Genomic DNA, 55,377 nt, shown 5'->3' with positions numbered 1-55,377 from the left:
GGCGGCGTCCGCGAGCATGTCGAGGGTCAGCACGGTGGCGTTGCGCTTGTCGGCGGTGCAGGTGGTGACGACGTCGGCGCCCCGGACGGCGTCGGCGCCGCTGGTGGCCTCGTGCACCTCGAAGTCGAGGCTGCGGGCGTTGCGGACCAGCTTCTCGCGCGCTGCGGGGTCGACGTCCCACGCGCGTACGTGGGTGATCCCCAGGGCGGCTCGCATGCCGAGCGCCTGGAACTCCGCCTGCGTGCCGGTGCCGATCAGGGCGAGCGTGCGCGAGTCGGGCCGCGCGAGGGCGCGCGCCGCGAGCGCGGAGGTGGCGGCGGTCCGCAGCGCGGTGAGCAGCGTCATCTCCGCGAGGAACGTCGGGTACCCGTTGTGCACGTCGGCGAGCACGCCGAACGCGGTGACGGTCTGGAAGCCTCGCAGCGGGTTCACCGGGTGGCCGTTGACGTACTTGAAGCCGTAGGTGACGCCGTCGGAGGTGGGCATGAGCTCGATGACGCCCTCGTCGGAGTGCGAGGCGACGCGGGGGCGCTTGTCGAGCTCGGGCCAGCGGCGGAAGTCGGCCGCGAGGGCGTCGGTCAGCTCGGCGATGATCCGTTCGGGGCCGCGGGCGGCGATCCAGCGGGCGGCGGCGGGGACGTCCAGCAGGTCGACGGTGGTCATGCTCGGGCCTCCTTCACGACGGGTGCGGCGGGCGTGGTGCCACGGGCCGGGTCGGGCCGCAGCTCGAGGGTGCAGCACTTGACCGAGCCGCCACCCTTGAGCAGCTCGGACAGGTCGATGCCGACGGGCTCGAAGCCTCGGTCGCGCAGGGCGGCGCGCATCCCGGTGGCGCGGTCGGTGAGGAAGACGTGGCGGCCGTCGCTCACCGCGTTGAGGCCGAGCACGGCGGCGTCGGCCTCGGTGGCCTCGACGGCGTCCGGGTACCGCTCGCGCAGCGTCGCCCGGGACTCCGGGGTGAAGGCCTCGGGGAAGTAGGCGATCTCGGCGCGCGTGCCGCCGTCGGGCCCGCCGGTGCTGAGCACGGCGAGGGCCGTGTCGAGGTGGTAGAAGCGCGGGTCGACGAGCTCGAGCGTGAGGACGTCGACGCCGAGCCGCTCGGCGACCTCGGCGTGCGCGGCGCGGGTGGTGCGGAAGCCGGTGCCGGCGAGCATGACCTGGCCGTCCCACAGCAGGTCGCCCTCGCCCTCGTTGCGCTCGGCCGCCTGGCCGAGGCTGGTCAGGCCGCGGGCGGGGCCGGACTCGCGCAGCCACGCCTCGTAGGCGGCGCCCTCGGGCTGGCGTTCCGGGAACGTGAAGCGCGCGGCGAGCGCCTTGCCGCCGACGACGACGCCGCCGTTGGCCGCGTAGACCATGTCGGGCAGGCCGGGCTCGGGCGAGATGACGTCGACCGTGTGCCCGCGCGACTCGTACGCCGCCTTGAGCGCCTGCCACTGGACGACGGCGTGGCCGGCGTCGACCGGCACGGTGACGTCCATCCACGGGTTGATCGCGTAGACGACGTCGAAGTGCAAGGGCGGGCACATGAGGAAGTGGCGCGGGGTCGCGGTGCGGTCTCGGGCGGTGTGCGTCGCCGTGCCGGGCTCCGGAGGCGCGACGGGCGGTGTGATCAACGTCATGCGGTGACCGTAGGGGGTGCGGCGTTGCCCCCGACGTACTGAATCATGCGCCTGGGATGCCCCTCCTGCATGATTCGCTACCCTTGACGCAACGAATCGCCGCCGACGAGTGGAGAATGCACCGTGGACGAGACCAACCGCCGGATCGTGGGACACCTGCTGCGCGACGGGCGGGCGTCCTACGCGGAGATCGGCGAGACCGTGGGGCTCTCCGCGCCCGCCGTGAAGCGGCGCGTCGACCGCATGCAGGCGCGCGGGGAGATCTCCGGGTTCACCGTCCGCGTCTCGCCGGAGCAGCTCGGCTGGCGCATCGAGGCGTACGTCGAGATCTTCTGCCGCGGCAACATCTCCCCCGCCGCCCTGGAGCGCGACTTCGGCCCGATCCCCGAGGTGGTCCGCGTGGACACCGTCACCGGCGAGGCCGACGCGCTGGTGCAGATCATGGCGGACTCCATGGCGGACGTGGAACGCATCGTCGAGTCGTTCCGGGTCGGCGCGCGCGTCGACAAGACCCGCACGGCGATCGTCATGTCCCGGGTGATCGACCGCCCGGCCCGTGCCGACGCGGGGTCGGTGTGACGGTCGGTCGTCGCGGCCGCGCCGCCAGGGTGCTGGCCACGTCCGTCGTGGTCGTGGCGGTCTCGGCATGCGGCTCGGCGGGCGAGCCGCCGGACGCTCCGTCGAGGACGCCGTCGGCCCCGGCGACCACCGCGACCGTGCCCGACGACGTCACCTCGAGCCTGCGGGTCGAGGTCCGCCAGGATCGCACCCAGTACGCCGAGGGCACCGCCAAGCTGCACGTGACCAACGGCTCGGCCGCGACGCTGACGCTCCTGTCCGGGAGCATGGGGGCCGACGGGTTCGGGCCGAGCGGCCCGGACGGCGCCCAGCAGCCCGCGACGCTGCGGCCGGGGGCGGCGCGGGACGTCCGGATCACCCTCGGCGACGTGGACTGCGCGTCCGCACCACCGGCGTCGGGCCCCCCCGGGGACGACGGCGAGGGCACCGTGCCGGTGCGCATGACGGTCGCGCTCGGTGAGGCCGCTGCGTCGGGACCGCCGAGGGAGGTGGCGCTGACCGCGACGGACCCGCACGGGCGCCTCGCCGCCGTCCACACCCAGGAGTGCGCCCGGCGGCTCGTGGCGTCCGGGGCGTCGCTGAGCGTGCTGCCGGACCTGGCGACCGAGCGGCGCGGCGGCGAGCTGGTGCTCCTGCTGCGCGTCCGGGTCGAGCCGGTACCCGGCGGCCCGCGGGTCGCGGTGGAGCGGATCACGGGCACCACGCTCATGGCCCCGGCCGACGGTTCGGAGGCGTGGACGGGCGACGCCGTGGAGCCGGACGGCGCCGGCGACGTGGTCCTCGACGTCGTCCCGCAGCGGTGCGACCCGCACGCCGTGGCCGAGGACAAGCGCGGCACGTTCACACCGGTCCTGACCACCGTGGACGGCGTCGCGCAGCCGCCGGTCTACCTCCCGCTGCCCGAGGAGGCTCGGGCAGCGTTCTTCGACTACGTCAGCGCCGCCTGCGACTGGGACTGAACGGGCGCCCGGCCCCTCCCCCCACCTGGCCGGTCGAGGAAGGCTGCCGGGCGCCCGGTCCGGAATCAGTCGGTGAGGCGCCAGGGGCCCCACGGCGAGTCGCCGGGCTCCTGGTTCCGCGTCCACCACTGCGCCTCGAAGGTGGCGCCGTCGTGCTCGACGACGTCACCGGCGGTGAAGACCCGCGAGGGCGTCCACACCGCCGTGCCGTCCGCCATCGTCGCGATCTCCTGCCACGAGCCCCACGGCGAGGCCCCCGGGGTCTCCGTGGTCCACCACATGGCCTCGTGGACCGCACCGTCGTAGGTGACCTGGTCGCCCGCGGTGTAGACCTCGCCGCGCACCCACTCCGGCGGGCCCGAGGCCTCCACCTCCCCGACGACGACCTCGGTGCCCGTGGCCGCACCGACCAGCGTCAGCGTGCCGGCCTGCCCGTCGGGCAGGGTGAGCTCGACCGACGCGGTCCCGACCTCGTCGAACGGCTCGGTGCCCACGGTGCTGTCGACGGCGAACCGGCCGAGCTCCTGCCCGTCGAGCTCGACGACCAGCTCGTCGTCCGTGACGTCGGCCGGGGCGGACATGGACCAGGACGACACCTCGAACGCCGTCGGCGCACCGGCCTCGAGCGCCTCGTTCACGCTGAACGACACCCCGACGGCGCGCTGGCTCGGGTCGACCCCGAGCGGCTCGTCCACGGCGTGCTCCGCCATGTAGTCGACGAACGCCGTCAGGTCGACCTTGCCGGTGTCCCGCGCGTCGGCGCCGTCGGCGAAGACGTGGAAGTTGTCCCCGCCGGTGGCCAGGAACGAGTTCACCGTCACCGAGTAGGAGGCATCGAGGTCGATCGCCTCGCCGTCGAGCCACATCCCCGTGATCCGGTCGCCCTCCGCGAGCGCCGGGTCGTAGGTGTAGGTGAAGCCCTCGGAGGCCCCGAGCCGCAGGAACGGCCGCGACGGGACGTCGCCGGAGGCGTCGCGCTGCCACTGCTGCTCGAGCGCCGTCTTGACCTGCTCGCCCGTGAGCCGCATGTTGACCAGCGTGTTGGCGAACGGCTGCACCACGGCGGCCTGCTGGTAGGTCAGGGTGCGCGGCAGCTCCGCCTCCGGGTCACCGGTCAGGTCGGCCCGCAGGCCGCCCGGGTTCATGAACGCGATCTCCGCGGAACCGGCCTCCTCGGTCGCGGTGGCCCAGCGCTGCACCTCGGCGACGAGGTTGCCCAGGGTGGACTCGCCGCCACGGTTCTCGACGAGGACGTCCTCGCCGGTCTCGGCGTCGACGCCCCAGCGCTGCGCGCGGTGGTGGACGCCGGAGACCTCGCCGAGCGGCTCGGCACCGAGCTCGGCGGCGACGTCCTCGGCCTCGTCGACGATCTGCTGCACCTCGGGGTCGGCCGGGTAGTTGCCGAGCAGCGGCAGCACGTCGGTCTCCAGGCCGAGGATCTCGCCCGTGCCCGGGTCGACGGTGTAGACGAGCTGGTTGAGGTTCACGCCGTACTGCCCGGCGGAGACGACGGGCCGCTCCGTCACGGCCCGCCCGGCCCAGTCGGCGACGGGGACCCGGCAGTCGTACTCGAGGTGGGTGTGGCCCGAGACGATCGCATCGACGTCGCCGTCGAGCCTGGTGACGACGTCGCCGAACGCGCCGTCGGTCACGCTCGCGCAGTCGTTCGACGTGGCGCCCTCGTGGACGAGCACGACGACGACGTCGACACCCTCCGCGCGCAGGGCGTCCGCCTCGGCGTTCGCCGCCTCGACGATGTCGGTGACCTCGATGTCCTCGATGCCGGCGGGGCTGACGAGGAACGGCAGGTCCTCGGTCACGGCGCCGACGAAGCCGATCTCGACGCCGTCCTGGGTCGAGATGTACGAGGCGGGGACGGCGTCGTCGCCGGTGGCCCGCATCTTGAGGTTCGCGGCGACGTACTCCCACTCGGCACCGCCGAACGGGTTGGTCTCGGGGTCGAAGTCGCCGAGGACGCGGTCGACCAGGTCGTGGTACCCGCCGTCGAGCTCGTGGTTGCCGACCGCCGAGACGTCGAGGCCCGCGGCGTTGAGGGCGTCGATGGTCGGCTTGTCCTGCTGGATGAACGACTCGAACGTCGAGGCGCCGATGAGGTCGCCCGCCGCCGCGAAGACCGTGTTCGGATTCTCCCCGCGCAGCTCCTGCACCGCGCCGGCGAGCACCGCCGCACCGGCGGAGCCGCCGAACGTGTCCTCGAGGATGCGGCCGTGGAAGTCGTTCGTGGCAAGGATCTGGATGTCGACAGGGTCGGCGGCCTGGGCTGGCAGCGCGCCGACGGTGGCGACACCCGCGAGCGCGAGGCCGAGCGTCGTGGCTCCGGCCACCTGCTTGCGCATGGTGTGCATGTGTGATTTCTCCCACTGATCGAGATGGATGAAATCACACTAGCCAGCGCCGCCCCCGCGCGGGCACCGGGCGGGTAACGATCGGGGAAACTACGGGCGACGCTCCGGGGACCCGGGGATCTGCGCCGGCTCCGAGAGGTGCCCGGTGCGCCGCAGCCACCACTCGACGACCACCGTGGTGAGCGGCGGGACGGCGGCCGCGAGCGCCACGAACGTGCGCCACAGCCCCCAGCGGTGCTTGAGGGCGACGATCAGCGCGACGACGACGTAGGCCACGAACGCCCCGCCGTGCAGCCGCCCGAACAGCCACACCCCCGCCTCGGTGGTCTCCGTGACGTACTTGAGGACCATCCCGACGATCAGGCCGGCCCAGGTGAAGGCCTCGATCCAGGCGACGACGGCGTAGAGCCGGCCGAGCCCGGAGAGCTGCGGCTTGGCGCCGGGTCGTGCCGTGGCGGTGCGGTCCGCGGGGGTGAGGGTGTCGGGCGCGGGCATGCGGGGGTCCTTCCGGGACGGGCGGGGTCGTCCGGTCCAACGCCTCGCCCGCCGTCCGGGTTCCCGCGGATCGGTGCTGCTCGGTGCTGCTCAGCGCTGCGCCGCGGGCCGCACGACGATCTCGTTGACGTCCACGTCGGCCGGTTGCTCGATCGCGAAGCCGACGGCGCGGGCCACGGCGTCCGGCGGGATGCTGGCCGCGCGGTAGGCCTCCATGGCGGCCGACGCGGTCGGGTCGGTGATGTGGCCCGCCAGCTCGCTCTCCACGACGCCGGGCGAGATCGTCGTCACCCGGATGCTCGGGTCGGACTCCTGGCGCAGGCCCTCGGTGAGCGCCCAGGCGGCGTACTTGGTGGCGGAGTAGACGGCCGACGTCGGGACGACCTCGTGGGCGCCGATCGACGCCACGGTCACGACGTGGCCGCCGCCCTGCGCGCGGAAGTGCGGCAGGACGGCCGCGATGCCGTGGAGCAGGCCGCGGAGGTTGACGTCGAGCATGCGGTCCCACTCGTCGACCAGCAGGGCGTCGAGCCGGGAGAGCAGCATGACGCCGGCGTTGCCGACGAGCACGTCGAGGCGCCCGTGCTCCGCCACGACGGCGTCCACCACGGCGGTGACCGCGTCGCGGTCGCTCACGTCGAGCTCGCGGGCCTCGGCACTGTGTCCGGCGTCGCGGAGCTCGCCGACGGCGGCCCGGAGGCGGTCGACCCGGCGAGCGGTCAGGATCACGTGATGGCCCTCGGCGGCGAGCCGGCGGGCGGTCGCCTCGCCGATCCCGCTGCTCGCGCCGGTGACCAGGACTGTGCGGGGTGTAGTGCTGTGTGTCATGACATCGACCCTGCGCGCCGGGTCGCGGTCCGAGGAAGGCCGCCCCGCGCCTGGGAGCGGCGCACCCTCCCTCGCGAGTCCGCCGCGACCTAGCATCGGGACCATGGCCTCGACACCGCTCGGCGACTTCCTCCGCGGCCGGCGCGCCCGCGTGACCCCCCGCGAGGCCGGGGTGCCGGTCGTGGGGGTGCGCCGCGTGCCAGGTCTGCGGCGCGAGGAGGTCGCGATGCTGGCCGGGATGAGCGTCGACTACTACGTCCGGCTCGAGCAGGGCCGGGAACGCCATCCGTCGGCGCAGGTGCTGGACGCGCTGAGCCAGGTGCTGCAGCTCGACGACGACGCCCGCCTGCACCTGTACCGGATCGCCGGTCTTGCCCCCGCACCGGGGCGGGTGACGCTGCCCGAGCAGATCGACGCCGGGCTGGCCGACCTGCTGGACCGGTGGCCGGACACTCCCGCGCTCGTCGTCGGCCGCGCCTACGACGTGCTGGCCACCAACGCCCTGGCCGGCGCGCTGTTCGACGGCTTCGACGACGGCGTGAACCTGGTCCTCACGGTGTTCCTCGATCCCGCGGCACGCACGTTCTACCCGGACTGGGACGAGGTGGCGAGCTCGACGGTCGCGGGCTTCCGGCTCCTGCACGGAGCCTTCCCCCACGACCCCCGGATCCGCGAGGTGCTGCGCACCGTGACCGCGCAGAGCACCGAGTTCGCCGACCGGTGGGCACGCCACGACGCGCGCGGCAAGGGGCACGGCAGCAAGCGGTTCCACCACCCGGACGTCGGCGGGCTCACGCTGCGGATGCAGACCTTCGACGTCCCTTCGAGCCCCGGTCAGCAGCTCGTGGTCTACCACGCCCACGACGGGTCGAGCTCGGCGGCCCTGCGGTTGCTGGGGTCGCTCGCCGCCACCCGCGGCGCCTCGGAGGTCTCGGCCCCGCCGGGCCGGCCGCCGTCGGACCGTCTGCCATGATCGACCGGTGAGCGAGCGCAGGGGACGACGCCGGTGGTGGGCCCTGGGTGCCCTGGGTGCCCTGGGCGCGGGCGTACTGGCGGTCGCCGTCGTGGCCGCCCTGGTCTGGGAGGGCGTCCTGTGGCCGAACCGGCTCGCCACGGACGACTACGACGTCCGCGGGGTGGACGTGTCCGCCTACCAGGGTGAGATCGACTGGCCGGTGCTGGCCGGTCAGGACCTCGACTTCGCGTTCATCAAGGCGACCGAGGGGTCGAGCCACGTGGACGAGCGGTTCGCCGCGAACTGGGCCGGCGCGCGGGAGACGGACCTCCTGGTGGGCGCTTACCACTTCCTCAGCTTCGAGAGCCCGGGCGAGGACCAGGCGGCGCACCTGATCGGGCAGGTGCCGGCGACCACGGGTGCCCTGGCGCCGGTCGTGGACGTCGAGTACTACGGCGACTTCGCAGCGGACCCCCCGTCGGTGACCGAGCTGCGCGGCATCCTCGACCCGATGCTCGAGGCGCTCGAGGCGCACTACGGCGCCCCGCCGACCATCTACACGACCCAGGAGATGCGAGAGGTCTACCTGGGCGCGGAGTACGACCGTTACCCCTTGTGGATCCGGTCGGTCGTGCTCTCCCCGGAGGTGCCCCGGCAGGAGTGGGAGTTCTGGCAGTACTCCGACCGCGACACCCTGCACGGCTACGCGGGCGAGGAGGAGCACATCGACATGAACGTGTTCGACGGCACTCTCGAGGACCTGCGCGCCATGACCCTCCCCGGCAACGGTTCCGCGAAGTAGAGCCTCGTGTCGTCGAGAAGTGCGCGGGGTGCTCTTCCGGAGTACCGGAGGCTCTACCTCGCGGTGCCGGCCGGTGTGCCGAGCGCGGCCGCCAGCTCCGCCGTCGTCGTCACGGGGCGGTCGCAGACGAACCCGCGGCACACGTAGGCGGCCGGCCCGCCGGCCACGAGGGGTCGGTCCGCGAGCAGCGGCACGCCGTCGGCGTCCGGCGGTCCGTGCACGACGACGGCGCCCGCGGCGGGCGTGCGACGTGCGGTGCGCGCGAGGTCGGCCGCACCGGGGCCGCTGCCCACCACCGCGACCTGCAGAGGCCCGGCGGCCAGGGCCTCGGCCGCGGCGAGCGCCCAGCCGGCGAACCGCGGAGCCTGGCGGGCGAGCGCCCCGGACGCAGCCACGGCGGACTCCGCAGCCCCGCGGTGCCGCGCCGAACCGGTCAGTGCCGCGTACGTCACGAGCGCCGCGGCGAGGGCCGACTGCCCGGACGGCTCGGGCCCGTCGCTGGGATCGCGCGGGCGCACCACGAGCCGCTCCGCGTCGTCGGCCACGTCGTAGAAGCCGCCCTGCCCGGAGGCGTCGGCGAAGTGCTCCAGCGCGACGTCGAGCACGTCACCGGCGGCGGTGAGCCAGCGGGCCTCGCCGGTGGCCTGGTGCAGCGCGAGCAGACCCTCGGCGAGGTCACCGTGGTCGGCCGCCACCCCGGCCGGCGTGCCGACGACGCCGTCCCGCGAGGCACGCCGCAGCCGCCCGTCGACGACGTGCCGGTCGAGCAGCAGCTCCGCGCACCGGCGTGCGGCGGCCACCCAGTCGTCCCGCTCGAACAGTGCTCCCGCGTCGGCCAGCGCCGCGACCGCCAGGCCGTTCCACGCGGTGACGACCTTGTCGTCGCGGGCGGGCTGAGGGCGCGCGTCCCGGACGGCCAGCAGCCGGGCACGCACCGGACCCCACCACGCGGGCTCCGGATCCTCGGGCAGCTGCAACGTCGAGGACCCGTGCTCGAAGGTCCCCGCCTCGGTGACCGCGAGGACCTCGGCGGCCCGCGTGCCGTCGTCGTCCCCGAGCACGTCACGGAGCTGTGCGGGCGTCCAGGCGTAGGTCAGGCCCTCGGTCCCGTCGGTGTCGGCGTCGAGCGCGGAGGCGAACCCGCCCTCGGGCGTGCGCAGGTCGCGCAGGAGGAACTCCGCGGTCTCGCGCACCACCCGCTCGGCGAGCGGCGCGCCGGTCGCCCGACACAGGTGCGCGTACACGCGCAGCAGCTGGGCGTTGTCGTAGAGCATCTTCTCGAAGTGCGGCACCACCCAGCGCGCGTCCACGGAGTAGCGCGCGAACCCGCCGCCGAGCTGGTCGTAGATCCCGCCGCGCGCCATCGCCTCGCACGTGCGCTCGACCAGGGCCGACGCCGCGGCGTCGCCGGTGCGGGCGTGGTGGCGCAGCAGGTGCTCGAGCGTCATCGAGGGCGGGAACTTCGGCGCCCCGCCGAACCCGCCGTGCACCCGGTCCGCGTCGCGCGCGACGGCGGACACCGCTCCGGCGAGCGCCTCGTCGTCCAGCGGCGCCCCCGGCAGCGGCCCGGTCGTCCGGGCGATCGCCTCCGTCACGGCGGAACCGTGCTGCACGACGGCGTCACGCCGGTCGGTCCAGGCGTCGCGGACCGCGCCGAGCACCCCGAGGAAGTGCTCGCGAGGGAAGTAGGTGCCGCAGTGGAACGCCTCGCCGTCCGGGGTGAGGAACGCCGTCATGGGCCAGCCGCCCTGGCCGGTCATGGCCTGCGTGGCGGTCATGTAGACCGCGTCGACGTCGGGGCGCTCCTCCCGGTCCACCTTGATCGGTACGAACGCGTCGTTGATCACCTGCGCGACGCCGTCGTCCTCGAAGGACTCGTGCGCCATGACGTGGCACCAGTGGCACGCGGCGTACCCGACGGAGAGCAGCACCGGCACGCCGCGTCGGCGGGCCTCGGCGAAGGCGTCCTCGCCCCACTGCCACCAGTCGACGGGGTTGTCCGCGTGCTGGCGCAGGTACGGGGAGGTGGCGGTGCGCAAGCGGTCGGCCATGCCCACCAGCCTGGCACAGCCCTGGCACGGCTACTTCGACGATCGGTCGCGGATCGCACGAGACGGCCCGGCTTCCGCGTGCGGATCGCCGCGCGACGGGAGAGGATGTCCGCCGTATCATGCGACATTTGTGGCGACCCTCCGGACCCCCTGGCCGCTGCCACTTCGCAAAAGGGCGGGAGCGCTCCCGGAAATGGCTCTTCCCGCGCGAACTTCACGTACCGGGCACAGAGCGTCCGCGCGGTGTCCGGCGCCGAGCCGGGCACGCTGACGGGTCAGCGACGACGACGCGAGCGTCGACGGGAGGGCCGGTGCGGGTCCCACCGGCCCTCGGCCAGGTCCCGCAGCGTGAGCAGCTGCTTGCGCATCATCAGCAGATCTCCCCACGCGAGCAGCGTCCGGCGGAGCGAACCCAGCGGGCCGCCGCCTCCGGCGAGCCGGAGCACGGCGACGAGCCGGCTGCCGTCCCCGTCCGGGCGGACGGCGTACGTGACCCTGACCTGGCCGAACAGCGCCAGCCCGGGCCCCTGGTGCAGGCGGAGCGACAGATCCGACCCGGGTTCGACGTGCTCGGCGGTGAAGATCGTCATCACCCGCTGACCGACCGCCAGCGGCGGCAGGTCGGACCGCAGCCGGCGTGGGCTGCGGCGTCCGAGGTTGTCCGCCCAGTCATAGCTGTAGGGAGCGACCCGCAGGTTGCCCAGCCAGGACCACACCGCCTCCGGGGCCGCGTCGACCGAGACGGCCCGGAGCAGCCGGACGTCCTGCGGGGCGGACAGGCCGTCGCACGCATATCGGTCCGCCCTCTCGGCTGCCGAGGCGCCCCAGCTCCACGGGGTGCGGGAAAGTTTGGCCGCAGGATCGTTGGAGCGTCCTCGGATGGTTCGCACGATCGCAGGATACAATCTTGATGCCAATCGGATAGGCGCGAATCTGGGGTTATGTAGTCACTCGCGGGGAGAATAATGAATACGGATCAATCGCTCGCAGCGCCCCCTCCGGTGATCTCGGACGACGACGATCTCCGGCGTCTGCGGCAGAAGACGATCGAGCTGTCGCAGGAGATCGACCGCGCCTGCGCACGCGTCGACGACTCGCCGCTGCGGACGACCTGCGTCCGGGAGCTGGACGCGCTGGCGATCGAGGAGATCGCCGGCGCGACGTCATCGATCGTCATGGTGGCCACCGTCTCGCTGGCCGCCACCGAGTCGCGTGTCGCGATCGCCCGCGAGCTCCTGTCGGCCGCCGCCCGCGGCGTCCACGTGACGCTCCTGCTGAGTCCGCACGACCTCAAGCGCCCCAGCACCGTGGCGACCCTGGACACCATGCGGCGCTGCGGCATCCACGTACGGATCGCGATGCACGCGCCGTCGATCACCCTGCTCGTCGTGGACCGCCGGGTCGCGCTCGTGCGTCCCGTCGACACCGACGAGCTCGGCGTCGTCCTGAAAGGGGCACACGTCTGCTCCGCCTTCGCCCAGCTCGCCCTCGCCTACTGGAGCCGGAGCTACGCCCCCAAGGGTGCCGCGTCCGACACCCCGCCCGCCTGGCTCACCGCGCATCAGCGCCGGCAGGTGCTGGCGCTCCTCGTCTCCGGGGACACCGACGCCGTCGCGGCACGCACGCTCGGCGTGTCCCTGCGGACGTTCCGCCGCTACGTCCGCCAGCTCATGGACGAGCTCGGGGCAAGCTCCCGCTTCGAGGCCGGGTTCCTGGCCGCCGAACGTGGATGGCACACCCCCCTCGCGGTCTCCCGGCGGTGAGGCGGCGGAGCGTCCGACGGCGGTGATCTCCACGGGGAGGGAGTCGAGGCCGCGCACCACGTTGTTGAGGTGACGCCGCGGCGCGCCGCAGGTGAAGGTGTCGACCTGACGGGCGAACGCGCGCAGGACCGCGTGCGCCTCCAGGCGCGCCAGCCCGCTGCCCACGCAGTTGTGCACACCGTGCCCGAGCGCCAGGTGGTCCCGGGGGTCCCGTTCGATGTCGAACCGGTCCGGGTCCTCGTACTTTCTCTCGTCACGGCAGGCGGACGCGTAGGAGAGCAGGACGCGGTCGCCGGCAGGCACGTGCACCGCACCGATCTTCACGTCCCGCACCACCGTCCTGGTCATCATCTGCACCGGCGGGTCGTGGCGAAGGACCTCACGCACCGCCCTCGGGACCCACCGGTCCGGGTCCGCACGCAGAAGCTGCCACTGCTCCGGGTGTGCACCGAGCCGGTGGAGGGCGTTGCTCACCGAGTTGATCGTCGTGTCGATGCCTGCCACCAGATAGGTCGAGACGAGACCGGCTGCGGTCGCCCGGTCGATCTCGCCCGCGTCGACGGCGGCGTAGAACGTCTCGCCGGCCCCGCCGGGCAGCAGGAACGGGGGCACGGCGACGGTCGACAGGTAGCGCAGGAGCTCGTGATACTGCGGGAACGCTCGCAGGGTGCGCTCGTTGATCGGGCCGAAGCTGTTGATCCCCGCGTCGGCCAGCCGCAGGACCTCTCCCCGGTCCTGGAGCGGGAGACCCAGGAACGCGCACACGACGCTGAGCGGGAACACCCGCGCGAGGTCGGTCACCGCGTCGAACCGGCCTCGCGCCACGAGGCCGGCCACCAGTCCTGCGGCCTCGTCGTCGACCTGACCCTGCACGGCACGCAGGCGCGGCGTGTTCAGGTCGCGCATGAGGATCTCGCGCAGCAGCCTGTGCCGCTCACCCTCCGAGGTGAGGATCGCCGTGCCTTGCGACAGCCGGTTGAACTCTGTCGAGACCCCGACACCGAGATGTGCCGAGAAGGTCCCCGGGTCCGCCAGGCACGCCTTCACGTCCACGTACCGCCCGACGAACCACACGTCGTGCCGGGGCAGGTGCACCGCCGGGCCGAGTCCGCGCAGCTCGCGCAGCACCGGGTAGGGGTCCTGGAGGACCGCGTCGCTGAAGAGGTCGACGTCGGACGGCGCCAGGACGGTCATCTCGCCGGTTCCCACGACTCGAGGAACCCCTCCAAGGTGGCGCGGTACGCCTCCGGGTCCCGTTTGACGCAGTCCAGGTGGGCGCCGTCGAGCACCACGCAGCGCGCCTGGTCGTAGAGGGCGGCCACGGCCTGAACCTGGTCCGCCGACACCATCGCGTCGTCGGCCCCGACGATGAACAGCATCGGGGTGCGGTCGAGCGAGCCCTGGGACGCGGGGGGCGGCCACTCGGCGTCGAGCAGCTCGACCGCCCGAGCAGCGCACGCCGCCACGACCTCACGACCCCAGGGCGTGCCCAGCAACCACGGTGGCAGAGGCAGCGCCCCGGCCTCGGCGAACCCGCCGAGCAGGTGCGCGATGTCGGCGACCGGGCCGCTGTCGCACACCACCGCGCCGATCCCCGCGGTGTCCCGCAACGCGTAGACGCTCGGGAACGAGCTGAAGGAGAACCCGTACGCCAGCACCGGCCCGTCGTCCTGGAAGCGTTCGCTCGCGAACGTCGCCGCGGCCTGGATGTCCAGGGTGAAACGGTCGGCCATCCCCGGTCGGACGGCGTCCCGGCCGGACCGGCCGTGGTTGCGGTGGTCGTACATGACGACGCCGTAGCCGGCCTCGTGCAGCAGCGCCGCCTGGCGCAGGCTGGCGGACTTCGTCAGCCCGATCCCGTGCCCGACGATCGCAGTCCCGGAGCTCGCCCGCGTCGGCGGTTCGAGCACCCACAGGTGCAGGTCGACGCCGTCGGCCGTCCGCCGGACCGACTCCGAGAACTCCAGCCCGAGGTCCGTCGGCCGGCGGTGGTGCCCCCGGCGCGGGGGTGAGTAGAGCCGCGTCGCGATCGTCCGGCCGACACGACGTGCCAGGGGCCATGCCATCAGCCGCACCCCCCGGCGTGGTCGCCGCCGAGGTCCGGCACGCGGACGCCGGCAGCGAAGGCCTCCGCACCCGAGGGCGGGGCGACGCCGTCGTGCGCGGCAGCGGCGAGACCGAGCCGGTCGATCCCCCAGTAGGGCTCCCGCCCGACGACGACCATCGGGACGCCGAAGACTCCGTGCCGTTGGACCTGCTCCAGCTCCTCACCCGCCCACGACCGCACCTGCGGGTCGTCGGCGGCGTCGGCGATGGCCGGGTCCAGACCCACCCGCCGGGCGCACCCTGCCACGACCGACCGGTCCAGGATGTCCTCGGCCCGTTCCCAGCGCGCGGCGGTGAGGTCGACGGCGAACGCTCGGCCCAGGGCTGGGTCTTGCCGCAGGGCTGCGACCACCGGCAGGCTCGGGACCTCCCACCGGGGGTCCCGGTCCACCGGCCAGGTCGGTGCGAGGCCCAGCCCGGCCGCGCACCGCCGGACGTCCCGCAGGATGTAGAGGTGCTTGGCCCGCGACATGGCGACGTACGGGAACTCCAGGCGGCGGTCCCGCACCTGGTCGGCCATGGCCTCACCCGGCTCGAAGAAGACTCGCAGCTCGGCGTCCTGCCACAGTCGCGGCCAGTGCCGTTCGGCGAGGCGCACGGCGAGCCAGCTGTACGGGCTGCGCAGCGACAGGTACCAGCTCGGGGCCGCGCTCACAGCGAGAGCCCGCCGTCGACGCCGAGGACCTGTCCCGTGATGTACGCCGCACGGTCGGACAGCAGGAAGGCGGTCGTGTCCGCCACCTCGTCCGCGGTCCCGAACCGCCCGGAGGGGATGTTCTTGCGCACCTGGTCGCGCATCTTCTCGGTCAGGACCGCCGTCATGTCCGTCTCGATGAAGCCCGGTGCGACGACGTTCACCCGCACCCCCCGGGGTGCGAGCTCCTTGGAGAGCGAGCGGCCGAGGCCGATGATCCCCGCCTTGCTGGCCGAGTAGTTGGTCTGGCCGGCGTTGCCGTACACGCCGGCCACCGAGCTGAGCAGGACGATCGCGCCCTGCCGGCGCTTCATGAAGGAGTACGCGACGGAACGGCACGCCGTGAACGTGCCGTTGAGGTTGATGTCGACCACCTGCCCCCACTCGTCCTCCGACATGAGCGCCAACGGCCGGTCCCGCGTGATGCCGGCCGAGCAGACGAGCGCCTCGATCGGGCCGAGCTCGGTCTCGACCCGATCGACGAAGCCCTGGGTCTGGTCGAGGGACGTGGCGTCCACGGCCGCTGCGAGACATCTCTGCCCGGCGGCCTCCACACCGGCGGCGATCTTCTCGGCCTCCTCGTGCCGGCTGGCGTAGGTGAACGCCACGTCGTGGCCGTCGGCAGCGAGCCGCAGGGCGACGGCTGCGCCGATACCGCGCGATCCTCCGGTGACGAGAGCAACGGGGTCGGTCATCGATCCACCTCCTGGTGTCGGGTCTGGTCAGGGTCCGGCAAGGAGGACGCCGGCCGGCGTCCGATGGTCAGCTGGCCGACCTCGAGCACGTGCTGGTCGTCGCACCGGCTGCTCCCGGCGAGCACGGCCGCTCCGCCCGCGTCGGCCACCAGGCGCACCTCGTGCACGAGCGTCGCGGACGGTCGAGGAGCGGCGCCGAACCGGACGTCGCGCGCTCCGCCGAACAGCAGCACGGAGCCGGTCCGGACGTCCGGCGTCGGGTCGTCCCACGTCGTGAGCATGGCGGCCGCCTGCGCCCACGACTCGAGCACGAGCGGCCACGGGAGCTGCTCCGCACCGCCCGCGTCGACCACTCCGCCCGCCCCGGCCGTCACGGTGTAGGTCGCCGTGAGGGAGACCGTCGGTTCGACCGACTCGACGCGGTCCAGCAGCAGCATGGGCGGGCGGTGCGGCAGCACCTGCTCCGGCCGCGGGTGCTCACCGGCGCCCGCAGAGGGCACGACGGCGGGTACCGCCGCGCCCAGCGGCTCCGGCTCCCGGCCCTGCCCCCTGACCTCGAGGTCGACGACGACGATGACGGCGCCGTCCTCGTGGGACAGCGTGTAGCGCGGGAGGCCGCGCCGCTCGGTGCGCTCGAGGAGGATCCGCTGGCCGGGGAACACGGGCTCCCGAAACCGGACCGAACGCACGCCGGCCCACCGGTCCCCCAGCTCGAGCACCTCCCGGTGGCGCGCCTCCGCCGCCGCCGCGATCTCCACGAGGAACACCCCCGGGACGATGGGATAGCCGGGGTAGTGGCCGCTCAGGGCCGGGGTGCCCACGGGCAGCACGGCCGAGAACCGGACCGTGCCGGGACCCGCCGCGGCCTCGCAGGACAGGTGCGCGCCCGCGAGGCGGGTGGCCGCGGGCCGGACGTCGGCCGTCAGGTCGGCGGTCCGAGCAGCTCCGGCCGTCACGAGGCCGTCTTCAGCTCGTCGCTCAGCAGGTCGTAGGCGGCCTGCAGGGAGGTGACCTCGGGCAGCCTCTCCTCCTTGAGCTTCACCTTGTACCGACGCTCCAGCACCATCGTCACCTCGAGCGCCATCAGCGAGTCCACGTCGAGGTCGTCCACGAAGCTCGCGTCGTCCGTCACGTCCTCCACGTCCTGATCGATCGTGTCCGCGACGAGATTCCGGAGCTCTTCCTTGTCGAGCACAGCCGCCATGACTTCCTCCTGGTGGGGTGGTGGTGAGAAGACGCCCGGGCGGGCGCCGTCGAGCTGGTGAAAGGGCAGCGGTCCGGCGGACCGCGCCACGACGTGGACAAGATCAGCGGGCGCGCGCTGGTGCACGACCGACGCGTGGTGGACCGGCCCGAGACCGGCGGTGATCCCGGTGCGCCGCAGCGCCGTCGGCCGCCCGTCGAGCTCCAGGACCTCGTCGCGGAACGCGATCCGGCGCAACGGCAGGGCGAACCCCACGCCGAGCGCCTTGAGCGCCGACTCCAGGGCGCACCAGCGTTCGATGACGGCGCAGGACTCGTCGTCCGGGCCACCGAGGCCGACCATGCGCAGACGTTCGGCGAGGGCCTCGCGCTCCCGCAGCGGACGGCACGTCTCGACGTCGACCCCCACGGGCCGGGTCGACGCCGCCGCCGCGACGACCGCCCGCGAGTGCGCCCACGAGACCCACACGCGCTCGCCGGCCTGGCTGCCCAGCGGGCGACGGCCCGTCCGCGAGCGCAGCTGCACCGGGGCCAGGCTGCCGGTCAGGGTGCGGACGGCCCGCACGGCCATCGCCCGAGCCGCCGCGGCCTCGGTGCCGGGCTCGACGTCCGTCCCGCACGTCAGCACGACGGTCCGGTCCCTCACGGTGCGTCCTGCGGAAGGCGCACGAGCGCGACGTGGACGGCGCCCTCCCGGTCGGTGCCGGAGATCAGGGCACAGTCCTGCGGCGCGTCCGCGCCGGCGGCCCGGAGGGCGGCGAGCGCCGCCTGGAGCTGCACGAGCCCGGACGCGGAGCCGACGTCACCGGTGTGCGCGGCGGCGTCGACCACGGAGACCGTCCGGAACTCTTCCGCGCCGAGGAGGCGTGCCGCGGCGCGCGTCTCGGCGGAGTCGGGGCCGGCATCGCCGGGTGCGACGACGCGGACGTGGGGACGGTTCGCGGCGGTCGGCTCCGACCCGCCCAGGACACGCTCGAAGAGCTGGTGCAGCACGGACTCGGTCGACTCCGGGTCGATCGCCAGTGCCGAGTCCAGGCCGAGGATCTCGCCGACCGGCTCCTCGCCGGCACCTCGCGGCTCGACGAGCACGGCCGCGGCCCCCTCCCCGAGCGTCGTGCTCCCTCCCCACACCTGCTCGAGCCGGGCGCGGGCGGTCGACAGCTCCTCGCTCGCCCCGACGATCATCCGCCGCGCATGGCCGCTGTGCAGCAGCCGCACGGCGTAGGCGAGAGCGGTGAACGAGCCGACGTGCCCCGTCGTGACCGTCGCGTTGGGGCCCTGGATCCGGTAGCGGATGGCGCACTGGCCGGCGGCGAAGTTCATCACCGTGTTGGGGAATCGTGCCGGGTCGACGTGGAACGGGCGGACGCCGGTGAACGAGTCCCTCGTGAAGTCCATCGTCGACTGGATGCTGCCCATGGTGGTCGCGAGGACGATGCCGACGTCGGGCAGGTCCGGCGTCTCGTCCCCCGGTCCGGCGTCCATCCCGGGCAGGCGCCCCACCGCGTGCATCGCGAGCCCGGCTGCCCGGTCCAGGGTGCGGGTGCCCTTGCGCCCGAGGTCACGCCTGATGTCGAAGTCGACGCCGCTCCCCCGGGCCGTCCCGTGCCCGCCGGGCGCGAGCAGGTCGGCAGGTTCTTGCTGGTTGAGCACGAGGCTCGCAGCCGTGATCTCGGCCAGTGGTGTGTGCATGCCGTGCCTCCTAGGCGTACCAGACGTGGTCGTGGGTGGTGAGCGCCTCGAGCACCCGCTGGGGCGACGCGACCTCGAAAAGCTCGGCGACGGCCTCGGTGACGCCGTGCTGCTCTGTCGCTCGCGCGTCCGCGAGGACCGTCAGGTCGCGCGCCGCGGCGAGGAGGCTCTGCGCACCCGCAAGGGCTCCCGGCACGTGCTCGTCAGGGGCGGCCGGGGCCGCCACCGCCGCGGCGCCGAGCAGGACGCCCTGACCGGTCAGCAGGATCGACGCCCTGCCGAACTGGAGCGCTGCGACCCGTGCGAGGTGCACGGAGTCGGCGAACTGCCGTTCCAGCGCACCACGGAACGGTCGGTCGACGATGACGAGGACGGACGGCATCACAGCCTCCCGACCGTGATCGTCCGGCCAGCTGCGCCGACGAACCGGGGGTAGAACATCGCGGGCCGGGTCCGGACCCCGTCGATGTGCTCCGTCGCGCCCCGCTCGTGGCTGCAGAAGTGGCACACCGCCCAGTCCAGCCGTCCCGGGTGCCGCGCGAGCAGCTCCTCGACGAACAGGGCGCTCGTCGGGTAGTCGACGTCACGGGCGAAGACGTTCCGGGGCTTGTCACGTTCGAGGCCCGACTGGCTGATCAGGGTCGCGTTGCCGCACGCCCACACGCCCACGGCAGCGCCCTGGTCGAGCATCGCCGAGGCGAGCGAGAGGGCCGTACCGAGGGCGTCGGACTCGTGCGGAGAGCCCAGCAGGGTGACCAGGATGTCGCGAGACCTCATCGCCACACCACCCGCGTCCGTCCGTCGAGAGCACGTGCGGCGATGTCGTCGTGGGTGAGCCGCGCCGCGGGGGCGACCCGGTCGCGCAGGCCGCGCCGCACGAGCGCGGCGTCGTCGAAGAGCACCTCGACCCCGCACTCGCGCAGAGCGTCCGCGCGTCCGTGCACCGCGTCGACGACGAAGTCGTCGGTGGCCACCGCCACCACCGGGTGCCCGGACCGCGCCAGGAGCTCGGGCAGCGGCTCGGCGCCGGCCTGCTCGGGACTGCTGAGGAGGAACAACCACGGCGTCATGTCGTGACCGCCCTCGCCTCGTGGTCGACGCCGTCACGCAGGTGCTCGTCGAGGAAGCCCACGACGTGCTCGACGTAGCCGGACGGGTCCGCCGACAGCGCACCGAGGTGCGCGGCCCGGGGCAGCACCCAGGTGCGGACGTCCTCCAGGTGGGGGGTCATCGCCGTCACCTCGTCGGCGGGCAGGAGCCGGTCGCGCCCGCCCGCGACGAGGAGCACCGGCAGGCGGCAGCCGGACCGCGGCCACCGCCGCACCGCCAGGATGCCCGCGGCGACTGCCGGCGCGACCCTGCCGACGATGCGACGGGCCGCCGGTGTCGAGATCCGCTCGTCGCGCCAGGCGAGGGCCGCCGCGAACCGGGCGATGGCACGCCGGATGTCGACGACCGGCCCGCTGTCGCAGACCACCGCGCGGAGCCCGAGGTGCTCGGCGCTCGTCGTGGCGGCAGCGCACACCGCGGGCCAGGTGGAGAACGACATCGAGAGGCATCCGAGCGTCCCGCTCACGCGCGGGTCGCTGCGCAGCTGGCCCAGGGCGTCGAGCAGGTCCGAGGTGTAGCGCGAGGACATCCCGGTCACGCTGCGGCAGCGTCCGCTCTCGCCGTGGTTGCGCATGTCGACGGTCAGCACGTGGAACCCCGCACGGTGCAGGAGCTCGACGTGCGCGAGGGTCTCCGAGCGCGACCGTCCCACGCCGTGCTGGACCAGCACCGCGTCCGGACCGGTCCCCTCGACGAACCAGCCCTGGATGTCCAGGCGGTCGCGATGCGTGCGCCAGCTCCAGCTCTCGAACTCGAGGCCACGCGCGTCGGGGGTCTCCTGCAGCGGACGCGGCGCCGGGTGGTACACCTGCCAGGCGACGCCGACGCCGAACCAGACGGCCCGCACGGCCGCCGCCGCTTCGCGCCACAGGCCTGTCGTTCGCCCCGTCGCGCCGGTCGGCCGGCTCACGTCGTCAGACCTTCGCCACCGTCGGCCGCGATGACGTTGCCCGTCATCCAGCTGCTGCGGGTCGCCACCAGGGCCGACACGACCTCGGCGACGTCGTCGGGCGTCGTGAGCCGCTCGTGCGGGTTCGCCGCCCGGGCGACGGCGGCCAGCCGGTCGCTGCCGGGGATGCGGTCGAACGACGGCGTGATGGTCACCCCGGCGCGGACCGCGTTCACGGCCACCCCGCAGGGCGCCGCCTCGACCGCGAGCTGGCGGACGTGCGCGAGCAGCGCCGCCTTGGCCGCGGAGACAGCACCGTAGGACGCGCTGACGCGCGAGTCACCGGCGCTGGTCATGGCGAGGACGTGGCTGCCACGGCCGAGCAGACCCGCGTCGAGCAGCTCACGGGTCCACCAGACGAGCGAGTGCGCCATCACCTCCAGCGTCATGGTCATCTGGCGGGGCGTGAGGAGGGTGGCGTCCTCCCGGCTCTCACCGGGCCGGGACAGGTAGGGCAGCAGCGTGCCGAAGGCCAGCGAGTGGAACAGCAGCCCGACCCGCACCGGGCCTGCGGACGCGAGGTCGCTCACGATCTCCGCGCACGTCGCGTGCGACGCCGCGTTGGCGTTGACGAACCGGACCTCGACCCCGGTCGCCTCCAGGTCCCGGACGACGCCGGCCGCCTCCTCGGCGCGCACGGCGGTGTCCAGGTGGACGCCCAGGATCGACATGCCGTCGGCTGCGAGCCGACGAGCCACGGCCGCACCCATGCCGCTGGACGCGCCGAGGACGACGGCCCACTCGCCCGTCCGGGTGCCCTGCGCCGGGCGGGACCGCGGCCGGGTCTCCACGTCTGCTGTGCTCATGGGGTCATGCTCCTGACAGGATCGGATTCGTGGGTACTGACCGGTGAGTGCTCGACGACGACGCCGGTGGCGGCCCCCGACGGGTCGGCGACGACGACGGCGAGGTCGTCGCCGTCCCGGACGGCCTCGACCAGCCGCAGAGCACCTGCCAACGGGCCCGAGCCGTCGGACGACGATCCGCCCGGCTCGACGACCAGCACCGGGACGGATGCGGTCGGCTCGAGGTTCGCCCGCACCAGGCGTGCGGCGCTCGCCGGGTCCCCGGCCACGAACGCCGAGGCGGTGCGCACGTGCCCGCCGGCCCCGCCGGTGCGCAGCTGCAGCGCGATCGCGCCGCACTCCGTCGGCCTGCCACGGCTCTGCCCGCCGTCGGGCACCTCGACGGCCACCACGGTCGCCTCGTCGACACGGCCCAACGCCAGCGCCCGCCGCGCACAGGCGATCGCGTCCAGCACCGCGGTGCCCGTGCTGGTCACGGTGACGGACGGGCCGGTGGCGCCCAGGTCGTTCGCCGCGCGGGAGGGCACCAGGTTCACCGAGAAGTACGGCGCCCCGGTCGGCGGGAGCGACTCGGTCCCCTCGGAGAGGATCCGGCCGTCCAGGTCCGCCAGGCAGTGCGAGGCGGCCGTGCTGGAGCCGAGCCACAGCCCGAGCCGGTCCCCGGCGGTGGACTCCGCCGTCGACCCGTCCGGAGGACTCAGCCGGCGCACCGCCGCGAGGGCGAGCTGCGCGGGCAGGGGAAGCTGCCGATACCCGCGGCGGCCGAGGTGCTCCCGGACGTCGAACCACGCGCCGTCGGACGGTATCCGGGGTGCCTCCGGAGCGTCCTCGGGCAGGCAGACGGAGTGTGCGACCACTGTGACGCTCATGGGACCCCCTGGAAGACGAGGGTGGCGTTGTTGCCACCGAAGGCGTACGCGTTGACCACGGCCGCCCCGGCGACCGGAGACGGGACGTCGTGCAGGTATCCCGTCATCTGCGGCATGAGCTCCCCGACGTCGCAGTTCGCCGGGACCTTGCCCTCACGCAGGCACAGCACGGCCATCACGGCGGCGAGCGCACCGGCGCCACCGCCCGTGTGCCCGATGAGTGCCTTCGCGCTGTAGACGGGTGGCGCGTCCGCCGGCTCCGGCCAGAGGTCGCGCAGCAGCTCGGCCTCGACCTGGTCGTTCAACGTGGTCCCCGTGCCGTGCGGGACGACCAGCCCGATTCCCTCCGGGGCGAGGCCCGCCTCCTCGAGCGCGACGCTGAACGCGCGCCGCGCCTGCACGCCGTCCGCTGCCGGTGCGGTCGCGTGCCCGGCGTCGCAGCTGAATCCTGCGCCGCCGAGCAGCACGTCACCGGCCGCTCCGGCGGCCGCACCGTCCGTCCGGTCGAGGACGAGGGCGCCCGCACCCTCCCCGAAGGCCGTCCCCGCCCGGTCCACGGCGAAGGGGCGGCAGCGCTCGGGGTCCAGCGCCGCCATCTGGTTGAAGCACCCGAGAGCCACCCTCGAGTAGGCCTCGACCCCGACGACGACGACCCGGTCGCACTCGCCCGTCGCGATCAGGTCGGCAGCGTGGCCGACGGCGTAGGCACCCGCGGCGCACGCGTTGGCGACGTTGAGGACGGGCCCCTGGAGCCCCAGCTCGGTCGCCACGTCGGCGGCGATGCCGTACAGCTCCGGCGCCTCCTCGGCCGCGCCCTCCCGGACGCGCTCCGACTCGCCGCTGTTGCCCATGCACGACCCGACGACCAGCCCGGTGCGTCCCGGTCGCGGTCCAGGGCCGGCGTCGCGCACCGCCTCGGCTGCCGCCCGGACGGCCAGCCGCCCCGCGCGCGAGCGTCCCGGACCGTCGAACGACCGGTCACGCTCGGACGTGCTGCCCGCGACGAGATGGATCAGCCGCACCGGTCCGTCCATGTGCGCGTCGCCGATCTCCACCGGTGCCACCACGGCATCGGTCATCCCGTCCCACACCTCGGCGACCGTGCTGCCGGCATGGCACACGGCGCCGATCCCGCTGACCTTGGCGAGGGGCATCGTGCTCAGCCCCGCACGGCGGTCAGGAGACGCTCGTCGAAGTCCACGAGGCTCCAGTCGCGCCGGTCGTCGATGACGGCGTAGCCGTGGGTGATCTCACCGACGGCCACCGGGACGAGCTCGCCGTCCCGCTCCACGTAGCAGGTCATGCTCGACGTGTAGGTGACGCCCTTGAAGTCGTGGACGACCTCGAAGACGGTGACGAGCTCCTCCTCCATGAGCGCCTCGCCGGTCAGCTCGATCGTGGAGCTGGGGACGACGGGGATCCAGTTCTGCTCGTCCAGGAGGGTGCGGATGCTGGCGCCGCGCTCCTCGAGGAAGAGGTCGACGACCTCCTCCATCTGGCGCAGGAAGCCCGACATCTGCATGCGCACCGTGTGGTGGCAGTAGAAGTACGGGATGCGCCACGACCAGACGACCGCGGGGCGGTCCCCGCTGCGCAGCCGGGGGTCGACGGCGGTGCTCACGCCGCCGCGACCGGTCAGGAGCGTGTCGCCGAGCGCGTCGGCCGGCACGTTCGGCGGGACCGGCACGGTCGGCTCGAGGCGCGCGACGACGGCGGGCCGGAGGAACGCGGGGACGTCGTCGACACCGTCACCGTGGCGGTCCTCGGCACGCAGCTGGACGGTGACGGTCGAGGTGACGGCCTTCACCTCGTGCCCGTCACGGTCGACCTTCCCCGCCACCTTCGCCGTCAGGCCGGAGTCCCCGACGGCGACCGTCACGGCGAACCTCACCTCGTCGTCGATGTGCAGGGCGTGCAGGATCCGCGTCGTGATGCCCACGAGGTCGACCCCGACGCCTGCCTCCTCGAACAGTCTGCGGCTGGGCCATCCGTTCTGCCGCAGCCAGTCGAGGACGGCTTCCTCGACGAGGTAGTTCACGTGCTTGAACCCGATCCAGGTGCAGATGTTGGTGCCCTCGAACCGAGGGCGGAGGGTCGTCTCGGTCGTCGCCCGGTCGGGTGCGGCGACGGTCTCGATCACAGCGGATGTCATGTCAGCTCCTTGCGTGGTTGACGCCGTCCCCGCGGGACAGGCTGGTGGCTCGACCGCGCCGTCGCGGCTCGTGCGGACCGGGGGTGCACCGTCCGGTGCGCCGACCGGTCGATCGCGTCCCGGACGACCCCGGCCACCAGCGCCGGGTCGGTCGTCATCGGGAAGTGGTCGCCCGCCTCGACGGGGTGCAGCCGTGCCCACGGCAGCACCCGCGCCAGCTCCACCGCGTCGGCCGGGGGCGCGACGCCGTCCGCGGTCCCGTACACCACGTGCACGGGGACGGTGGCGGCCGCCGTCTCGGCGGCCGGCGTGGCCAGGTAGGCGGACATGAAGGCCATCCAGCCGTACGCCCCCATCCGGTCGCGGACGGACCGCGCCATCGCCCGGCGGATCTCCGGGTCGATCCGGTGCCCGGTCCGGGAGACCAGCCCCGTCTCGAGGAACTCGTCGAACCGGGTCAAGAAGTGCTCCAGGGTCGACCAGCGGAAGTCCCGGGCGGAGGACCGGTAGAACGGGGAGACGATCACGGCCGCCCGGGGCTGCACTCGGTCGCGGCCGCACAGGTGCGCCAGCACGAGCGAGGCCGCGAAGGAGTGCGCCACCAGGACGTCGCCGGACCGCACGAGCCGCGACGTGGCCTGCTGCGGGTCCCACCCGGGCTCGGCCCAGCCGCCTCCCGCCTGTGCGTGCCACGGCACGTCCGCGACGTCGGCCGACACGTCGGGGCGCAGCCGGGTCAGCTCCGCGACAGTCTCGTCCCAGAGGCCGGGCGCGCCGGCCAGGCCCGACAGGATGCGGACACGGGTGCTCACGAGGCGCTCACCCACCACGTGCCGGTCGGGCCCTCGACCGCGCTGACGCCGTCGTGGGCCGCGGGGACCGCCGCGAGCGCCGAGACGACGGCGAGCGCCGCACCCAGCGTGGCCGTGGTCCCGCGGACCTCCGCTCCCTGCGCCGGTGCGGCCCGGCCGTGGTCCACCGTCCGGGCCGGCCTCGTCGTCCCGGGACGTCCGAGCAGCAGCGCGACGGACCCGTGCGCGAGCTCGTCACCGGTCAGCGCGGCCACCTGGTCGGACGGCGCCTCGGCGACCAGGTAGAGCACCTCGTCGCAGCGTCCGGACCGGATGAGGTGGACCGCCCACCGCAGCGCGTCCCAGCCGCCTGCGGCGCCGGTGTCCATGGTCAGGCAGGGGCCGGTCACGCCCAGCCGGATCGCGGCGGTCGCCGCGAGGACGTTGCGGCTGGCGTTCGGCAGCTCCAGCGCGCTGGTCGACTGCACGCCCTCGGTCTCGATCTGACCGGCGACCTCGCACACGGTGGCGGTGTTGCCGTAGGCGGAGGCCGCCACGATCCCGCGGCGCAGACCGTCCTCGAAGAAGGTGCTCCCGTCGTCCCGGCTGCCCAGGGTCCACCTGCCGGCCGTGGCCTCTGCCGCGGCGACCATCGCGACACGCGTCGCCGGCGTCATGGTGCGGAAGCCCTTGCGCCCGACGGCGGCACGCAGGTCGAACGGTTCGCCGTCGGACGCCACGGGTGCGGACGACCCGGCGACGCCGTGGACGCCGTCGTCGGGGAAGCACGCTCCCGCCGCCAGCACCTCGACGGTGCCGTAGGGCCCGGCCAGCAGGCGAGCCGACGCCCCGTCGCGTGGCTCCGTGGTGGTGCCGGCGCGCTGGGCCCGGACCGTCCCGGCCCAGGCGTCCGCCACCGCTCGGGGGCGCGGGTCGCGTTCGAGGATCGCGACGGCGTTGAGGCCGCCGAAGCCGAACGCGTCGACCTGTGCCAGGCGCGGGTCGTCGAGGTCTCGGGTCCGGCCGCTGAGCGAGAGGCCCGCCGCGGCCGGGTCGACGTGGTCGAGTCCGACCGTGCCGGGGAGCGTGCGCCGCCGCAGCGTCTCGACGGCCATGCACAGGCTGAACAGACCGGACCCTCCCGACGTGTGCCCGGTGGCGCCCTTGACGCTCGTCACCGGGACGCTGCCGGGCACGACGCGCGACAGGGCGGCCGCCTCCGCCCGGTCGTTGAGGACCGTCCCGGTGCCGTGCGCGTAGACGGCGTCCAGGTCGTCCGCGTCGATCCCGGCGGCGGCGTGGGCGGCCCGGATCGTGTGCTCGATGCCGGCGTCGTCCGGCGCGGTGGAGTGGAAGGCGTCGCAGCCGAGCGCCACGGCCCGCACCGCGACGAGGTCCGGGGAGCTCGCCCGGGCGTCACCCCGCCGCAGGACCACCGCGGCCGCTCCGTCACCCATGATCACGCCCAGGCGATCGGCGTCGAACGGCCGCACGCTCGTCGGCGGGTCGAGATGCACGCGGTCCAGGAGCCCGAACATGCTCTGCGAGAGCACGTCCACCCCGGCCACCACGACGGCGTCCGCCGTCCCCTCGACGATCAGGTCGCACCCCACGGCCAGGGCGTAGAGCGATGCCGAGCAGGCGTTGGAGAAGACCTGGACGTCCTCCGCGTCGGTCGCCAGGCGTACGCCCTCGACCAACGAGCTCTCGGCGTCGTCGAGAGGCTTGCCGTCCAGCCACGCAGACTCCACGGTCCGGGTCTCGCCCAGGCCGGTACCGACGACGACGGGGACGCCCCGCAGCGACGCCAGACCGGCGTCGGCGGCCGCGTCCTTGACCGCCTCGACCAGCAGCCGGGACGCGAGCAGGTGCTCACGTTCCGCCCTCGGGGGCTCGCTCACCTGGTAGGCGTTCCGGACGCCGAACCGCGCGGCCGGGAACGCGACCAGCGGCCCGACGCCGCTGTCCCCGGCCACCAGCCGTTCGAAGCACTCGTCCACCCCCGCGCCGACGGCGCACAGCGCGGCCGTCCCGGCGATCACCGGGTACGTGTCATGTCGCATCGGTCTGCTCCTCCTCGACGCGGGGCCGGCCCAGGACGACGACCGCGTTGTTCCCACCGAAGGCGAGCCCGTCGTTGACCACGACCTGCAGGTCGGCCGCCCGGCTCTCGTTGGGCACGCAGTCGACCGGGCAGTCCTCGTCGGTCTGCCGGTGGTTGATGGTCGGCGGGGCGAACCCCGACTCGATCGCGATGGCACAGGCGGCCGCACCGAGCGCGCTGGCCGCGCCCATGGCATGGCCGAGCATCGACTTGATCGACACCGTCGTGGGGACCTTCTCGCCGAAGACCCTGCCGAGAGCGGCGCACTCGGTGACGTCGTTGGCGCGGGTCCCCGTCCCGTGCGCGGACACGAGGTCCACGTCGGCCGGGGTGACGCCGGACCCGTCGAGCGCCGACTCGATGCACCGGGCGATGCCCGTCACGTCGGGCGCCACAGGGTGGGACGCGTCGCAGGACAGCCCGTAGCCCAGGACCTCGGCATAGATGCGGGCGCCGCGGGCACGTGCCGCCGACTCCGTCTCCAGGTGCAGGACGCAGCTGCCCTCACCTGTCAGGATCCCCTGCCGGTCGGCGTCGAACGGCCGGCAGACGTCCGGGGTGATCGTCCCCAGCCGGTAGAAGCCGGTGAACGTCTTGCGGCACAGGGCGTCCGCACCCCCGACCAGGGCGTACTGCGCCTCGCCGGAGCGGAGGGCCTCGAAGCCGTAGCCGATGGCGTAGTTGCCGGCCGCGCACGCCGTGGCGATCGTCGCCACGTCGACGTCGGAGAGACCCAACGACCGCGCGACCGCGGTCGACAGGCGGAACGGCTGGACCCTGCTGCGCAGCCGGTCGGCGCCGTCGTCCCCGACGCCGTGCAGCACCTCGAGCCGGACGAGCTCGTCGATGTCCTGCGACTCGCCGTCGGTCGTCCCGACGGCGACCGCTCCGCGCAGCGGCCGCAGCTGCTCCGCCGTCAGCCCCGCGTCGGCGATCGCCTGCGTCGCCGCCCCGACGGCGAACTGGGCTGCGCGCCCGTCGGGGGACGTCGCGTCCGAGGCCCGGGGGACCTCGCACGCGAGCTCGCGGTCGTAGCCCGTGGTGTCGAACGCCGTGATCGGAGCGGCGCCGGACACGCCGTCGCGCAGCGCCTCGCGGAACTCGTCGACGCCCTCACCGACGGAACTGATGACCCCGATGCCGGTGATGACGATGCGTTCGACCGGCGCCGGCGTGACGCCGACGGCGGGCTCGTCCAGGACGGTGGCGGGCATCCCTACTTCCTCGCCAGCGCCTCGTCGACGACGGACAGGACCCCGTCCATGTTGACCATGCGCGCCATGTCGGCCTGCGCGATGTCGATCCCGAAACCACGCTCCAGCGAGGAGACGATCTCGATCGCCCGCAGCGAGTCGGCGTCGTGGTCCTCCTTGAACATGCTGGTCCGGGTGACCTCGTCGGGTTCGACCTCGAGGATGTCGCAGACGATGTTCTTGATCTCGTCCTGGATCTCGTCGATGGTGACAGTCATGGCGCTCCGCCCTTGTCGTGAGTTGGGTCCTGGTGTGCCGTGCGGCTGAACGGCCAGGACGAGTCTTGGCCGGACGCCGGGGCGGACCAAGGGTTCCGGCATGAAGGTGCAAGGCGGCCGTCTCTCCGGCGAGGGGCGTGGCAGCAACCGGTCAGTCCTGTACGCGGACGGGGGGCCGGTCCCTCAGCGGGCGCCTCAGGCCCGGACCGCGGGCAGGCGGCGCAGGAGGGCCACGTAGGCGACGTCGGCGACCAAGCAGACGACGTACAGCACGGTCAGGAGCGGTCCCCGTGCGAAGTCGTCGCGGCTGAAGAAGAACATGGCCAGCGAGAAGAGAGCGGTCCCGACGAGCTTCGCGACCGCGATCGGGATCGACTGCCCGCGCCGGTCACCGCGCGCCAACGCCATCTGCACGAAGCAGAGAGACATCATGACGTTGATCCCGAAGATGCAGTAGGCACCGCCGTAGTCGTCGAACTCGGCGATGAACGACAGCTGCAGCACGGTCGCGACGGCGATCGCCAGGGGAACCGTCAGGCGGCTCCACCGGGCGCCGAGCGACGGCAGCTCCCGGGGGACGTAGCGGATCACCTGGCAGACGATCACGACGTCGACCGCCGCCCACAGGAAGTTCGACCAGCGCAGCAGACCCTCGGCCGGGTGGACGACCGCGAAGATGAGCTCGTTGCCGATGTTCGCCGCCAGCGCCGCCAGCGGCATGCCGTAGGTGCGGTCCAGGAACCCCCGACGGACCACCAGGACGTACGCGAGGAGCCACGCGAGGGTCCCCAGACCGCTGATCACCGTGAAGACGGTGGCCGCCGGCACCGAGCCCAGCGCCAGCGGCAGGTCGGCGCTCGCCGGGATCATCGCGTCCGGCCACGCAGTGCGGTGAGCACCTCCAGGAGCACGGACACACCCGGGGCGTCCCCGAGCGCCGTCAGCGCGTCGCCGGCAGCGGCGAGAGACTGCCCGGCGAGCTCCGTCCCTCGTCGCAGGTTGCCTGTCCCGGCGACGATCTCGACGACCGCCCGGTGGTCCTGGTCGACGTCCGGCGCCGCGAAGAAGGCCTCGAGCACCCGCCGCTCGGACGCGGTGCCGTGCTCGTACGCCGTCACCACGGGCAGGCTCGCGCGCCGGCACCGCAGGTCGCTCTCCGGTGACTTCCCCGACTCCTCGTGCGTGCTCAGGTACGGGAGCAGATCGTCCTGCACCTGGAACGCCAGGCCGAGCTGGTTCCCGTACTGCCGCAGGAACCCGCGGGCGTCGTCCGCCCCGGCGACCACCGCCCCGAGCTCGGCGCACACCCGCAGGATGGAGGCGGTCTTGAGCATGACGACGCGGCGGTAGGTGTCGAAGGTCAGGTCGGCACGGACGGTCGCCTGCTCCTGCAGCACCTCTCCCGAGCAGAGCTCGTGCCCCATCGCCGCCACCAGCCGCACGGCCTCCGCGACGGTCGCTGCCGGGAGGCCGCTCTCGGCGATCGCCCGGAACATGGCGAAGATCAGGGCGTCGCCCGTCAGGAGCGCACTCTCCGTGCCGTACGCCGACCACACGGACGGCCTCCCCCGCCGCGTCCGGTCGCCGTCGATGATGTCGTCGTGCACGAGGCTCGCGGAGTGCCCCACCTCCATGGCGACCGCCACCTTCGCGACGGCCGAGAGGTCGGCCCCGCACCCGGCGGCGGCGGCCAGCATGATCAACGGACGGACCATCTTGCCCGCGGGCAGGCAGGCGTGCTCCATCGTCACCCGCAGGCCCGCGCCGTCCTCGAACGGCAGGGTGCGCAGGAAGTCCTCGAGCCCGCCGCGCGCCACCCGCAGCAGGTCGTCACGGGAGAGGTCCGTGGCGGTCCGGACGCCCGGACCGGGCACGCCCAGCGGCCGGACCGGGCGGGCCGACGTCGACGGGGCGGTGGTCATGCTGGGCTCACCGCCAGCCGGACCGGCCCCGCGACGCGTCCCAGCGGGGCGTAGACGTGCCGCGGGGCACGGACAGCCGCGGGTCTCGACGGGTGGGCGATCTCGGCGCTCCGGAGCAACGTCGCGAAGACGGTCCGCACCTGCCGCTCGGCGAGCTGTCCGCCGACGCAGGCGTGCGGACCGACACCGAACGGCATGAAACCCGGCATCGCACCCCCGCGCACGCGCGCACCCTGCTGCCTCCGGTCGGGCGCGAAGCGCTCCGGGTCGAACCGGTCGGGCTCCGGCCACGACGACGGGTCGCGCAACCCCGAGCCGAGCAGCCCGAAGACGAGACTGTCGCGCGGGATGGGCCTCCCGGCGACCTCGCACTCCACGACGTTGCGCCGCATGACGTGCGAGGCGACCGGGTAGAGCCGCATCGACTCCCGCCAGACCATCCCGACGGTCTGCAGGGCGTCCTCGCCCGGAGCGGCGTCGTCGCAGACCTCGGCACGGATCCGCGCCTGCCAGTCCGGCGCGGAGGCGAGGAGATGGGCCATGCTGGCCGCCGAGTTCGCCGTCGTGTCGAAGGCCGCGAGCATCGTCGAGACGAAGGTGCGGACCAGCGTGTCGTCGTCCGCCCAGTCGAACGTGCCCCGAGCGGCCCGGAACCGGCTGAAGAGGTCGGGGCCGTCGACGCCGTCGCGCAGCCGGGCCATCAGGGCGTCGTGGAGCGTGCGGTACGCGCCGAGCAGGGGCCGGCGGACCAGGACGCCGGCCGGGCCGAGCGCAGGGGTGAAGCTGGCACGCCACAGGTTCGCGATCGCACGGTCGAGCTCACGCGCGCGCCGAGGATCGCGTATCCCGAGGAACGTCAGCGCCGTCATGTCCGCGAGGAGACGCCGGACGTCCGCCGCGAAGGAGGTCCGTCCCGACGCGACCCAGCCTGCCACCGCCCGGCGCACGAGCTCGCGACAGCCCGCCGCCGTGCCGTGACCGACGAGCTCCGGGGACAGCAGACGCCGTACGTCGCGATGCGGCGGCCCGTCGAGCGTCAGGATGCCGTCCCACCCCTGGATGCGGGGGTCCATCCCGGACAGGTAGAAGCCCCAGGCCGAGGCGGCCGACCAGATCCCGTCACGGTTGCGCGCCATGCGGGCGACGGCGACCGGGTCCGCCACGCACACGATCGGGTCGACACCGAACATGTGCCGGTAGACGGGTCCGTGGCGTTCCCGCTGCCGCCGCAGATGGTCCTCGCCCCGCGTCGCCCATCCCACGAGGTTGGTCAGGCCGGCCGGGATGCCGGACCGTCCGGGGAGTTCCGACAGGTCGCGCGCGGGCCTGGTCCGGGGCACCCGTCGATCACCGCCGGGCGGGACGGCGACGGGCGTGCTCACCCGTGTCATGACGAGGTGGTCGGGCTCGCCAGGTACACGGTGCAGATGCCGTTGCTCATCGGGCGCACCGTGACGTCCCCGAACCCGGCGTCCTCGAGCATCGTCCGGAACGCGCCGGGCGACGGGAACGTGGCGACCGACCGTGGCAGGTACCGGTAGGCCGCGGGGTCCGCCGACAGCACCCGGCCCACCAGCGGGACGAACGTGCGGAAGTACGTCCAGAAGCCCAGCCGGAAGAGCGCTCCTCGTGGCCGGGAGAACTCCAGCACCAGGCACTCGCCGCCCGGAGCGAGGACCCGGCGCATCTCGGCCAGGCTCTCCTCGAGAGCCTCGAAGTTGCGCACCCCGAACACGGCGGTGACGAGGTCGAACCGGTCGTCGTCGAACGGCATGGACGCGCAGTCGCCCTGGACGAGAGTCACCTGCGCGTCGGGCGCCTCCTTGGTGACCCGGCCCCGTGCGAGGCTCAGCATGCCGGCCGACAGGTCGAGACCCGTCACCTCGTCGACGTCCAGCATCCGGTGCAGGTCGACGATCATGTCCCCCGTCCCGGTCGCGACGTCCAGGGCACGGCCGGGGCGCCGACGGCTCAGCATCTGTATCGCTCGACGCCGCCAACGGCGGTCGAGCCCGAGACTGATCACCCGGTTGAGGGCGTCGTACCGCTCGGCGATCGAGTCGAACATCGACCCGATCTGCGCCGTCTTCGCGCGGTCGTCCGCGTACGGCGTCACCCGTGCCGCCTCGTTCTTCGTCTCCTTGCGTGTCATGGCGCGTCGATCCTCTCGGGTTCCTGGGGGTGTCGGCGCCACCGGAACACGCCGTTGCCGGACAGCCAGAACGCCGCCGGCAGGAAGCTCACGACCGCACAGGCCACGAGCAGCCACCGGTCCACGGGGTCGACGCCGGGCGGGGTCGGCAGCAGCGCCGTGGCGAGCAGCATGCTCGACCCGATGAGCACGAAGTTCCGGTAGACGAAGAAGTCGCTCATCTTCCTCATGAAGTACGTGTGGTCACGCCACCGCCGCATGAACCGGAACGTCTCGACGGCGTGGAGGATCGCGGCGGGGAGCGCCACCAGGTAGAGCGGCCGGTCCACGGCCAGCCCGCACAGGAGCCCGACGACGACGATCGCCGTCACCCACGGGACGCGCGCGGCGTACTCCCTGCCGTACCGGACGACGAGAGTCCGCTTGCCGCCGGCCGCGTCCTCCTCCAGGTCCAGCATCTCCTGCACGTGGAGGCTGCCGAACCAGATGACCCCCAGGACGACGGAGACAGCGACCACCTGGAGGTCGAGGGAGGCGACCAGGTTCCAGCTGCCCGTGTCCGTGACGTCGGCGCCGGAGCCCAGCCGCAGCGCGAGGTAGGCCGAGCACACGAGGACGGGGCCGAACGCGACGAAGTTCGCCAGCTCGCCCAAGCCGTTGTACGACAGCTTGACGACGGCGTTGTACCCGAAGAGGAAGAAGAACCCCACCGCGACGCAGAGCAGGAACCGCCAGCCGACCTGGCTGATGATGACTCCCAGCAGGACCGCGTAGACGACCAGCAACGTCCAGAAGAACCGGCGCACCGACTCCATCCGCAGCCGCCGGCCCGTCAGGACGCCGCTCCCTCCCGAGAAGAGCGTCAGAGGGTCGGACGACTCCGCCGGGAACTCGTTGCGGTAGTGCTGGAAGTCCTTGATCTCGTCCCACACCTCCATGAAGGCGTGCGAGGTGAAGGCGGCCGCGACGACGACCGCGGCGAGCCATGGCTTGCTGTAACCCTCCGACCACGCCTGGAAGATGCCGGCCGTCGCGGCCAGCGTGCTCGCGATCGTCCAGTGCGGGCGGATCAGCCTGAAGTACGCCGAGCTCATGGCGCCGTCCCCTCCTCGGAGGATGCCTGTGCCAGCACGAAGATCTCCGCGGGGCCGGCCACGACCTCCGGGCGCTCGCAGCCGGAGGCCACCAGGATGCGACGCACCTGGTCGGCGAGCGCCGTCGGACGCTGCTCGTCGAACCGCCCCGAGTCCGGGTCGTACATCCCGTGGACCTCACCGCCCGGCGCCTCGTCGCACACGTACCCGTTCGGCACGGAGTAGACGAGCGTGCCGCCTGGACGCACCATGCGACGGGACTTCCGGACGAACTCGCCGACGTCCACGGAGGTGCTGTTGACCGTCCGCAGGGCGAAGAACAGGTCGAACGCGCCGGCCGGGCCGTCCCAGCCCTCGAACGTGCTGTTCGTGCAGCGGACGGCGTCGTAGTCGTGCAGATGGGTCCCGGCCGCCGACAGCGCGCGCGTGCTCACGTCGACCAGGTGGAGCTCGACGCGGGGGTCGGGGACCAGCATCCGCACCTCGCGGGCGTCGTTCACGCCGACTCCCAGCGCCGAGCGCACGCCGACGCGCGGCAGCCGGTCCCGGATCGGTGCGGACCACGTCGTCGGATAGAGGTCGCGCAGGTCGTTGACCTCGTCCCAGCGTCCGTACTTGTCGTCGTAGGCGCCCCGGAGTGCCGAGAAGACCGTCGCGGCGAACGTCTCCAGCCCTGCACGCCGACCGGTCCGGCGCCAGGCCGCCTCCAGCGCGGCGTCCGAGCGGGCGTCTCGCGGGTGGAGGTCGGCGGGGTCGATCGGCCCGACCGACCCGCTCAGCCTGCTCCGGAAGGCCTCGACGATGCTCAGCTCGCGGTGCGGTCGCGCGGGCGCTGGACCCGCCGCCGCGGCCACCGCCGTCGGCTGCCCTGCCGCGGTCATCGTCGACCCGCGCAACACGTGGCGATCATGGCGCACCGTCCTTGTCTCCGATCGAGTCCTGGCGGGAGTCTTCAGCAGCGGAGTCGGCGGCCAAAGGCTTTCGGCATGAACATGCAAGGGCCGGCGTCGACACCTTCCCGGGTGGCAGCAACCAGACACGGCGCCCGGCCCGGCCCGGGCAGCCACGCGCCGCTGGCGCTCCGTGCGGGCCGCGCCCACCGGGTCGGCGCGCCCGCCCCGGGTTAAAGTGCCTCACCGTGACTAAGGTGACCGCCCCGCTCCCTGCTCCCCTGCCCATCAGGACGAGCCGGCTCACGCTGCGCGCGTACCGCGACGACGACCTCGGGCCGCTGCTGGACTACTACGCCGACCCAGAGGTCGCACGGTTCCTCCTCGAGGAGCCGTGGACCCGCGAGCATGCCGAGACCCAGCTCGCCCTGCGTCAGCAGCGCACCGGCGTCGACGGTCCCTCGTCGGCGCTGGCCCTGGTCGTCGAGCACGAGGGAACGGTGATCGGCGACGTCGCCCTGTGGACGACGGGAGACACCATGTCGCGCGGGGAGGTCGGCTGGGCCTTCAACCCGGCGTTCGGCGGCCGAGGCTTCGCGACGGAGGCGCTGCGCTCCCTGCTCGGCGTGGCGTTCGACCGGTACCGGATGCACCGCGTGGTGGCCCAGCTCGACGCGCGCAACGAGCCGTCGGCCCGGCTCTGCGCCCGGGTGGGGATGCAGCGCGAGGGTCACCTGCGGGCGGACTGGTGGTCCAAGGGTGAGTGGACCGACACCCTGGTCTACGGGCTCCTCCAGCAGGAGTGGCAGCGACCCTGAGGGTCGCGTGACTCAGGCGGAGTCGCGCACCACGAGCGAGGTCGGCAGGGTGACGGCGGACGGCTCCTCGCCCTCGACGACGCGCAGCAGGAGCCGCACCATCTCGGCACTGATCCGCTCGTAGGGCTGGCGCATGGTCGTCAGCGCCGGGTGGAGCTGGGCGGCCACCCCGTTGTCGTCGAACCCGGCCACCGCGACGTCGTCGGGCACCGTACGCCCCGACGTCTGCGCGGCGGTCAGCGCGCCCGCGGCCATGAGGTCGCTGTGGACGAACACGGCGTCGACGTCCGGGTGCTCGGCCAGGAGCCGCGCCATGCCGAGCCGACCGCTCTCGCGCGAGTAGTCGCCGTGGACCACGAGCCCCTCGTCGAACCGCTCCCCCAGCGCCTCGCGGTAGCCCTGCAGGCGCAGGACACCGCCGGGCGTGTCCAGGGGGCCGGTGATGGTGGCGATGCGGCGGCGCCCGGAGGCCATGAGGTGCTTGGTCATCGCGCGACCGCCGGAGAGGTCGTCGGCCGCGACGTACGCCACCTTGTCCTCGTAGCCGAGGGGGACACCGCACGCCACCGTCGGGATGCCGAGGTCCAGGAGCTCGGCCAGCATCGGGTTGCCCGCGTGGGAGCTGATGAGCAGGACGCCGTCCACGTGCCCCGCCTCGACGTAGTGCGCCACGCGGCGGCGCTCCTCGGCGGTGCCGGCGACGAGCAGGACCATGGGCATCTCGCGCGCGGCGGCCGCCTGGGTGGCGCCGCGCAGCAGCAGGGAGAAGTTGGGGTCCTCGAAGAGCAGGTGCTGCGGCTCCGTCAGGAGGAACGCGATCGAGTTGGAACGGCCTGTGACCAGCGACCGGGCGTGCTCGTTGGCGCGGTAGCCGGTGCGCTTGATGGCGGCGTCGACGGCGGTGCGTGCCTCGGGCGAGACCCAGTGGCCGCCGTTGATCACGCGCGAGACGGTCCCGCGCGACACACCGGCGACGGCGGCGACGTCACGGATCGTCGGCCGCTTCGGGGTCTTACGGGCTCGGCGTGCGGTGGACGACGGCGGAGCCTGCTCGGGCGCGGTGGCCCCGGCGTCGCCGGTGGTCGGGCCTTCCATGGTCGATGAGTCTAGCCGGAGGGCTGTGAACGATCACAGTGCAGGTGCGGGCGGTGGCGCGACCGTTTGGCGCCCAGCGTGCATAGAATCGTTTCGATGACCACCGCCGGCCCCGCCGTCGACCCCCGCCGCGCCACCATCATCCTGGTCGCGCTGGCCTCCTCGACGTTCCTCTTCGTGACCGTGGAGTCGCTGCCCTCCGGGCTGCTGACCCTCATGGCACCCGACCTCGACCGGCCGACCTCCCAGATCGGCCTCCTGGTCACCGCCTACGCGCTCGTGGTGCTCGTCAGCTCGGTACCGCTCGCGCACCTCACCCGCGCCGTGCCCCGCCGGTGGGTCCTGGCGGCCTGCGCGGGCGTCGCCGCCGTGGCCACCCTCTGGGCCGCGCTGACGCCGTCGTACGAGCAGCTCGTCATCGCCCGCGTGGTCACCGCGCTCGCCCAGGCGCTGTTCTGGGTGGCCGTGGTGCCGGCCACCGCCGGCCTGTTCCCACCCGGCGCGCGCGGCAAGGCCATGGCCCGCCTCGCGATCGGCAACTCGCTCGCCCCCGTGCTGGGCGTGCCGGCCGGGACCTGGCTCGGAGAGATCACGTCGTGGCGGACCACGTTCGTCGCCGTCGCGGTGCTGTCCACGATCATCACCGTCATCGTCATCGTCATGTTCCCGTCGGTCGCACCGTCGGCCGGTGGCGCGAGCGAGGCACCCTTCCCGTCGGGGCGGCGGTTCGGGTTCCTCATGGTCACCACCGTGCTGGTGGTCACCGGTGCGTTCGGGATCATCACGTTCGTCACGCAGTACCTGCAGGACGTCGCAGGGTTCAGCCAGTCCGACATCCCGCTGCTGCTCCTGCTGCAAGGCGGCGCGGGCGTGGCGGGCGCCGTCGTCGTCGGCCGGTTCCTCGACCGACGGCCTGCCGGCTCCCTCCTGGTCGGGTGTGCGCTGCTGGTCGTGGCGCTGCTCTCGTTGTGGGCGTTCGGCGACTCGAAGGCCGGCGCCGTCGTCTCCCTCGCGCTGTTCGGCTTCGCGTTCTCCACCGTGCCGCCCGTGATGTCCCACCGCGTGCTGCTCGTCTCCCCGCGCGGGACCAACATGGGTCAGGCCATCTCGTCGTCCCTGTTCAACCTGGGGATCGCCGCGGGGTCCGGTCTGGGAGCCGCGCTGGTGACCGTGGTGGGCGTGCGGTTCGTGCCCCTGCTCAGCGCCGCGATGGTGCTGCTGGCGCTGGTGACGGCGCTCGTCGAGGAACGTCGGAACCCGCCGCTGGGGTCCGTGGCCGCAGCATCGGTGGACGAAGTCCTGGAGGACGGCGCGCAGCCGGCCTGACCGTCACGTCTCGCCGTCGAACACCCCGCCGTCGAGCAGCCAGTTGTAGCGCAGGCGGAGGGCGCGTTCGGTGCTGGCCATGAGGGCGAGCACCAGAATCGTGACGTTGCTCCAGGCGGGGAGCACGATCGGCGACGTGAAGGAGCCGACACTCTCGGCGACGAACGGGATCTGCGAGACCTCCTGCACGAGCTGCGGCACACCCAGCACGAGCGAGACGAGCAGGACGACGACGGACACCAGGCTGACGGTCCGGCTCGCGGCCGGGTGTTCACGATCCAGCCGCGCGCGACGCCCCTCGGCCGACGAGCGGTCCGGGACGAGCTGCCGCTCGCTGCCGTCCTCGGCCACGAAATGGCAGCGCTTGAGCCCGTAGTTGCTGGCCGCCACCTCCACGGCACCACCCGGAACCGGGAAGGTGGCCGGGAGCTTCGACCGGGCGTGGTGAACACCGTCGCGATAGAGGTGCGCCCGGACCTCGCCGTCCGAGTCGCCCCCCAGCTTGACGTCCACGGTCCAGGTCTGCCGGCCGGCCACTCCATCGAGGTGCAGGTGGAACAGAGCCCGCGAGAACAGTTGCCACCACCGGTAGGGCTGCAACGGCCGCCCGTCCCCGGGCTCGACCTGCCGAGCGGCTCGGCGACGCTTCCAGTCCTCGTACACCCCGATCACTCTATCCGGGTCCCGGAGGGGGTACGTCAGGATGTCCTCATGGACGACGCCGCACGCTGCCCCTGCCTGAGCGGTCTGCCCTACGGCGAGTGCTGCGGGCCGCTGCACTCGGGCGGGCGTGCTGGTCGTCGCTCTGGTCGGGCTGTGGGCCGCCGGGACGTCTCCGGCGGGTGCCGTGGCATGCCTGGCCCTCTTCGGGTTCGCGTTCTCCACCGTGCCGCCCGTGCTGTCCCACCGCGTGCTGCTCGAAGAGCTCCCAGGCAACCGGTAGACGATTAGTATCGCCACGATTACACTAATCGCATGGAAGCCTACTCCTGGCCTCGTGTCACGCAGTTCCACAACCGCACCGCGGAGCTGCAACGCCTCGCAGCGTGGTGGGCCTCCCCGGAGGCGGACCCCGTCGCTCTCTCCGGCCGCCGGCGCGTCGGGAAGTCCTGGCTCCTGCACCGGTTCGCCCACGGCAAGCCCGCCGTCGTCCTGGTGGCCGACCGACTGTCTCCGGGCATGCAGCTCGACCGCCTCGCTGCTCAGCTCGCACCGCACCTCGGTGTGACGCCCCACCTCGAGAGCGCAGCCGACCTGGTCCGCGCTCTCTATCGACTGGCCCGCGACAAACAGGTCCTCGCCGTGGTCGATGAGTTCCCCTACCTGCTCGGGACCACCGCAGCGGAACAGCGGGCCCACCTGACGTCGATCCAGGCCGTCATGGAGGAGGAACGTGACCACTCGCACCTGAAACTGGTTCTCGCCGGCTCGACCCTCTCGGTGATGGAGTCGCTGCAGGCGGAGAAAAACCCCCTCCACGGGCGCACCACACCGCTGCGCCTGCGGCCGTTGCGCTTCGTGGGCGCCACAGAGTTCATGGCGGGCGACGACCCCGTCACCCAGCTGCAGCGCTTCGCCGTCGCGGGCGGCATGCCCCGCTACCTCACGGCGCTCGCGGGGCGCCCGCTCCTCGAGTCGATCACCGAGCAGGTCGTCGATCCCTACGGCCCGCTCTTCAACGAACCCTTCGCGCTGCTGTCCGCCGAGCTACGAGAACCCACCACCTATCTATCGATACTCGCCGCCTTGGCCGCGCGCCCTCAACAGATCGCGGACATCGCGGGCATGCTGCACACGCCGGCACAGCGCCTCCCGGAGTACCTCGCAACCCTCGAGGAGCTGCATCTCGTCTCCCGGCATCGGCCTGTCGGTGCCGCTCCGCAGAGCAGGAACACCCAATGGCGCTGCGACGACGACTTTCTCCGGTTCTGGTTCCGGTTCGTGCACCCGCGACGCGGGGACCTCGAGGCGGGCCTCGATGCACGCAGGTACGTCGAGTCACGGATCGCTCCGGCTCTGGCCGACCACGCGGCACAGACCTTCGAAGAGGTCTTGAAGGACTGGGTGCGCGCCCGGTACAGCGCCGAAGCACCCGCCGTCGGCGGATGGTGGGGTCCTGCGCTTCATCCCCTGCGCCGCGCGAAGGAGAGGTTCACCGAGGAGATCGACGTCGTGGGCCTCGACGGGCGGACCGTACGCGTCGTCGCCGAGGCGAAGTGGACGAGCTCGCCCGTGGACACCGATGTCCTGAGAGACCTGCGCGAGTACAAGATTCCGGCGTTGGCCCAGGCCGGCCTGTCGACGGAAGGGGCGTCGGTCGTCCTGGCCGCGCGGTCAGGCTTCACCCGGCGGCTGGTCGATGCGGCCGGCAGCGACCCTGCCGTGAAGCTCGTCCGGGCAGAGGACATCCTCGCGCCCTGACCTCGGCGTGAGGGAGCATGCCTTCATGGACGACGCCGCACACTGCCCCTGCCTGACCGGCCTCCCCTACGGCGAGTGCTGCGGGCCGCTGCACGCCGGTGCGCGGCCCGCGGCCACCGCCGAGGCGCTCATGCGGTCGCGGTACTCGGCCTTCGCCGTCGGCGACGCTCCGTACCTCCTGCAGACGTGGCACCCGACGACGCGGCCGGCCTCCCTGGAGCTGGACCCCGACCAGCAGTGGCGCCGGCTCGACGTCCTGGCCACGCGCGGCGGCGGCCCGTTCGACGACGACGGCGAGGTGGAGTTCGTCGCGACGTTCCGGTCGGGGGCGGGGTCGAGCGTGCGCGGGCGGCTGCACGAGCGTGGGCAGCTGCACGAGGTGAGCCGGTTCGTCCGCGAGGGCGGCCGCTGGTTCTACGTCGACGGGGACATCGCCGGGTGAAATATCCCACTGCGGGTAGTTCTGTCCATGGACAGCGCCCCACCGCAGGCCCAGGCTCGGTACCGTCAGCATCCCGCCACCATCAACTTCAAAGGGGACATCTCTGTGACCGACCACCCGCCGCAGCCCGGATCGCCTGCCGACCCGCCCTCGGCGCTGCCCGCTGACGACACCGCGACCGCAGTGAGCACCACGCCCGCCGAGCCCGCACGCCGGTCCCGCAAGGGCCTCGTGATCGGCGGCTCGATCGCCGCCGGGTTGCTCGTCCTCGGCGGCGCCGGCGCTGCCGCCTACGCGATGCTCGGCGGCGGCGGTGAACAGCCGGAGGAAGCGCTGCCCGCGTCCACGATCGGCTACGTGCGCATCGACCTCGACCCCTCCGCGGAGCAGAAGATCAACCTGCTGCGCCTGGCCGACCGGCTGCCGGACCTCAGCGAGGACCTCGGCATCGAGATCACCGAGGATTCGGACCTCAAGCAGGTCCTCGCCGAGGCGATCACGACCAGCGGCGAGTGCGAGATCGACTACGAGGCCGACGTCGCGCCCTGGATCGGTGAGCGCGCGGCGCTCGCCGCCGTCCCGGGCGACGACGGCGAGCCGCACCCGGTCGGGGTGCTGGCCGTTACGGACGAGGACGCCGCCCGCACCGCGATCGAGTCCGGCCTGGGCTGCGGCGAGACGGTCGACGCGGCGCAGGTCGCCTTCACCTCGGGGTACGCGATCATCACCGACGGCACGGCGACGGCCGCAGCCGACGTCGTGGCCGACGCCGAGGAGAGCTCGCTCGCGGACGACGAGTCCTTCGGCGCGGACATGGAGGCGCTCGGCGACGCAGGCCTCGTGTCGTTCTGGGCCGACGCCCAGAGCGCCCTCGACTGGTCGCTCGAGAGCGCCGGCGAGCTCCCCGACGACGCGCTGACCGAGGAGTACCTCGCCGAGCTGGACGGCTACACCACGATGGCCGGTGCCCTGCGGGCGAACGCCGACGGGATCGAGCTGGAGTTCCTCACGGCCGGTGACGAGGAACTCCTCGCCCCGTACCAGACGTCCGGCACCTCCGTGGCGGCCGCTCTGCCGGAGACGACGCTGGTCGCCGTCGCCGGCTCGACAGCGCCCGACGCCATCGACGACGCGTGGGAGCAGTTCCGCGAGCTGTACGACTCGATGAGCCCCGCGCTCGGCGGGGGCGCGCTGATGTCGAGCACCGGCACCGGCATCACCTCGCCGAGAGCAGGGCTGGACACCGACGTCGACCCGATGGCCGACTACTGCCGGGACGCTGCCGAGAGCAGCCTCGGGATCACCGGTGACGACCTCTCCCCCGAGGACCAGATGATGATGGACGCCTTCATGGACGCGTGCACGGGGGCCTCGACCGAGGAGGAGCCGACGACGATCGCGGACGACCCCTGGGGCGGGACGGACCAGGGCGGGACGGACCAGGGCGGGATGGCGCCGCCGGACCTCGACGGCATGGTCGCGCTGCTCGCCGACGAGTACGACATCCACCTGCCCGACGACCTCACGACGCTCGCCGGCGAGCAGGTCGCCGTCGCCGTCGACTCGCGCGGACTGGAGTCGCTCGACACCGTCCAGACCATGGCCGACGTCTCCGTGGGCGTCCGCACCGTGGGCGACACGGACGCGCTGCAGGACCTCGCCGGCCGGATCGACAGCCTGCTCGTCGAGGCCGGTCAGGACTCGCTCGCGACCTCCCCCGCCGACGACGGGTTCGTGTTCGCGACGAACGACGCGTACGCCACCGAGCTGGCCGGCGACGGCGGACTCGGCTCGACCGACGCCTACCGCAGCGTCGTGGCGGACGACGAGGTGAGCAGCGTGCTGTTCGTCGACCTCGACCAGCTCGAGGGTGTGCTGCGCCCCGCGCTCGAGGCGGACCCGACGGGCCTGGCCTACCTCGAGCCGCTGCGCGCGGTGGGGATGACCAGCAGCGCCGACGACTCGTACATGACGGCGACGCTGCGCCTCAGCTTCGACTGACGTCGGGGCTGTGACGGCCCAGTGGGCGTGACGGCCGTGGAGCGGGCCCGCGAGGGGCCGCTCCACGGCCGTTCTGCTGCGCAGGCCGTGGCCGGGTGCCGTCGTATACCCGTGCGGCCGGGCGGCCGACCGCGAGATGCCTCGACTCGTCCATCAGTTTCCGCGCGGGGTTCCCGTGCTTCCGGGCGGCGCTGGTGGGGTACGTCGCGGCGACGCGGGCCTCGTGGAGCGATGCGGACCTGAACGCGCTGTGCCCAGCGACGCCGTACTCGTCGACGCCCGCCGAGTGGGTGGGGATGCAGGCGGCCGGGGCTCGCGCGGTGAGGGCGTTCATGGGTGCGGCGGATGTTGCTGCTTGGGCCGGTGCTGTGGCGTTGAACCCGTCGCGGGTGACTGCGGCTGACCGGGAGCGGGGCGAGGTGGTCGCCGCTCTCTGGCGTTGGCGCTGGAACACGTCAGTCGTCGCCTACTCACCCCAGCGGCGCTCCCCTTCGGCCGCCGGTTCGTGCAACGAGTCGAACCACAGATCCGTCACCCGACCCTCGTGCCGCCGGTGGTGCAGGCCCCAGAGCGTCTGCCGTGCGAGCGCTGTGATGCGGGGCTGGATCTCGCGGAGCATCGCCGTTCGTCCCGCCGCCGACACCGGCAGCTCGGCGATGGCGTCGCTCATCGCGTCAGGTATCGCCTCGGCCAGACTGCCGACGGTGTCCAGGACCCACCCGACGTCGGTGCCGGTCGCCGTCGCGAACCGCCGCCAATGCCGCTCCTCCACCTCGCCGAACCGCTTCTCCCCGCCGATCGATTGCGCGGCCGACCCGAACATGAGGCGACCGGCGCCGTCGGCGAGCAGGCCGGTGGAGACGTCGTAGAGCGGCGCGAGGCGACAAGGTAGTTGGCGACGACGGCGGTCACGAACCGCTCGGCGGAGCTGTCGCGTGTGACGTCACGCAGACGGGCGGCGATCTGCTGGACGCCCGGACCGCCGTCGGCCTCGTACTTGCGTTGCGGCACGAGCCCAAATGTCTGCACGAGGTCTTCCTGATGCACACGGACGAGCTTCCCGTCGGGGCGACGACGGCGGTCGTAGCGTTCGACGACGATGGCCGGCTGGTCCTCGAACTCCCGGTACGCCGTGGTGGCGACCTCGAGGCCGACGAGGGCCAGGGTGCGCATGCTGACGTGCTCCGCGAGCGCCTGGGCGGGGAGCTGGACGATGCCGGGTTTGGCGATATGGGTAGACGGCGCGGACCCGCGTGGGTAGTTCCAGCCGTCCGCGGTGCGGACCAGGGCGAGCTTGCCCTGGGCGCCGGCGAGTCCATCAGAAGTTGGACGGTCGTCAGCCGCTGCTGGCCGTCGATGACGTTCTTGACGGCGACAGCTCCGTGGGGCGCATCCTGGGCCTGGAGCACCACCGCGCCGAGGAAGTGCGTGCCTTGGCTGCCAGGCATAGCGAGTCGGAGCTCAGCCATTCTGCGGACGTCCTGCCACAGCGGTTGCCACTGCTCCCGCTCGTCCCAGACATACGGTCGCTGGAACAGCGGTACGACGAGGTGCTGCGGCAGCGCGAAGACCCGCATAGGAGTCAGGACGTCGGTGTGCATCTGTCGTTCTCCTTGCGCTCGGTGCCCCTCAGTCCTGGAGGAGAAGCCTGTTCTTGAGACCGTCTGGAAGATGGATCGCGACGGCAGTCGCAGCCAGCGACTCCCCGGACGGCACCTCGAGCTCGAGCTCGTGGACCTGGACGGTGATCGCCTCGTCGCTCACGAAGGCCCGGTCGCCCGGGTACACGCTTCCGTCAGCCGGGTCAGCACCCTGCATGAGATTGCCGATCGCGAGGCCGTCGACGTCCTCGACCCTTGTGAGGTCGCCCGCGGCCGCGATCAGCTGCCGACGGCTCTCGGCGTCTGGCCCGCGGCGGCGGCGGACGCCACCGTTCATGAACACGACACCGACCGGCCTGTCTCCGGCCCGCGCCTCCTGCAGCGCAAGCATCACGGCATAGATGCGGTCCTTGTCGACGTCGGCGGCGTGCCAACCTGCGAGCACGGGGGCTACCGCGTGCCACGTCGTCCGGCAGCTCGTGTTTCGTGGCGCGGAGGCCGTCCGACGGTCGCGTGGGTCTGGCTCCGCGCGATTCCGGAGAGAAGCAAGCAGTGCCTGTCCATCCACGTCAGGGCCAGCCCCAGCATAGAGGCGGTCCTGAACGACCCAGGGACCAACCTGGTGACTGGTGATCTCCAGACGGATCACCGATCGCCGCGTCGGATTGAGGTCTGGATCGAGCAGCATCGCGCGGCGCCACTCGCGCAACGGAAGACTCCCGACATCTAGACGCTCGAGTTCCCCGCGCATGACGCGGTCGTGCTCGGCGTAGCTCTTGTACACCTCCGTCGTCCCCGGGTTGAGCCATGCCCGCAGCAGGTCGAGGTAGCGGCGCTTGTACCCGAAGAAGCGACCACGCTGCTGAACCGTGTCGGCGTTGCCCACGCCAGGTCCGCGAGGCATGTATGTCACCGCAAGGTTCTCGACCGTGAAACCCCGGTCGAGCTTGTTGCCGCCGATCACGATCCAGCCTGGACGACTCTTCCAGTCGCCCGCGGCGATCTCTCGGCCGTCCTCGCTGTTGACCGTCACCACGCTGACCTGCCCGAGAAAGTTTTCGAGTTCCTCGATCAGCTCGCTGAGCGGGACGGGCGCGCCGTGAACCGCGACCCCACCGGTCGAGGCGAGGTCGTCGTACGGTGCCTGGAACATCTCCTCGGCGGTCTGACTGAGCAGCTGGTCGTCGCCTGACTCGAAGACGGTGACCAACCGGTCGATCACCCTCTTGGTCCAGCGCTCGTAGGCACGGTGCAGGTCGGTCGTCGACGACGGGTGGATGAGCATGCTCAGCGGTCGCGGAGACAACCTGCGCTGGGCCACGATCAACGCCAGAAAGTACGTCGCGAGGGCGTCCAGCAACGACTTCGGCGGCGCGATGCCCTCTGGGTCCAGCGCATCGTCATGATCGTCGATGCGGCGGACAAAGTCTGCCGATCGCTCCTCGAAGAGGACCTGACCACCGACGTAGTCGGCGCCAGCTTCCAGAAGACTGACCGTCCTCGGAGAGAGCGAGTCCTCGAGCGCGATGAGGAGGGGAGCCTGGGGAGTCGCCGTGTACAGCACGTAGGTGTGGTTCGCCGACGCCTCGCGCAGGCGCCTGATGGCCCTGTACGTCGAGCTCTCACGCCCTTCCTTGGCGATGTTCAGACCAGCCTGGTCACCCTCGTCGTCCACGAAGAGCACCGGGACGTCACCGACCGAGGCCGTCACCGCCGCCATGAACTCGCGGGTATGGCGAAGGGCGGCGTGGTTCTTCAGCGCCACTGCGACAGTTGCGACCCGACCACGCGGACGGCGCTGGTTCTTCCACCGCTCGAGCAGCCGTACCACGTCCTCGGCATCGTTCGCCGTCGGCCCGTTGAGCGCATTCCAGGTGGCCAGGCCACCGTCGCCGTCCATCCCCAGGTCACGCCACAGCCGATCGAAGGTCTGGTCGCGCAGGTTCTTCTTCGTGCCGGCCAGGACGACGACGAGCGGGTAGCCGTTGTCGCACGCCGCGGCCAGCAGGGACGTGAACGAGAGCGTCTTTCCGCTCTGCACCTCTCCGACGACGAGCTCTGCCTCGCGCCCCGGAGAGTTCCACGACGGAGGTCTGCACCGCGACAGGATACGGAGAGTCTCAGCCCGCACCTGCCCGACCGCGACATCGGGGAGCCTGCTGCGCTCGAGCGTCTTCTCGAGCTCGTCTCCGGCCTCGGGCGACCAGTGCCCCACGGGGCTCGGAGCCTCCCCCGTGCTCATGCGCCGACGTCCGTGCGTTCGGCCAGAGGCCCGGCCAGGAGGCGGTTGAGCTCGGCCACGAAGAATCGTGGCTCCTTCGACCCGCTCTGCTGAGCATGGATCTGCGAGAGAGCGACAGCGACCCCCAGACGGAGGATCGGCTCGAGATCCATCCCAGGGAGGTAGGCGAACGACTCGGTGAACCGGTGCGCTCGGTTGAGCGAGATAACCCAGTCGCCGTCGGTACGCTCCACCCGGAGCCAGTTTCGGGCGTCCGCTGGCTCGTCGACGACGCGGATCATCAGGCTGTCTCCCTGGACGTGCAGCTCGGTCTCACTAGTCTCGACTCGCTGCTCCACGGGCGGGGAGGCATACAGGTCAGCGCCCTCCGCACCGCGAGTGCCGTCTGCCAGCCCGAACGTCGCTTCGTGGGTGTAGGGCGCAAATGGCGCCTCTCGCTCAGACCTACCGACGACGTGCGCGACGCTCTCCACGACGCTGCGGACCGTCGTCTGCACCGAGCGGTTGCGCTCCGTGGCACGGTAGTTGTCCGCCTGACGGAGCAGGGGCACCGGCTCAGCATCGGCTCGTTCTTTGAGCTCACCGAGGAAGGCTTCTTCGTCCTCACCGTCCCAGACCAGCGCGTCCTTGGTGTGCGTGACCTTGATTTCGGATACGTCAAATTCGCCGACCAGCCGCTGCGAACGGAAGGTGTTGCCTTGTCCGAAGATCTCCGGCGGCTTGAAGGCGTCGGCCGGGTCCTTCGCCATCGCACCCGCCCCCTGGACAACCTTGCCGCGGTAGAGGAGCGCGAAGCCCGCCTTTGAGGTTGAGCCCTTCGCGAGAAGGCCGGCCCAACCCTTGATCCGCCGACCCGACGGAAGGACGACCTCCATCTCTTTGCGCCACTCGACGACGGGCGCTCCCTGGTCGTTCCATCGGTGCGCCGTCAACAGGTGGGGGTGTTCAGGTCGTAACCTCTCACCGCCGACGACGAGGTAAATGTCCTCCTCCTCGAGGAAGACCCTGTAGATGCTCCGAAGATAGTCGCGGATCTTTCCCAGAGTCCGACCAGTTGGAGGGCTCTGGTTCAGCTGCGTCAGGACGAGCTGGGTTCCGTGGTCTTCTGGTGGTGCCGGTGCCTCGACGACAGGGAGCGTGTCCGACTCGCTGTCGACGATCCTGGGCACGTCGAAGGTCACTGTCCGCCGAAGCGGTTCCCCGAGCGCCGTCGTCGTGACGACGAAGTGCTTGGCGTACCAGCATGCGGCACTCTTCATCCCGATGCCGAACTGCGAGAGCCCGGTTGCGTCGGCAGGCGGCGATGCAGGAGTGAAGGCGCGGGCCACATCCGCCGTCGCGATCCCTGCCGCGTTGTCGGTCACCACGATGGTGCCCCGGTCACGGTCGATGTCGACATCGATCTTCAGCACTGGTGGACGACCACCATAGGCAACTCGGAGAGAGTTTCGGTTGGAGCGCCAGGACTGCAGAGCATTGTCGACGAACTCGCCGATGGCGTACCAGGGCTTGTAACTCATCGAGGGGAACAACGCGAGCATGCCCACACCAGGTCGGACGACGACGTTCTCGGTCATGAGTCCCCTTTCAGCACCTCGACACACCATAGGTGCCTCGGCGGACCATCCCCAGCGACCTCGGTCGGTCGACGGGGTGAAATCACGATGAGCGGTCCGTCATGGTCGCGCCGGTCCGCAGAATTCGCTCCACCTCGTCGCCCGCAGCCGTCGGCGGCTCGTGCTCCCAGAATCTCAGGACGCGCCAATCCGCCACTCGAAGCACGCGATCGGTGTCCCGGTCCCGGGCCTGGTTCACCGCAAGTTTCGTCGTCCACCACGCCCCGTTGGCACGGGGGGCGGTGCCGTGCTCCGGACACCCGTACCAGAAACAACCATCGACGAAGAATGCGACGTGTGCCTTCGTGAAGGCGATGTCGATCGTCCGTCGACGCTGGCCAGGCACTGGGTAGGCCACGCGATACCTGAGCCCTCGGGCATGAAGATCTCGACGGAGCGCCATCTCCGGTGCGGTGTCCCGGCGACGTGCCGAACTCATTCGCCGCGAGACCGCGACCGAGCTCGCTCCGGGATGAGCCGGGACGTGCTGAGGCCGTGGCGACGTCACGCGGCGTCCGGTTCCACGGCCGTCTCGATGTCGAAGGTTCCCTGGCTCGGTGCGGTAGCAACATCGGGGCCCACCAGACCTGCAGCAGCACGAGCCTGACGCAACAGGGGCAACAAGGAGTCGTCCAGCTCTTTGTCCGCGAAGTGGCTGAGGAACTGCGCGAGGGCGAACCGCACCGCACCGACGTGGACGGCGTTGCCGAACTGCTTGTACGACTCCCCATCACTCTGCTTCAACTCTGCCATGGCGTCCGCAACCCGTTCAGGGAACGCCTGCAGACGCCCTACCTCACGGGGTGTCAGCCGACGCTTCCACGGCCCGTAGACCGGCGTCTGGTTTATCGCCACCAACGCCGGCGTGTACGTCGCGGGTCGTACACGGATGCCAGACGGACGGAACTGGATCAGGCACTCGTAGACGGATGTCTTCAGGCCCGCCTGCCACTCGAACTTGGTTCGGCTCAGGCCTGTGAACTCGTCTGGACCTGGATGCACCTCGACCCGCCCGAGAGCGTTCTCGTTCTTCGAGAAGAAGGCGTCGTTCTTCGCGATGAAACCCAACTTCCACGGCAAGTTCTTCGCCCGCGCGTCAGCGAGCTGATTCGCTCGCCACGACCTGTCCAAGACCCTATACCAGATCGGATGGCCGGGCATCCACCGTCCGTCCCGAGAAGCGTCGGTTTTCACGTCCTTGATGATCTGCGCGAGAAAGGCGTCCCACCAGGCGAGCGCCTGGTGCTCCTCCCCCTTCAGCCCGTACCCGTCCGACTCCTCGACCGTGTGGTCGAGGACGGTCAGCCCACCGATCGCTGGGAGCGGCAGCTCGTCGAGGTTCCATCCGTCAGGATTCCACGACGGGTAGGAGAACCCGCCGAACGGCACCGCGCGGGTCCCTACGAGATCGCCGCGGAGCGCCATGATGTAGATGCGCTCACGAACCTGAGGGGTACCCCCGTGCTCAGGTGCGATCCTGTGCGGGGTGATGACGGTCGGCGAGCCTGAGACCACGTAGCCGTACCGCTTGAGCCCGGCGACGATCGTCGCAAAAGTCTCCTCGTGACGTGGCCCCGCCAAGTTCTTCACGTTCTCCAGGAACACGACCTTCGGGCGCCTGGCCCGAACGATCCGCAAGATGTCGTAGAACAACGTCCCCCGCGTGGCGTCGAGGATGCCGTCCTGCTTGCCAGACTTGCTGAAGGCCTGGCAGGGGAAACCCGCCGCCAGCACGTCGTGGTCGGGGATGTCCGGGATGTCATCCTCGGGCGCTTCCAGGAGCGCCTCGTCCGGCTCCGACCGAACGTGGTCACGGATGTCCCTCGAGTACGACGGCCGACCTTCGTGCTTGGGCACACCCCACGCACGCGAGTACACACGCCACGCTGGCCCATTCATCTCACTGGCGTAGACACAGCGACCGCCGAGCGACTCTAGCGCCGCGTGGAACCCACCGATGCCGGCGAACAGATCGATGAACGTGAACGACTCAGCCGTCTCCGTGGGCATGTGACTCCTTGCTCGTTTTCGCGGCCCGTCCGCCGCGCAGTCCTGCTCTGGTCAGCTTAGCTCGACGTCGTCAGCGGGCGGGCCGAACTGCTCGGCGAGCCGCTCAGCGGAGCAGCTCGGTAGCGCGTCGCAGCACGGCAGTGTAGAGGCTCGGAGCCACCGTCCCTTCGAGCCGTTCGACGATTTCGGCAGCCTCACGCTCCACGACAACCACCTGCCGCTCCGACAGTGCCCGGTCCGCACCGCCGCCGGCTCCGAGCAGCACTGCCGCATGCTCTATCACCGCCGCGACGAGCACCGGCGCAAGGAGCTCTCCGAGCATAGAGACGATGTCCTGCGCCTCGTCCTCGACGATTCGCTGCTGCCTCGTCGTGAGGCTGGCGACGGATGCCGGCGCAGGTCCGGGCGCGTTGGAGTCGACGCTGAGCCGGGCCGCCTCGTCCGACGCCGGCGCTCCGATCACGTGCATGTCCTCCAGCTCGACAGGCGATGCTGCTTCCGCTGGCTCCTCGGCGACGTGTTCCGCACCGTCGCTCGTGGCCGCCAGCACGGCGAGTGTCTCGTCGATGCTCGAGATGCCGAGCTCAGCTGGGATCCGTCCCGTGGGATAGACCAGATCGAGATGTGCCGTCGTCCGCGTCAGGGCGACGAACAGCATCCGTAGCCCCTGCGGCCCGGCATCGACGATCCCCTGGGGGTCGACGACGACGACGGAGTCGAACTCAAGGCCCTTCGAGGCCACCGGGCTGACGAGGTTGATCGAACTGCTCAGCCCTCCTTCGTCGGCGTCCTGCCAGCTGATGCCGCGGCGCCGCATCGTGGCCTCGACGTCCTCACGGACCCGGTCCGGGCAGATGACGCCGACGAACCGACCCCGGGAAGAGTGCTCTTGGACAATGTCTGCCACGCGCATGGCGACGTCGTCCAGGTCGTCGACCTCGAAGAACCGCGGGCCAGGCTCCACGTCCCGGACCACTTTCGGGACGGGAAGTCCGGGGGCCGTGTAGGGGAGAAGCCGGGCGGCGAGATCCATGACCGACCGAGGTACCCGGTACCCGATGTCGAGGTGCTCCACGTCCTTCGGTAGCCTCGAGTCGACCAGGTCGAGGATCTCGCTCCAGTCGTCGCGCGCCCAGTGGCCGGTCGACTGCGCGATGTCGCCCACCATCGTCATGGCACCATCGCGAGAGCGTCGGGCGACGGCTCGCACCTGCATGGGGGAAAGATCCTGGGCCTCGTCGATAACGATGTGAGCATAGCGCGCGTGGCTCGCGTCGCCCATCTGAGCGGCGATCTCATCCAGCACGACCAGGTCTTCGCGCGACCACTGCTGGTCGGCGATCCGGGTACCCGCCGACCGCTGGAGCAGCGCGACCTCCTCAGCTGAGAGATCGCTGCCGGCGGCCGCGATGAGTCGGGGATAGGAACCGTAGAGACTGGAGAGGAACGCCCTCGGGGACGTCGTAGGCCAGATCCTCGAGACAGTGGAGTCGATCTCCGACCCGTCGATCCGCATCGCGAGGTCTCCTCGGACGGAGAGACCCGCCGCCGACGCCGCTTCTCGCGCTCTCGCGATCACGACGTTCTTGAGCCCCTCACGAAAGCGGGAGCGACCACCGGCGAAGGACCCGTCGAAGGCGTGATCGATCGCCTGCGAGAGCTCCGCCGGTCCGATCGTGACCGGGCCGACGCCGGACACGGCGAACGTGGCCCCTTTCTCGGGCGCCCGGACGCGATCTCGGAGAGCCCGCGAGACGAACCCGACCATGCGGGTCTCGCCCTTGAGCCGAGCCGCGTCGGCAGTGTCCTTGCGCGACGGGCGCATCTCGCCAAGCATCTGCACGAGATCAGTGACACGGACCTTGTCGTCGCCCAGCTCCGGCATCACGCGCCCGATGTAGCGTGTGAACGTCGCGTTGGGTCCGACGACCAGGACGTCGTCAGGGGTCAGCGCACGCTTCTGGAAGAGGATCACGCTCAGCCGGTGCAGTGCGACCGCCGTCTTTCCGGTTCCGGGGCCGCCCTGGATCACCAGGAGACGGTCGGGGTCAGAGCCGATGAGCGCCGCCTGGGCGGCCTGAATCGTCTCGACGATCTGCCGCATCTCTGGTTCGCGAGAACTGCCCAAGACATGCTGAAGCATCTCGTCGGCCCGCGCGACGGCGACCTCGCTGTCTTCGAGCTCGGCCACTCGCTCCGCCAGCTCGGCGAGGACCTGGTCGCCGAAGGAGTCGATGACGTTCGTGGGACGGCAGGTGTAGGACCGCAGTCGGGCGACGCCTCGAGCGTCGTCGATCGTCGCGCCTCGCAGGTCCAGCGCGAGCGGCGCTTTCCAGGAGACGACGTACAGCTCGCCGTCATGGTTCACCGGAGCGTTCCCGACGTAGAGGCAGTCCCCGTCCTGGGTGTCGATGCGCAAGAAGGCCGCCGGGTCAGACGGCTTGCCAAGCGTTTCGTCGTCGTCCGCGTTCTTCTTCATTCGAGCGCGGGCCTTGGTGTCGGCGGCGGCGGCATAGGACTCACCCCTGGCCTGCCGCTTGCGCTCGCGGATCTCGTAGACGTCGTCGAAGAAGACCTGCTCGACATCGAGCGTTGCTTCCGTGTCAGGGATGGTCAGGGCCACTCTTGCCTCCGTCGGGCTCGCACAGCGTGGGCAGGAGGCTATCTCCATCCGCAGACACCCCTTCCAGCCGCTCACGAGCACCAGTAGATTGCGCGCCATCCGCTGAGACGTTGGAGGCCCTCGGTGAAGAAGGAACAGATCGTCGAAGAGATCGCGCTCGCGATCGGTGTCGAGGCACCCGCGATGTCGTCCGGCTCGACCGAGCCTCGTGTGATCTTCGACCTGGTCAACGACAGGCTCGGGCTCGGGCTCGAGAGTCGGACGAAGCAGGGACTCGCTCGCGGGATCGTCGAGGTGGTGGGCGGGACCTGGTCGACGACCTACGAGTCGCGGGGTGCCACGGTGACGAAGGACGGGCTGCTGGCCGTCCGGGATGCGGTACGCACGCTCACCGGATGACCACCGGGTGAAATCTTCGGCGGATGTCGGAAACCGTGCAGACTGACGTGTGCCACGGGATACCGTCGGACCGATTCATCGCCGTCGCCGATCGGCGCAAGCACCACCGTGGAGCCGCCAGAGATGTCCCTCGATGTTCAGACCGCCATGGCCGGCAACACGACCCACGTCTCGCTGGACGCCCTCCGGCTCGACGAGCGCAATCCCCGCCTGCCCGAGGAGCTCCACGGCTCGACACAGCTCGCCCTCGCTGCCCACCTCGCTGCGAACGCCGATGCGCTCCAGATCGCTGAGTCGATCGTCGACAACGGGTACTTCGGCACCGAGCACATCGTCATCATGCCGGGCCCCGAAGACACAGCCACATATGTCGTGCTGGAGGGCAACCGGCGGGTCACTGCTCTGCTCGGGCTCTCCTCGTCCGACGTTCGGGCGGGGTTCAAGAACCCGGCACGATGGCACGCGATCGGTCCGGAGAGCGGCATCCTTCCCACGTCTCTCGTGCCCGCCGTCGTCGTGCCGAGCCGGGAAGAGGCTGCACCGATGATCGGCTTCCGCCATTTCACCGGGATCAAGAAGTGGGGGCCTTTTGAGCAGGCCCGCTACGTCAAGTACCTCGTCGAGGAAGAGGGCATGACGATCCGCGCCGCGGCCAAGGCCATGGGGTCCTCCAGCGTCAAGGTTGGAAACGCCTACCGGAACCTCGAGATTCTCGAGCAGGCGAAGGATCTCCCCGGAGTCTCGGCCGAGGCCGTGGCCCGCGCCAAGGGCGACTTCTCGCTCATCACCGTCGCGATGGCGAACGGCGCACTGAGGGAGCACATCGGCGCACCCCTTGCCTCACAGATCAAGGTCGGAAAACAGCCCGTCCCGCCCGAACGTGCTGCGGAGCTGTCCGAGCTGATGGGGTGGATCTACGGCGCGGATCAGACCACGCCACGAGTCGTCACGGAGTCGCGGGACATCGGTGCGCTCGCCGATGTCGTCTCAGACCCTGCGGGCAGGAGCGCGCTCCGGGAGAAGCGCGATCTCGCGTCCGCGAAGCAGGCGATGCACGGCGCGAGAGACGCATTGCACGGCGACGAGGCGCTCGCCGTCGGACGGCAGATCTCTTCCTCGATCAAGATCCTCGAGACCCTCGAGAAGCGCCTCCGGACGATGCCCGACCCTGAGCGCGCCAAGCTGCGCAACGAGGCCAGCAAGCTGGTGGACCTGGCGCAGCGCATCAGCGGGACTGTCGAGCACTCCGTCCGTCGACGCTGACCACTCACCGATCATGGGCTACACCGAGGCCGACTACCTCGATCTCACGCCGGCGCAGGCCGCCCGTCAGTGGCGTAGCATCATCGCTCGAGCTTGGCCGGCCAAGCGAAATCAGGTCGACTATGTGCCGGTAGAGACGCTCCTCTGCGTTGCCACGATGTTCGTCGTCGAGCACTCCAGGTTCGGCGGCGAGAGCAAGGCACTGAGCCTTTCCCGGTAGGGGTGTGAACGTCACACGGACCTGTCGTGCTCGACGTGCAGCAGCATGAGGGCTGCGGCGATGATGACGGTGATCTTCGACGGGCTCATGTGGATCTTGTCCAGGACCTTGAACGTGCTCTTGAGGATCGCGTTGCCCCGCTCGGCCACCGCCCGGATCGCTGAGTGCAGCAGGTTGAAGCAC

At 71.9% G+C, this 55,377-nt stretch carries 54 protein-coding genes and 3 pseudogenes; 14 read left to right on the top strand and 43 right to left on the bottom strand.

What is annotated here, in order from left to right:
• Positions 1–663, bottom strand: a 663-nt coding sequence (locus ACWAT2_RS13535) for a Rossmann-fold NAD(P)-binding domain-containing protein (protein ID WP_480048915.1), incomplete at its 3' end; no start/stop codon positions are given.
• On the bottom strand, positions 660–1,619 hold the full coding sequence (ddaH, locus tag ACWAT2_RS13530) for a dimethylargininase (RefSeq protein WP_402376629.1): 960 nt from the start codon (positions 1,617–1,619) through the stop codon (positions 660–662). The genes ACWAT2_RS13535 and ddaH, both read right to left, overlap by 4 nt.
• 123 nt (positions 1,620–1,742) lie before the next feature.
• Here ddaH and ACWAT2_RS13525 point away from each other — a divergent pair, with 123 nt between their 5' ends.
• Both ACWAT2_RS13525 and ACWAT2_RS13520 read left to right on the top strand, forming a co-directional pair.
• A complete protein-coding gene (locus ACWAT2_RS13525) occupies positions 1,743–2,198 on the top strand; it encodes an Lrp/AsnC family transcriptional regulator (RefSeq protein WP_402376631.1) in 456 nt (151 codons plus the stop codon).
• On the top strand, positions 2,195–3,157 hold the full coding sequence (locus ACWAT2_RS13520) for a hypothetical protein (RefSeq protein WP_402376633.1): 963 nt from the start codon (positions 2,195–2,197) through the stop codon (positions 3,155–3,157). Before ACWAT2_RS13525 ends, ACWAT2_RS13520 begins: the two co-directional genes overlap by 4 nt.
• 65 nt (positions 3,158–3,222) lie before the next feature.
• Here the strand turns inward: ACWAT2_RS13520 and ACWAT2_RS13515 are convergent, their stop codons facing one another.
• From ACWAT2_RS13515 to ACWAT2_RS13505, 3 genes are all read right to left on the bottom strand, one after another.
• Complete coding sequence (locus ACWAT2_RS13515; protein ID WP_402376636.1) at positions 3,223–5,523, bottom strand: 5'-nucleotidase C-terminal domain-containing protein; 2,301 nt, start codon at positions 5,521–5,523, stop codon at positions 3,223–3,225.
• 90 nt (positions 5,524–5,613) lie between these two features.
• Complete coding sequence (locus ACWAT2_RS13510) at positions 5,614–6,018, bottom strand: DUF3817 domain-containing protein (protein WP_402376637.1); 405 nt, start codon at positions 6,016–6,018, stop codon at positions 5,614–5,616.
• Positions 6,019–6,108: 90 nt separating this feature from the next.
• Positions 6,109–6,846: an SDR family oxidoreductase gene (locus ACWAT2_RS13505; protein ID WP_402376640.1), complete on the bottom strand. Its 738-nt coding sequence runs from the start codon at positions 6,844–6,846 to the stop codon at positions 6,109–6,111.
• A 103-nt stretch (positions 6,847–6,949) separates the two neighbouring features.
• On the opposite strand from ACWAT2_RS13505, the gene ACWAT2_RS13500 reads away from it, so the two are divergent.
• Together ACWAT2_RS13500 and ACWAT2_RS13495 are read left to right on the top strand one after the other, a co-directional pair.
• Positions 6,950–7,819, top strand: a complete 870-nt coding sequence (locus ACWAT2_RS13500; RefSeq protein WP_402376643.1) for a helix-turn-helix transcriptional regulator — start codon at positions 6,950–6,952, stop codon at positions 7,817–7,819.
• 7 nt (positions 7,820–7,826) lie between these two features.
• Positions 7,827–8,603 carry a GH25 family lysozyme gene (locus ACWAT2_RS13495; protein WP_402376646.1) on the top strand — a complete coding sequence of 259 codons (777 nt, stop codon included), beginning with the start codon at positions 7,827–7,829 and terminating at the stop codon, positions 8,601–8,603.
• 53 nt (positions 8,604–8,656) lie between these two features.
• Here the strand turns inward: ACWAT2_RS13495 and ACWAT2_RS13490 are convergent, their stop codons facing one another.
• The 28 genes from ACWAT2_RS13490 to ACWAT2_RS13355 all read right to left on the bottom strand — a co-directional run bounded on the left by ACWAT2_RS13490 (position 8,657) and on the right by ACWAT2_RS13355 (position 35,108).
• The gene (locus ACWAT2_RS13490) at positions 8,657–10,654 is read right to left on the bottom strand and encodes a thioredoxin domain-containing protein (protein WP_402376648.1); all 1,998 of its coding nucleotides are present in this window, start codon (positions 10,652–10,654) and stop codon (positions 8,657–8,659) included.
• 275 nt (positions 10,655–10,929) lie between these two features.
• Entirely contained in the window at positions 10,930–11,544 is a 615-nt protein-coding gene (locus tag ACWAT2_RS13485) for an SRPBCC family protein (RefSeq protein WP_402376651.1), read from the bottom strand.
• Positions 11,545–11,630: 86 nt separating this feature from the next.
• Positions 11,631–11,831 (bottom strand): hypothetical protein, encoded by a 201-nt coding sequence (locus ACWAT2_RS13480; protein WP_402376654.1) that lies wholly within the window; start codon positions 11,829–11,831, stop codon positions 11,631–11,633.
• The gene (locus ACWAT2_RS13475; RefSeq protein ID WP_402376657.1) at positions 11,818–13,626 is read right to left on the bottom strand and encodes a cytochrome P450; all 1,809 of its coding nucleotides are present in this window, start codon (positions 13,624–13,626) and stop codon (positions 11,818–11,820) included. Before ACWAT2_RS13475 ends, ACWAT2_RS13480 begins: the two co-directional genes overlap by 14 nt.
• A complete protein-coding gene (locus ACWAT2_RS13470) occupies positions 13,608–14,483 on the bottom strand; it encodes an alpha/beta hydrolase (protein ID WP_402376660.1) in 876 nt (291 codons plus the stop codon). Before ACWAT2_RS13470 ends, ACWAT2_RS13475 begins: the two co-directional genes overlap by 19 nt.
• Positions 14,483–15,178 (bottom strand): DsbA family protein, encoded by a 696-nt coding sequence (locus tag ACWAT2_RS13465; protein WP_402376662.1) that lies wholly within the window; start codon positions 15,176–15,178, stop codon positions 14,483–14,485. Before ACWAT2_RS13465 ends, ACWAT2_RS13470 begins: the two co-directional genes overlap by 1 nt.
• Positions 15,175–15,912, bottom strand: coding sequence for a 3-oxoacyl-[acyl-carrier-protein] reductase (gene fabG / locus ACWAT2_RS13460; RefSeq protein ID WP_402376665.1), 738 nt, complete (start codon positions 15,910–15,912; stop codon positions 15,175–15,177). Before fabG ends, ACWAT2_RS13465 begins: the two co-directional genes overlap by 4 nt.
• Positions 15,909–16,868, bottom strand: a complete 960-nt coding sequence (locus tag ACWAT2_RS13455; RefSeq protein WP_402376668.1) for an ApeP family dehydratase — start codon at positions 16,866–16,868, stop codon at positions 15,909–15,911. The genes fabG and ACWAT2_RS13455 overlap by 4 nt, the downstream gene beginning before the upstream one ends.
• Positions 16,865–17,761 (bottom strand): phosphopantetheine-binding protein, encoded by an 897-nt coding sequence (locus ACWAT2_RS13450; protein WP_402376671.1) that lies wholly within the window; start codon positions 17,759–17,761, stop codon positions 16,865–16,867. Before ACWAT2_RS13450 ends, ACWAT2_RS13455 begins: the two co-directional genes overlap by 4 nt.
• Complete coding sequence (locus ACWAT2_RS13445) at positions 17,758–18,807, bottom strand: beta-ketoacyl synthase N-terminal-like domain-containing protein (RefSeq protein ID WP_402376672.1); 1,050 nt, start codon at positions 18,805–18,807, stop codon at positions 17,758–17,760. The genes ACWAT2_RS13450 and ACWAT2_RS13445 overlap by 4 nt, the downstream gene beginning before the upstream one ends.
• Before the next feature lie 10 nt (positions 18,808–18,817).
• Entirely contained in the window at positions 18,818–19,189 is a 372-nt protein-coding gene (locus ACWAT2_RS13440; protein WP_402376674.1) for a hypothetical protein, read from the bottom strand.
• Entirely contained in the window at positions 19,189–19,584 is a 396-nt protein-coding gene (locus ACWAT2_RS13435) for a hypothetical protein (RefSeq protein WP_402376676.1), read from the bottom strand. The genes ACWAT2_RS13440 and ACWAT2_RS13435 overlap by 1 nt, the downstream gene beginning before the upstream one ends.
• Positions 19,581–19,877 carry a hypothetical protein gene (locus tag ACWAT2_RS13430; protein WP_402376679.1) on the bottom strand — a complete coding sequence of 99 codons (297 nt, stop codon included), beginning with the start codon at positions 19,875–19,877 and terminating at the stop codon, positions 19,581–19,583. The genes ACWAT2_RS13435 and ACWAT2_RS13430 overlap by 4 nt, the downstream gene beginning before the upstream one ends.
• Positions 19,874–20,827, bottom strand: a complete 954-nt coding sequence (locus ACWAT2_RS13425) for an alpha/beta hydrolase family protein (protein ID WP_402376680.1) — start codon at positions 20,825–20,827, stop codon at positions 19,874–19,876. Before ACWAT2_RS13425 ends, ACWAT2_RS13430 begins: the two co-directional genes overlap by 4 nt.
• Positions 20,824–21,672, bottom strand: a complete 849-nt coding sequence (locus ACWAT2_RS13420) for an SDR family oxidoreductase (protein ID WP_402376682.1) — start codon at positions 21,670–21,672, stop codon at positions 20,824–20,826. The genes ACWAT2_RS13425 and ACWAT2_RS13420 overlap by 4 nt, the downstream gene beginning before the upstream one ends.
• Entirely contained in the window at positions 21,669–22,541 is an 873-nt protein-coding gene (locus tag ACWAT2_RS13415) for a beta-ketoacyl synthase N-terminal-like domain-containing protein (RefSeq protein ID WP_402376683.1), read from the bottom strand. Before ACWAT2_RS13415 ends, ACWAT2_RS13420 begins: the two co-directional genes overlap by 4 nt.
• A complete protein-coding gene (locus tag ACWAT2_RS13410; RefSeq protein WP_402376685.1) occupies positions 22,538–23,695 on the bottom strand; it encodes a beta-ketoacyl synthase N-terminal-like domain-containing protein in 1,158 nt (385 codons plus the stop codon). Before ACWAT2_RS13410 ends, ACWAT2_RS13415 begins: the two co-directional genes overlap by 4 nt.
• A gap of 5 nt (positions 23,696–23,700) precedes the next feature.
• Positions 23,701–24,693 carry an acyl-CoA thioesterase family protein gene (locus ACWAT2_RS13405; RefSeq protein ID WP_402376687.1) on the bottom strand — a complete coding sequence of 331 codons (993 nt, stop codon included), beginning with the start codon at positions 24,691–24,693 and terminating at the stop codon, positions 23,701–23,703.
• Positions 24,690–25,505, bottom strand: coding sequence for an alpha/beta fold hydrolase (locus ACWAT2_RS13400; RefSeq protein ID WP_402376689.1), 816 nt, complete (start codon positions 25,503–25,505; stop codon positions 24,690–24,692). The genes ACWAT2_RS13405 and ACWAT2_RS13400 overlap by 4 nt, the downstream gene beginning before the upstream one ends.
• A complete protein-coding gene (locus tag ACWAT2_RS13395; RefSeq protein ID WP_402376692.1) occupies positions 25,502–27,547 on the bottom strand; it encodes a beta-ketoacyl synthase N-terminal-like domain-containing protein in 2,046 nt (681 codons plus the stop codon). Before ACWAT2_RS13395 ends, ACWAT2_RS13400 begins: the two co-directional genes overlap by 4 nt.
• Positions 27,537–28,802, bottom strand: a complete 1,266-nt coding sequence (locus ACWAT2_RS13390) for a beta-ketoacyl-[acyl-carrier-protein] synthase family protein (protein ID WP_402376694.1) — start codon at positions 28,800–28,802, stop codon at positions 27,537–27,539. Before ACWAT2_RS13390 ends, ACWAT2_RS13395 begins: the two co-directional genes overlap by 11 nt.
• 2 nt (positions 28,803–28,804) lie before the next feature.
• Positions 28,805–29,059: an acyl carrier protein gene (locus ACWAT2_RS13385; protein WP_402376697.1), complete on the bottom strand. Its 255-nt coding sequence runs from the start codon at positions 29,057–29,059 to the stop codon at positions 28,805–28,807.
• Between the two features lie 195 nt (positions 29,060–29,254).
• Positions 29,255–29,929, bottom strand: a complete 675-nt coding sequence (locus ACWAT2_RS13380) for a transmembrane-type terpene cyclase (RefSeq protein ID WP_402376698.1) — start codon at positions 29,927–29,929, stop codon at positions 29,255–29,257.
• The gene (locus tag ACWAT2_RS13375) at positions 29,926–30,981 is read right to left on the bottom strand and encodes a polyprenyl synthetase family protein (RefSeq protein WP_402376701.1); all 1,056 of its coding nucleotides are present in this window, start codon (positions 30,979–30,981) and stop codon (positions 29,926–29,928) included. The genes ACWAT2_RS13380 and ACWAT2_RS13375 overlap by 4 nt, the downstream gene beginning before the upstream one ends.
• Positions 30,978–32,363, bottom strand: coding sequence for a cytochrome P450 (locus ACWAT2_RS13370; protein ID WP_480048914.1), 1,386 nt, complete (start codon positions 32,361–32,363; stop codon positions 30,978–30,980). Before ACWAT2_RS13370 ends, ACWAT2_RS13375 begins: the two co-directional genes overlap by 4 nt.
• A 5-nt stretch (positions 32,364–32,368) precedes the next feature.
• Positions 32,369–33,133, bottom strand: coding sequence for a bifunctional demethylmenaquinone methyltransferase/2-methoxy-6-polyprenyl-1,4-benzoquinol methylase UbiE (gene ubiE, locus ACWAT2_RS13365; protein ID WP_402376705.1), 765 nt, complete (start codon positions 33,131–33,133; stop codon positions 32,369–32,371).
• Complete coding sequence (locus ACWAT2_RS13360) at positions 33,130–34,227, bottom strand: prenyltransferase (protein WP_402376708.1); 1,098 nt, start codon at positions 34,225–34,227, stop codon at positions 33,130–33,132. Before ACWAT2_RS13360 ends, ubiE begins: the two co-directional genes overlap by 4 nt.
• Positions 34,224–35,108 (bottom strand): methyltransferase, encoded by an 885-nt coding sequence (locus ACWAT2_RS13355; protein ID WP_402376710.1) that lies wholly within the window; start codon positions 35,106–35,108, stop codon positions 34,224–34,226. Before ACWAT2_RS13355 ends, ACWAT2_RS13360 begins: the two co-directional genes overlap by 4 nt.
• Positions 35,109–35,365: 257 nt before the next feature.
• Here ACWAT2_RS13355 and ACWAT2_RS13350 point away from each other — a divergent pair, with 257 nt between their 5' ends.
• A complete protein-coding gene (locus tag ACWAT2_RS13350; RefSeq protein WP_402376713.1) occupies positions 35,366–35,935 on the top strand; it encodes a GNAT family N-acetyltransferase in 570 nt (189 codons plus the stop codon).
• A gap of 12 nt (positions 35,936–35,947) precedes the next feature.
• Here the strand turns inward: ACWAT2_RS13350 and ACWAT2_RS13345 are convergent, their stop codons facing one another.
• Positions 35,948–37,030: a LacI family DNA-binding transcriptional regulator gene (locus ACWAT2_RS13345; protein WP_402376716.1), complete on the bottom strand. Its 1,083-nt coding sequence runs from the start codon at positions 37,028–37,030 to the stop codon at positions 35,948–35,950.
• A gap of 96 nt (positions 37,031–37,126) precedes the next feature.
• Here ACWAT2_RS13345 and ACWAT2_RS13340 point away from each other — a divergent pair, with 96 nt between their 5' ends.
• Positions 37,127–38,356 (top strand): MFS transporter, encoded by a 1,230-nt coding sequence (locus tag ACWAT2_RS13340; RefSeq protein ID WP_402376719.1) that lies wholly within the window; start codon positions 37,127–37,129, stop codon positions 38,354–38,356.
• Positions 38,357–38,359: 3 nt separating this feature from the next.
• Here ACWAT2_RS13340 and ACWAT2_RS13335 read toward each other — a convergent pair whose 3' ends face one another.
• Complete coding sequence (locus ACWAT2_RS13335) at positions 38,360–39,019, bottom strand: hypothetical protein (RefSeq protein ID WP_402376721.1); 660 nt, start codon at positions 39,017–39,019, stop codon at positions 38,360–38,362.
• 48 nt (positions 39,020–39,067) lie between these two features.
• Here ACWAT2_RS13335 and ACWAT2_RS13330 point away from each other — a divergent pair.
• From ACWAT2_RS13330 to ACWAT2_RS13310, 5 genes and pseudogenes are all read left to right on the top strand, one after another.
• Positions 39,068–39,130: pseudogene (locus ACWAT2_RS13330) on the top strand (SEC-C metal-binding domain-containing protein); the annotation flags it as partial.
• 16 nt (positions 39,131–39,146) lie between these two features.
• A complete protein-coding gene (locus ACWAT2_RS13325) occupies positions 39,147–39,299 on the top strand; it encodes a hypothetical protein (RefSeq protein WP_402376775.1) in 153 nt (50 codons plus the stop codon).
• 32 nt (positions 39,300–39,331) lie between these two features.
• Positions 39,332–40,777 (top strand): ATP-binding protein, encoded by a 1,446-nt coding sequence (locus ACWAT2_RS13320; protein WP_402376724.1) that lies wholly within the window; start codon positions 39,332–39,334, stop codon positions 40,775–40,777.
• A gap of 25 nt (positions 40,778–40,802) precedes the next feature.
• Positions 40,803–41,219 carry a YchJ family protein gene (locus tag ACWAT2_RS13315; protein ID WP_402376727.1) on the top strand — a complete coding sequence of 139 codons (417 nt, stop codon included), beginning with the start codon at positions 40,803–40,805 and terminating at the stop codon, positions 41,217–41,219.
• 105 nt (positions 41,220–41,324) lie between these two features.
• Positions 41,325–43,220 carry a DUF3352 domain-containing protein gene (locus ACWAT2_RS13310; RefSeq protein ID WP_402376729.1) on the top strand — a complete coding sequence of 632 codons (1,896 nt, stop codon included), beginning with the start codon at positions 41,325–41,327 and terminating at the stop codon, positions 43,218–43,220.
• Positions 43,221–43,686: 466 nt separating this feature from the next.
• On the opposite strand, the gene ACWAT2_RS13305 is transcribed toward ACWAT2_RS13310, so the two are convergent.
• The 8 genes and pseudogenes from ACWAT2_RS13305 to ACWAT2_RS13270 form a co-directional block, all read right to left on the bottom strand.
• Complete coding sequence (locus tag ACWAT2_RS13305) at positions 43,687–44,043, bottom strand: VHS/ENTH/ANTH domain-containing protein (protein ID WP_402376732.1); 357 nt, start codon at positions 44,041–44,043, stop codon at positions 43,687–43,689.
• Positions 44,044–44,111: 68 nt separating this feature from the next.
• Positions 44,112–44,522, bottom strand: a pseudogene (locus ACWAT2_RS13300) (HipA domain-containing protein); the annotation flags it as partial.
• Between the two features lie 20 nt (positions 44,523–44,542).
• A pseudogene (locus tag ACWAT2_RS13295) lies at positions 44,543–44,797 on the bottom strand (DUF262 domain-containing protein); the annotation flags it as partial.
• A 52-nt stretch (positions 44,798–44,849) separates the two neighbouring features.
• Positions 44,850–46,721, bottom strand: a complete 1,872-nt coding sequence (locus ACWAT2_RS13290) for a Z1 domain-containing protein (RefSeq protein WP_402376734.1) — start codon at positions 46,719–46,721, stop codon at positions 44,850–44,852.
• Between the two features lie 338 nt (positions 46,722–47,059).
• The gene (locus tag ACWAT2_RS13285; protein WP_402376736.1) at positions 47,060–48,640 is read right to left on the bottom strand and encodes an ATP-binding protein; all 1,581 of its coding nucleotides are present in this window, start codon (positions 48,638–48,640) and stop codon (positions 47,060–47,062) included.
• An 82-nt stretch (positions 48,641–48,722) separates the two neighbouring features.
• The gene (locus ACWAT2_RS13280; protein ID WP_402376739.1) at positions 48,723–49,118 is read right to left on the bottom strand and encodes a very short patch repair endonuclease; all 396 of its coding nucleotides are present in this window, start codon (positions 49,116–49,118) and stop codon (positions 48,723–48,725) included.
• Positions 49,119–49,183: 65 nt separating this feature from the next.
• Entirely contained in the window at positions 49,184–50,689 is a 1,506-nt protein-coding gene (gene dcm / locus ACWAT2_RS13275; RefSeq protein ID WP_402376741.1) for a DNA (cytosine-5-)-methyltransferase, read from the bottom strand.
• Between the two features lie 103 nt (positions 50,690–50,792).
• Entirely contained in the window at positions 50,793–53,387 is a 2,595-nt protein-coding gene (locus tag ACWAT2_RS13270; RefSeq protein WP_402376744.1) for a HelD family protein, read from the bottom strand.
• A 48-nt stretch (positions 53,388–53,435) separates the two neighbouring features.
• On the opposite strand from ACWAT2_RS13270, the gene ACWAT2_RS13265 reads away from it, so the two are divergent.
• The 3 genes from ACWAT2_RS13265 (at position 53,436) to ACWAT2_RS13255 (ending at position 55,194) form a co-directional block, all read left to right on the top strand.
• Positions 53,436–53,711, top strand: coding sequence for a hypothetical protein (locus tag ACWAT2_RS13265; protein WP_402376747.1), 276 nt, complete (start codon positions 53,436–53,438; stop codon positions 53,709–53,711).
• Positions 53,712–53,834: 123 nt separating this feature from the next.
• A complete protein-coding gene (locus tag ACWAT2_RS13260) occupies positions 53,835–54,974 on the top strand; it encodes a MerR family transcriptional regulator (protein ID WP_480048913.1) in 1,140 nt (379 codons plus the stop codon).
• A 13-nt stretch (positions 54,975–54,987) separates the two neighbouring features.
• Positions 54,988–55,194 carry a hypothetical protein gene (locus tag ACWAT2_RS13255; RefSeq protein WP_402376753.1) on the top strand — a complete coding sequence of 69 codons (207 nt, stop codon included), beginning with the start codon at positions 54,988–54,990 and terminating at the stop codon, positions 55,192–55,194.
• The last annotated feature ends 183 nt before the right edge of the window (positions 55,195–55,377 follow it).

This window comes from Isoptericola sp. GX10416 (assembly GCF_056590155.1).
Note: the sequence above shows the minus strand (reverse complement) of the source record. Positions and strands in the feature narration are given on the sequence as shown.

Bases quoted from the DNA above. Each gene is read 5' to 3' on its own strand.
- ACWAT2_RS13305 (WP_402376732.1), bottom strand. From the start codon at position 44,043: ATGTTCGGGTCGGCCGCGCAATCGATCGGCGGGGAGAAGCGGTTCGGC.
- ACWAT2_RS13510 (WP_402376637.1), bottom strand. From the start codon at position 6,018: ATGCCCGCGCCCGACACCCTCACCCCCGCGGACCGCACCGCCACGGCA.
- ACWAT2_RS13255 (WP_402376753.1), top strand. From the start codon at position 54,988: ATGGGCTACACCGAGGCCGACTACCTCGATCTCACGCCGGCGCAGGCC.
- ACWAT2_RS13360 (WP_402376708.1), bottom strand. From the start codon at position 34,227: ATGAGCTCGGCGTACTTCAGGCTGATCCGCCCGCACTGGACGATCGCG.
- ACWAT2_RS13440 (WP_402376674.1), bottom strand. From the start codon at position 19,189: ATGCCGTCCGTCCTCGTCATCGTCGACCGACCGTTCCGTGGTGCGCTG.
- ACWAT2_RS13320 (WP_402376724.1), top strand. From the start codon at position 39,332: ATGGAAGCCTACTCCTGGCCTCGTGTCACGCAGTTCCACAACCGCACC.
- ACWAT2_RS13490 (WP_402376648.1), bottom strand. From the start codon at position 10,654: ATGGCCGACCGCTTGCGCACCGCCACCTCCCCGTACCTGCGCCAGCAC.
- ACWAT2_RS13445 (WP_402376672.1), bottom strand. From the start codon at position 18,807: ATGCACACACCACTGGCCGAGATCACGGCTGCGAGCCTCGTGCTCAAC.
- ubiE (WP_402376705.1), bottom strand. From the start codon at position 33,133: ATGACACGCAAGGAGACGAAGAACGAGGCGGCACGGGTGACGCCGTAC.
- ACWAT2_RS13420 (WP_402376682.1), bottom strand. From the start codon at position 21,672: ATGAGCACAGCAGACGTGGAGACCCGGCCGCGGTCCCGCCCGGCGCAG.
- ACWAT2_RS13395 (WP_402376692.1), bottom strand. From the start codon at position 27,547: ATGCGACATGACACGTACCCGGTGATCGCCGGGACGGCCGCGCTGTGC.
- ACWAT2_RS13315 (WP_402376727.1), top strand. From the start codon at position 40,803: ATGGACGACGCCGCACACTGCCCCTGCCTGACCGGCCTCCCCTACGGC.
- ACWAT2_RS13280 (WP_402376739.1), bottom strand. From the start codon at position 49,118: ATGAGTTCGGCACGTCGCCGGGACACCGCACCGGAGATGGCGCTCCGT.
- ACWAT2_RS13345 (WP_402376716.1), bottom strand. From the start codon at position 37,030: ATGGAAGGCCCGACCACCGGCGACGCCGGGGCCACCGCGCCCGAGCAG.
- ACWAT2_RS13410 (WP_402376685.1), bottom strand. From the start codon at position 23,695: ATGCCCCTCGCCAAGGTCAGCGGGATCGGCGCCGTGTGCCATGCCGGC.
- ACWAT2_RS13375 (WP_402376701.1), bottom strand. From the start codon at position 30,981: ATGACCACCGCCCCGTCGACGTCGGCCCGCCCGGTCCGGCCGCTGGGC.
- fabG (WP_402376665.1), bottom strand. From the start codon at position 15,912: ATGACCGACCCCGTTGCTCTCGTCACCGGAGGATCGCGCGGTATCGGC.
- ACWAT2_RS13355 (WP_402376710.1), bottom strand. From the start codon at position 35,108: ATGACCGCGGCAGGGCAGCCGACGGCGGTGGCCGCGGCGGCGGGTCCA.
- ACWAT2_RS13285 (WP_402376736.1), bottom strand. From the start codon at position 48,640: ATGACCGAGAACGTCGTCGTCCGACCTGGTGTGGGCATGCTCGCGTTG.
- ACWAT2_RS13405 (WP_402376687.1), bottom strand. From the start codon at position 24,693: ATGACATCCGCTGTGATCGAGACCGTCGCCGCACCCGACCGGGCGACG.
- ACWAT2_RS13290 (WP_402376734.1), bottom strand. From the start codon at position 46,721: ATGGACGGCGACGGTGGCCTGGCCACCTGGAATGCGCTCAACGGGCCG.
- ACWAT2_RS13435 (WP_402376676.1), bottom strand. From the start codon at position 19,584: ATGAGGTCTCGCGACATCCTGGTCACCCTGCTGGGCTCTCCGCACGAG.
- ACWAT2_RS13390 (WP_402376694.1), bottom strand. From the start codon at position 28,802: ATGCCCGCCACCGTCCTGGACGAGCCCGCCGTCGGCGTCACGCCGGCG.
- ACWAT2_RS13430 (WP_402376679.1), bottom strand. From the start codon at position 19,877: ATGACGCCGTGGTTGTTCCTCCTCAGCAGTCCCGAGCAGGCCGGCGCC.
- ACWAT2_RS13480 (WP_402376654.1), bottom strand. From the start codon at position 11,831: ATGACGATCGATGACGTCGCGCCGGCGATCTCCTCGATCGCCAGCGCG.
- ACWAT2_RS13470 (WP_402376660.1), bottom strand. From the start codon at position 14,483: ATGGCATGGCCCCTGGCACGTCGTGTCGGCCGGACGATCGCGACGCGG.
- ACWAT2_RS13340 (WP_402376719.1), top strand. From the start codon at position 37,127: ATGACCACCGCCGGCCCCGCCGTCGACCCCCGCCGCGCCACCATCATC.
- ACWAT2_RS13380 (WP_402376698.1), bottom strand. From the start codon at position 29,929: ATGATCCCGGCGAGCGCCGACCTGCCGCTGGCGCTGGGCTCGGTGCCG.
- ACWAT2_RS13500 (WP_402376643.1), top strand. From the start codon at position 6,950: ATGGCCTCGACACCGCTCGGCGACTTCCTCCGCGGCCGGCGCGCCCGC.
- ACWAT2_RS13505 (WP_402376640.1), bottom strand. From the start codon at position 6,846: ATGACACACAGCACTACACCCCGCACAGTCCTGGTCACCGGCGCGAGC.
- ACWAT2_RS13515 (WP_402376636.1), bottom strand. From the start codon at position 5,523: ATGCACACCATGCGCAAGCAGGTGGCCGGAGCCACGACGCTCGGCCTC.
- ddaH (WP_402376629.1), bottom strand. From the start codon at position 1,619: ATGACGTTGATCACACCGCCCGTCGCGCCTCCGGAGCCCGGCACGGCG.
- ACWAT2_RS13415 (WP_402376683.1), bottom strand. From the start codon at position 22,541: ATGAGCGTCACAGTGGTCGCACACTCCGTCTGCCTGCCCGAGGACGCT.
- ACWAT2_RS13260 (WP_480048913.1), top strand. From the start codon at position 53,835: ATGTCCCTCGATGTTCAGACCGCCATGGCCGGCAACACGACCCACGTC.
- ACWAT2_RS13385 (WP_402376697.1), bottom strand. From the start codon at position 29,059: ATGACTGTCACCATCGACGAGATCCAGGACGAGATCAAGAACATCGTC.
- dcm (WP_402376741.1), bottom strand. From the start codon at position 50,689: ATGCCCACGGAGACGGCTGAGTCGTTCACGTTCATCGATCTGTTCGCC.